This is a genomic window from Levilactobacillus wangkuiensis (assembly GCF_016861605.1).
Taxonomy (GTDB): Bacteria; Bacillota; Bacilli; order Lactobacillales; family Lactobacillaceae; genus Levilactobacillus; species Levilactobacillus wangkuiensis.
The window spans coordinates 173,014-230,684 of the sequence record NZ_BOLM01000001.1 but is presented as its reverse complement, the minus strand read 5'-3'; the positions used below and the strand labels follow the sequence as shown (position 1 = coordinate 230,684).

Below are 57,671 nucleotides of genomic sequence, written 5' to 3'. Positions count from 1 at the left end.
ATCATCACGTCCGAGGAAGCCGGCTTAGCCAAGCCCGACCCCCAGATCTTCACGATGATGAATCACCGCTTGAACCTCCGTGCCACCGAAGTCGCCTACGTAGGTGACTGCTACGGGATGGATGTCAAAGGCGCTAAGCAAGCCGGTTGGCACGCGTTCTGGTTCAACCACCGCAATGCTGAAATGACCGACGGTGGTAGTTGGATTCCTGATCAGACGGTCGGCGATTCTTTGGAATTGCAGGACCTCCTGCTCGCCCTCTCCGCCGTCCCTGAACTGTAGGAACCGATTGAGCTTTGTCTTTCGTTCCCGGCGGCGGTCTCAAGATGCCCTGCCTGTGGGGAACGGCTCCAGCCTGAGGAACGGTCTTCCGCCTCGCCTTGAAACCTCGCAAAAATCGCGAGTTTCCAAGGTCGTCCCGTGGGCTAAGCTGAGAAATTCACTCAGCTAAGTCCACCGACACAGCTGGGCATCTTGGACCGCCTCTGGTCACTGACATGGCACAACGGTTTACGGTTCATCCTTAATTTGACTAAGCTTTGTACAATTCGGTTAGTCTTCCTAAATTAAAAGTAAGCATAAAAAAAGTCGCTCACCCGAGCGGCTTTTTTGCTAGCAATTTTTAGAACTTAACTTCGTTCTCGGCCTTGCCAGTTTCAATTAATTGTTTGTTGTTGTTTAAAGCAAATTGGACCATGTTCTTAACGGCCGTCTTGGTGTAGAAGGCGATGTGTGGCGTAACCAACACATTTTCGCGCTTCATCAAGTTCTTCAGGCGTTCGTCAGGAATGGCATCGAAGCTCCCGAAGTCGGTGTTAAAGATGCCCACTTCGTCTTCGTAAACGTCCAGCGCAGCCCCGGCAACCTTGCCGCTGTCGAGGGCCCGAATCAAAGCGTCCGTGTCGATCAGTGCACCACGGGCAGGGTTCAAGATCCAAACGCCATCCTTCATCTTACCGAAGGCGTCGTCGTTCAACATCTTTTCGTTGTCCTTGGTTGCAGGTGCGTGTAAGGAGATAACGTCGGCTTGGGCGTACAATTCATCCAGCGTATCCACGTAGATGCCCTGCTTTTCCAGTTCTGGGTTGTGGAAGACATCGTAAGCAATCACCTTGGCACCGAAGCCTTGGTAGATCTTCATCGCCGCACGGCCAATCCGACCAGTGGCAACGATACCAACCGTCATGCTGTTCAATTCATCCGCAATGTCTGGCGCCCAAGTCAGGTCACCGTTGGCCTGCTTGCGGTCAAACGTTGGTGTCCGCCGTAACAGACGCATCAATTGCGTAACTGTTAATTCAGCAATCGCTTCTGGTGAGTATGCTGGAACGTTGGTAACCTTGAAACCGTTGCGTTTAACGGCATCGGCATCAACGTTATCCACACCGACATTCCGTAATGACAGATTGGTCACCCCATTAGCGGCTAACTTGTCTAAGACAGAGGCCGTGTAAGGTTTTTGTTGGTAAACCACTGCCCCGTCATAGCCTTTAGCAAGATCAACAGTCTTGTCGTCTAAAAGGTCGCCGACAGCCTTAACTTCAATCCCTTGTTCCTTGGACCATTGTTCCAAATAAGGTTGTTCGTCGTCACGAATGCCATAAGCAATAATTTTCACAGTAATTTCCTCCTCAAATTAATTTGAGACACTTTTTTGAAGCACGGGGATAGTGTAACACAGATAAACCAATTTTCTCCACTAAAGCGTTACCCCGTGATCGGCTAGGTAGGCCAATTTCTTTTGCCGGCTCTGGTGCTTGAAGGCCCACTCCGCATGTAAGGCGTCGTGCTTGCTGTTAAATTCTTCACTATAGAGGACCTTCAACGGCCGGTGAACCTTCGTGTACTTGGCCCCCTTGCCGGCTAAATGGGTAGCAAAACGCTTGGCAACATCGGTCGTGAAGCCGCCATACAAGGAATTGTCTGCACACAAAAGCACGTAGAAGTAGTACAACTTAGTGTTGGCCATAGAGCAACGCCTCCACTTCGGGCGTGTAATGGCCTTGCGCGTCGTAAACCGTGAGTGGCGTTGGGAACCGCAGTCCCCCGGGCTTGCCGTCCTTGATGGCTTCGACCAGGACCATGTTGGCTTCCTTGCCGGGCTTCGGGTGAACCAGCCGCACGCGTTTAGGCGCCAATCGGTTCGCCGTCATCAACTCCAACAACTGAAGCAACCGGTCAGGCCGGTGAACGAAGTAGGCCTTGCCGTTCATCTTGAGTAAGCCACTGGTCGTTTCAACAATCGTTGCCAAATTGGTCAAAATCTCATGGCGGGCAATCGCCAGGTACCGGTTCGGATTTTTCTGACTGTCCGGCAAGTCTTCGAAGTACGGCGGGTTACAGGTCACCACGTCCACCGAATCCTTGGGAATCCAGTCGTTCACCTGGGCCAAATCGCCCTCGTACACCGTCATGCGGTCCGTCAGGTCATTCAGGGCAATGCTGCGCCGAGCCATGTCGGCCAACCGCGGCTGGATTTCGACCTCGGCTAGCTGGCCGCGCGTCTTGCCACTCATGAAGAGGCCCACCGCGCCGTTGCCGGCACACAGGTCGACCGTCTGACTGGTGGCACGCAACGGGAGCTTAGCAAAATCCGCCAGCAATACGGCGTCCAGTGAGAAGGCAAAAACCTCGGGGCTCTGAATAATTTGAATATCTTGACTATATAATTGATCGATTCGTTCATCGGGTTTCAGGTTCACCGATAACGCCTCCATTTCGTTAAATGGTTTTTGGTTAAAATGTTTCAGGAACGTGGGCTGTTCGTTCCCGGCGGTGGGCTCAAGGCTCCCTGCTATGGGGTCGGTTCCAGCCATAGTACGGGCTTCCACCTCAACTTTGAGCCACAGTGCGGTCTCAAAGATCGTCCCGTGGGCTAGGCTGAGAAAGCCCCTCAGCCAAGGCCACCGACACAGCTGGCCATTTTGGCCCGCCTCTGGTCACTGACACTGACCGCTCTGCCTCATTTTACCAACCTGGCAACTCACTCTCTTAAACTGCTAGTCTATATTTCTCTTGCATGGCCTGATGCTTGACCCACTCAAGCTAATTTTACCCATTCGGATCATCAGCCAGCTGCCAGCCACCCAGATTGTTGCCACGCCCACATTTCTCCAGCATTTTCACAAGATAACTTGCAACCCCGCGACTTTTTTTGCATACTAGAAACAATCAGTTTCATTGCGAGAGGAGTGTATCACATGTTTTATAAATTCTTACGGGGCGTAGTTTGTACGATTTTGTACATCGTCAACGGCCGGGCACGGTACGTTCACCAAGCTGACTTGCCGGACGGCCCTTACGTTTTGGTGGGTCCCCACCGGACCTGGTTTGATCCCGTTTATTTTGCCATGGCGGGTTATCCGCGCAAGTTTAGTTTCATGGCCAAGGAAGAATTGTTCCAAAACCCTATTTTCCGATGGTTGTTGAAACATGTCAACGGTTTTCCAGTAAATCGTGACCATCCGGGCCCTTCAGCCATCAAAACCCCGGTCCGTATTCTACGTCAGGGTGATTTGTCGCTGATCATGTTCCCTTCAGGCTCTCGGCACTCCGCCGAACTCAAGGGTGGTGCGGCGGTTATTGCTAAGATGGCTGGCGTCCCACTGGTGCCCGCCGTCTACCAGGGCCCCCTGACCTTCAAACAACTATTTTCCCGTAAGCCGGTCACGATTGCCTTTGGCACCCCCATCGTCATCGACCGCAAGATGAAATTAAACGAAGAAGGTCAAGCCGTCATCGAAAAACAAATGCAGGCGGCCTTCGATAAGCTCGATAACGAAATCGACCCGAATTTCCACTACGTCGATGTCACGGGCGAAAAGAAAAAAGATTAACGCAATCATTGTTCCATGATAAAAGGGCTTCGTTAGTGTCTGACACAGTATCCACTGTGTCGCACTAACGAAGCCCTTTTTCGTTTTGCTTTTAATTCAGCTGCCAACAATCACCACGATAAGGTAGACGAATGCCGATAAAACATCTGAACACGAGATTAATAATCGTAGCCAACATGAGCCGCAGTACCGGTTAAACTGTGCCCAGTACACACCGTTTCAGTGACCAGAGGCAGGCCAAGGTTCCCGGCTGTGTCGATGGGCTTGGCTGGGGTTCTTTCTCAGCCTAGCCCATGGGACGACCCTTGAGACCGCTTTTTGGCTCAAAGTCGAGGTGCAAGCCCGCGTCTCAGGCTGTAATCGGCCCCATAGCAGGGAACCTTGAGCCCACCGCCGGGAACGAACAGCCCCGCGTCCCGGTATAGTTTAACCAGTCCGGAGGCGCTGCAACCGAAAATTATTCGTCCACGTGAGCGGCGTTTTGGAGCTGAATCATGTCGTAGTAGTAACCGTGTTGCGTCATCAACTCGTCGTTGGTCCCGCGTTCCACGATTTTCCCTTGGTTCAAAACCAGAATCAAATCGGCATTTTGAATCGTAGACAACCGGTGCGCAATCGCAATCGTCGTCCGGTTTTCTTGAATCCGGCTCAACCCGTTTTGAATCATGGTTTCCGTTTCCGTGTCGACGTTGGCTGTGGCTTCATCCAAGATCAGGATCTTGGGATCAGTGACCACCGTCCGGGCAAAGGTAATCAGTTGTCGTTGACCAGCGGAGTATTCGGTTCCCCGTTCCAGCACTGGCGTGGCGTAGCCCTCCGGTAACTTGTCGATGAATTCATCGGCTTGAACGAAGTGCGCGGCCCGGGCCACTTGCTCGTCGGAGATGTCCGGATTAAACATCCGAATGTTGGTTTGGATATCGCCATAGAACAACTGCGGTTCCTGCAAAACCAGGCCCATCTTGGCGCGGAGTTCGGCTGCCGGGTAATCCCGGATGTCGCGGTCATCAATCAAGACCTGACCGGATTGGAACTCGTAGAAGCGCATCAACACATTAATCGTTGACGTCTTCCCGGAACCCGTTTGACCAACCAAGGCGACCGTTTGACCGGGTTCGGCGACAAAAGAAACATCTCGCAGGACGGGATGCTCTTGGTCGTAAGCAAAGGTCACGTGGCGGAATTCAACCTTACCGGCCGTAATCTTAGCGTTGGCGACGGGATGCTGTTGGGGGGCGAGCGTTTGGTCATCTAAGATGCGTAACACCCGGGAACCCGCAACCATCCCGTTTTGAAAGTCACTCAGGTTATCCATCATGTTGCTCATGGGGCTGTAGAAGTTGTTCAGGTAGGTAATGAACGCGTAAATCACCCCGGCAGCCACAACCTCGTGCAGGCCACGAACACCGAAGATGCCCAAGACAATGACGGTCCCTAACGCGTAAAACAGATTGATGATGGGGCTCAACAGTAACGAGTTAGTCCGAATCATATCACGACGAGTCCCGTAATAGGCCTTGTTGGTCTTTTCAAAGTTGGCCGCCGTCCGCTTTTCTTGGCGGAATTCCTGAATGACACTGATTCCCGTAATGGCCTCGGCCAATTTGGTGTTCAGTTCACTCAGCCGTTCCCGCATCCGTCGGTAGACCTTGGAGCTGAAACGTTGGTAATACCAAATCGTCAGGCCTAAGAATGGCACCAGAATCAACGTCCAGAGCGCCACCTTCACGTCCGTCACGTACATGGCGATGAATGACGAAATCACGGCGAACAACGCCAGCACCAGGGTGTTAAACAACGCCCAGAAGTTGGAGAAGGTCATGGTATCGTTCATCAACCGCGACAGGATGGACCCACCCGGCGTTTGGTCAAAGTATCGCATCCCCTTACCATGTAAATCATGGAAAAGTTTGCGGCGCACATTTTCTAGCATGTACTCGGCACCCATGGTACTGGTGTAGTTTTGCCAGAATTGGAAGACCGCCTTGACGACCATCCCGAACAGGTAAAGCCCGGCAAACATCCACATAATGGCAATCGTGGCGTTGCTGGTCCGCAAATACTTGTCCATGTAGGTCTGGAGCAGCCATGGCAGGAAGACGTTCACGGCACTGATCAGCGCCGACAAAATGACGGAGCCGACGAAGAACCATTTATAGGGCGCGGCAAAATGAAAGAGTCGCTTGACCACCGTCAATTGTTCCTTGGTCGACATGCTGTGGGCCCAAGCGGATTCGTGTGCTTTATCTGCCATCACTGACGCCTCCCTTCACCTGAGTTTCAAGTTGTTGTTGCGTAAACATGCGTTGGTACCAGCCGTGAGACGCCATCAGCTGTTCATGCGTCCCCCGTTCGGCCACGGCGCCGTCGCTGAGTACCAGAATTTCATCGGCATTCATCACGGAACTTAACCGGTGCGCAGAAATAATCGTGGTCTTGTTGGCGCGTTCGGCCTTCAGGTTGGCGAGAATTTCCGCTTCCGTTTCGGCATCGACCGCGGACAAGGCATCATCCAAGATCAATAATTCTGGATTGATCAACAGGGCGCGGGCAATCGCTAACCGTTGGCGTTGACCCCCGGACAGGGAAATCCCTTCCTCACCCACTTCGGTGTTATAACCGGCAGGCAGCTTGGCAATTTGCCCGGCCAGATCACTCTTAGCCGCAGCCGCCTCGACCTGTTCTTGGGTCGCGTCCGGTTGGGCAAAGCGAATATTTTCAAAAATGTTCGAAGAGAATAGGAAGCTTTCTTGCGGCACGTACCCAATTGCTGGCAAATAGCTGTCCAGCGCGTAGTCTTTAATCGGATGCCCGCCAAAATCAATTTCACCGGAATAGTTGTCAAACTCCCGCAGAATTAATTTCATAATCGTGGACTTCCCAGCCCCGACCCGGCCAACGATACCTAGGGTATGCCCGGCTGGCAGGTCGAAGTCAATCTGCTGCAGGCTAGCCCCGCCGTTGTCTGGATAATCAAACTGGTTCACGTGGTAACTGATAGTTCCCTGGGGCCGTTGTTGAATCCCATCCTTTTGATCAATGATATGGGTCTTCTCGTCCAACAGTTCCATGACCCGGTCGTAACTGGCATTCCCCCGTTCCATGGTGTTGAACAGCATCCCCACGGCAAACATCGGCCAAATCATCATGGCCAGGTAGCTGATAAAGGACACCAGGTTCCCAATGGTAATGACGTTGTGGGTGACAAAGAGCCCCCCTAAGACAATCGTCGCCACGTAGGAGATCGAGATGATCAGCGTGATGGCGGGGTCAAACATGGAATCCAACCGGTTAACCCGGCGATTAATCCCAATGGTCCGGTCGACCTGCGCGTCAAAGTCCGCCACATCCGCATCGTCTTGTCCCAAGGCCTTGATGACCTTGATGCCGCTGATGCTTTCCTGGGCCTTGTTGTTCAGCCGGGAAAAGGCCGCTTGAGATTCGCCAAAGGCCCGGTGAATCTTTTGTCCCAGGTACCAGGAGACGACCGCCAACAGGGGGAATGGAATAATGGCTAAGAGGGTCAGCCGCCAATCAATTAAGGCCATCATGGCAATCAGCGTAGTACCCCCAGTAATAATGGCATCGGCAAACTGGAGAATCCCCCCACCGGCCACCCGTTGAATGGCTTCCAGGTCGTTGGTGGCGTGGGCCATCAAGTCCCCGGTCCGGTATTTCTGGTAGAAGACCCGGTCCATTTTCATAAAGTGCCCGAAGAGTTGGTTCCGAAGCAGTTGTTCGAGCCGCGCAGCCCCGCCCCAAATGGCATTACGCCAGATGTACCGGGTCCCATACTGGGCCAACGCCGCCAGCGTCACGAACAGCAGATCAAGTAGTAGCAGATGACTCGTCATGGTCTGCCCGTGAATGCCATCCACCATGTTCCCGATGATGCGTGGGGGAACAATGGCAATGATAGCCGTCAACAGGAGCCCGATGACCCCTATCAGATACCGTCGCCATTCCAGACGAAAGTACCAGGATAATTTGCGAAAGATACTCACGAACATCCCTCCTTAAAAATTAGAATATGATTAAAATATAGCACAGACTTTATCATTTTACTGGAATTTTCATAAAATACAATCAAAAAGACTCGCCTCCAGGAAATAAGCTGGAAGCGAGTCTCAATAAAGCCAATTTATTTTTTAGCGTTTTGTTGCATCGCGTTCATCATTTGATGAAGCTTTCGTTGTGAAGGCTTTTGCCCCATTTGCAACATCATTGCCCGTAATTGGTCTTCGTTAATTGGTGGATTGTCTTTCAGATAGTTTTCCATGTACTTCCGTGCGCCGAAAAAGCCACCCGCTGCGCAGGCCAGGCCGACGACGATCACGATTAAGATCCAGATCCAAGTTGCCAAGTTCGTTCCCCTCCTTTGATGAAGTCATTCATTTAACAATTCTACACAAACTTAAGGGAAATTAAAAGAGCGAATCCCAAAAAGGACCCGCTTCTTTCCTTAATCGTCACGTAAACCTTTGTTGCGTTGAATCTGCCGAACCTTTTCAGGGGTAACTTCCTTACCATCCTTGTTGTAGACCTGCAGCATTTCAACTTGGCTACGGAAGCTCTGCTTGAATAAGGTCAAGTATTGTTGGCGTAAGTCAGCGCGTTCGCTCTTTTCGGCCTCGGTCAAGCCTTCAGCCTTGTTCTTGTGTGCCAGCTCGTTGATTCGAGCCAGCAAGGTGTCCATTGTCGTGTCTGCCATGAACGACCCTCCTTTAGTTTCGTTATTTTGGTGGGCATTAACCCCGCTTTTTCAAGTCAGGGTCTATCATATCAGGGTTAATTTTAGATTTCAACTTATTTACCCGAACATCTGTTTGAAAATGTTCGGTCTGTATGCTACACTAACACTAAACTATACTACGAATGACGAACGAGGTGGCAGAAAAAATGAGTAAAGCTTCTGAAAGCAAACAAATCGCCGTTCTCCGTTTCATTTGGGAACGGGTTAATGAAAAAGGGTATCCGCCAACCGTCCGGGAGATTGGTGAGGCCGTATCGCTCTCATCGACCTCTACGGTTCATGGCCACATCGCCCGCCTGGAAAAAAAAGGCTTGCTGGTCAAGGACCCCACTAAACCCCGGGCACTAGAAGTCACGCCCGCCGGTTTGGAAGAACTAGGCGTCCACGAGGAACAGACACGGATTCCCGTCTTAGGGACCGTTACCGCCGGTGAACCCATTCTGGCTGTTCAGGAAGCGACCGACTACTTCCCGGTTCCCCCAGAATTTGAAAACGACGACGATCAACTCTTCATGTTAACGATTCGCGGCGAGAGTATGATCAACATCGGTATTTTAAACGGTGACCAGGTCATTGTCCGCCGGCAACAATCCGCGGATAACGGTGACATTGTCATCGCCATGACTGAGGAAAACGAAGCTACTTGCAAGCGATTCTTTAAGGAAGCCGACCATTTCCGGTTACAACCCGAAAATGATACCATGGCCCCTATCATCTTGAATCACGTCAGCATCTTGGGCCGCGTTGTGGGTCTCTTCCGCGACGACGTTCACTAACCAGGGACAATCAAAATCACCCGCCACAGTTCATGTGACGGGTGATTTTTTTACGTTCGTAAGTTATTTGAGACTAGATGACTTTCCCTTGGTAGTGGCTTTCGGGAAGCGTCGCAAAGTCATAGGCCGCCAGCGCTTCGGCTTCACGTAGGTAAGCGTGCAGCCCTTCCGCCAACATCAGGTTTAGAATGGTGTCCTTTTCATGGAGAACGACCACCGGTTTCTTACTGTGGAAGGCGTAGCCAATTTCAAAAGCTGTGCCGGAATCAACCTGATCATCCACGAAATCGACCAGGGCCACCACAACGTCGGCCTTGTCAATCTGGTGGACATCCATCTGGAAGGTTTGGGTGGCCCACTCGGCTGTGCCCATTTCTAACCCAGGAATCTCACTCAGGCGGGGACTAAAGACATTGGCGACCCGGGGATTGGCAGCCAAGGCCTTTTCCGCGCGTTCAATCCGGGAAATTTGTTCGTCATCAAAGAAGGGACCTGCTAAATAAACATTCGTCACTCTAATCTCCTCATTTCTCTCTTTATTACGATCAATTATACCGGAAATGTTAACTCTTGGCGACTATTTTTTGATTAATATTCGGTTATAATTCACATAATCCGGATTTTAATCGTTTGGCAACCCGAATTATTCGACTTTAAACCTTTTTTCACGAATCTTTTGCCCCTTAACCGCCGCGCAAGTTAACTAACGGTATTCATCTCAGTGCGGTTGTTTCATTCTCTAATTCATTCATGCTATACTAAAACTAACTAAACGGCGGTTGACCTAACAAGCCGCCCTAACCTACGGAGGGGTGCATCATGTTTCTAGGTATTACTATTTTGGGGGTCATCTTCATTGTTATCACCGCGTTTTCCGTCGTCAATGCCAGTCGGCGGGGAGAATCCAAGCGCAGTTCCATCATCGTTTTGGTCATTACCATCCTGGTCACCGTGGGCGCAATCACCCAGTTGCCTTTCTGGTCAGCGTCCTCGACTCATAACAAGACGACTCAGACCAGCCAGCAATCGTCCTTGAGCTCGCAATCCGGTCAAGCCTTCGCCACGAGCGATAAAACGGCTACCCGCGCTGAAAACGAAAAACAAGTGAAGACGCAGCTGGCCAAGTCCCTGGTCAAGCTGGGTACCGTCACCTTCGACCCTGCCAGCAAGACCTACACGTTGACCCTCACCAACAAGAGTCTCAAAAAAACCATCAAGGGCTTAAAGGCCGACCCGAGTCAGGCCAAGGCGGCCAAGTGGCCAAAGTTCGTCGACAACTTTACCAAGACCAGTCAATCGCTCAAGAAGGCCCTCGGTCCCGGTTACCGGTTGGTCATGCGCGTTGGTGACCAGTCCCCCGTGTTGGTGTTTAAGGACGGGTACGTGACTAAGAATATTTTTGAATAACGCCACCGGCAACCCATAACAGAACACCCCACAAGAAAAGCGTTGATTTCATCTATTTTGATGAGATCAACGCTTTTTTAATTTCGTTGGTATTGCAGACGCACTTGTTTGGGCAACGCCCCATACATCTCTTGAAACATCTCCCGGGCCGTCCGCCGATTGGTCAGCCCATGCTTATCCATCAGGACATCCACGGGAATGGTCGTATCGATCAAGTCCCGGTAGAAATTATTTAGCCGGATCAAGTAAACATAGTGGCCCAACGTCACCCCGGTCTGCTCCTTAAATAACCGTGACAAGTAACTCGCATTATAGCCAAACCGATGGGCCACCGCCTTAACGCTCAGCTTCTCCCGGTAATGCTCATTCACATAGATAACGATTGACTTCAAGCTGCTCGAACTCGTCGTCAATGGATTAGCCGTATCTGTGAAGTTGCTGACCATAGTCTTCAACATAGTCAGCACCGTAATCCCCGTGTCAATCAGGTAGTTAGGTTGTCGTTCCCGGTTAATTTGAGCGAGTCGTTTAAACTCGGTAACCACTTCTTGGTAGACCGTAGTCTGCTCCTGCCCCGCTGTCGAAAAGTTTAGCTGCTCGGGATGGGCCACGTACCGTTCAATAAATGTCAGCGGAATTTGCAGCACTAACGACCGGTTCGGCGTATTCGTCACATCGTGAATCACCCCCGACGAAACGATGGAAAACTGATTGGCGTGAATGACATGGGCCTGACCGTCAAACTGGAAGGTCAACTGACCGGATAGCACACAGACCAATTCGATGCTACTGTGCCAATGGAACGGCACGTACCCGCTCCGCGTCACGGTTGATTCAAAGAAGCGAATCCCGATGTCTAAATTTGATACCACGTTCTCATGATGTTGTCGATCCACGTGTCTCGCCCCCTAAAAAGTGACAATCATTACCTAGTCGCCGCCAATAAACGACGACCTTGTGAAATACCGTTGACTTGTATCCGCTTTCAAAGTATTCTAAATGCAACACTTAGTTCTCAAAAACAACTAACTCGGAATCCGATAATGACGGCTTATAAATAACTTAATTTTAACAAATGGAGCGTGAAATTACTATGACTAAAATTCAAAATCCGATTATTCCCGGAATGGCACCCGATCCTTCAATTATTCGCGTGGGTGCAGATTATTACATTGCCACCTCAACTTTCCACTGGACCCCAGCCGTTCAAATTTTTCATTCAACCGACTTAGCCAACTGGCAACTCGTTGGCTACGCCTTGAATCACGGTGAGGTCGACCTTCGTGGCACGAACACGCCGGCTGGTATCTGGGCACCGCATTTATCCTACGATTCACGGACAAAAAAATTTTGGTTAGCTTACTCCCACATGCAAAATATGGCTGGCAGAGAATTCAACTCGGATTCCTTCGCCGTTTCAGCCGATAACATCACGGGACCGTGGTCCAAACCGGTTTACTTAACGTCCATCGGTTTTGACCCCGCCCTCTTCCACGACGCGGATGGCAAGCATTACGCCGCTATCCTGGAATGGGAAACGCGGACCGGCTACCAGGCCCCCGGCCACATCGTCATTGCCGAGGTCGACCTCGAAAACGGCGGCATCATCGGCGACTGGCATCGCGTGACCACTGGATTTACCACCCGCGGCTGTGCAGAAGCGCCGCAACTATACAAACACAGCGGCTACTACTACCTGCTCATCGCGGCTGGTGGCACTGGGTACGCCCACGGCATTGAAATCGGTCGGTCCAAGACTGTCTTTGGCCCTTATGAACCAAATCCAACCGGCGAACCCATCATCACCTCATCCCCGCAACATCTCTTCTCTCTGGGCGACCCAGACGCTGGCCATTTTGAAATGTTCAATCCCCATTCACTCATGCAAAAAGCCGGCCATGGCTCCCTAGTGCACACGCAAACGGACGAGTGGTATGTGGCCCATCTCATGTCCCGACCACTGCCTGGTCAAAAAAAGAATCCCCTGGGTCGCGAAACCTCGCTACAAAAAATGCAGTGGACGGCTGACGGCTGGCTTGAAATGGCTGACGGCAGTAACCTTGCTAAGATGACCGTCGACGGGCTGAAAGATGTTTCCGTCCACCAATCCGCCACACAATTTGATATTGACGACGACTTTACCAGTGACACCTATGATCACCGCTTCATGACGCCGTACAGAACGCAGGACGCAACGTGGGTCAATACGACTGAAAACCCCGGGCATCTACGCATTCACGGGCACAATTCCTTCTTTTCACAAATTAACCCCGCCATCATGGCAACTCGGGCAACGTCGCTTGACTACACGGTCCAGACCAAGTTCACCTTCCATCCGGATCACTACTCCGAGACTGCCGGTGTCGGCCTGTACTACGACTCCAACAACTGGCTATACGCCCGGCTATGTCAGGCGGACACCGAAGATCACACCGTCCTGCGGGTCCTTCAGGCCAAACTTGGCGAGCGAATCGATCACCTGACTGATGAGGTCACGGTCCCTGACGACACAGCCGAGATTCGATTAGCGTACAACCAGGGCACCGTCCAAGTTCTTTACCGGTTAACCGATACGGCGACCTGGCAAACACTGGGCACGCCGTTGGATGTCACCTACCTGTCAGACGAGGGCGTTAACGGCGTTCCCGGGGAAATCGGTGGCTTCACCGCCCTATTTAACTTCATCGGGGCCGTGGATGCCCACCAGCTGACGTCATTTGCCGACTTTGATTACTACACCGTCAAAAACAACCTAGAAAGAGGCACGCAGCTATGAACAAAACGACCATTTCACTCAAACGTTTAATTCCAGGACTCATCATCGGTCCGGCCAGTTGGCTGGGGCCATACATCGTTATGAACAGTCTGTTCCTGCCAGCCTTGATTCAACACTTCAATGCCCCTCATAAAATTGAACTGGTCGCACTCTTCTCGACCTGCGGGATGATTGTGGCGGCTCTCTCAAACATGATTGCCGGTGCCTTATCCGATAAAACCAAATCCCGGTTTGGAAAACGGGCCCCGTGGTTACTCGGTGGTGCCTTTGTCTTTATGCTTGCCATGATTGCGGCCTCCTTTTCACCCAACATTCCGGTTCTATTGACGGCCTGGATGGTTGGTCAAGCCGCGCTTAATTTCATTGTCTCTCCCATGGTCGCTTGGATTGACTTTGCACCCAAGGATGGCCGGGCAACGGCTTCCTCCGCTTATGGCGGACTGGGGATGGCCCTGGGAAATAATGGGTTCAACGTCATTGGTGCCATGTTCCTAGGTCAGTACCGCCTTGGCTTCATTATCTTCGGGGTTATCACCTTTATCGGGGTGACCATTGCCGCCATCATCGTCCATGAGCCTTCTAACTTAGACGAAGAGTTAACGGAAAAGGCCCCTAAACCCAAACTAACGTTGAAGGACGCGGCCTCGATCTTTCCACGCTGGTCGATTGGCCGAGATTACTACATGGCTCTGATTGCCAAATTGTTCCAGGGGGTCGGCAACTTCGCGATTACCGGGTACATTCTCTACATCATGACCGATTTTCTCCACCGTGGCAGCCAGACGCAATCCTCCATTCAACTGATTAACCTGATCATGTTGATCTTCGGTATCTTCATGGGCTTCGTTGCCGGGCCAGTCTCTGACAAATTTAAAATTCTGAAGCTCCCAGTCGGTTTCTCGACCCTGTTCTTAGCGTTTGGGGCTCTCATGTTATTCTTCTTCCGCGACACGTTTGGCATCGTCACTTACGCCTTCGCTGCCGGCATTGGGATGGGCATGTGGAACTCCCTCGATAACCTGCTGAACCTAGAAGTCATTCCCGATCAGAACCGGGTGGCCTTCTTCCTAGGCGTCTATAACCTGGGAAACACCATTACCCAGGCCATTGCTCCGGTTCTAGCAGCCGCTGTGATTTCCCTCTTCGGCTACTCCGGAATCTTCATTGTGTCGTTCATCTTCTCCTTGATTGGCGGGGTTCTGATTCTGAGAATCAAGTCGGTTAAACGTTAACGTCGATGCAGTTAAGCTTCACAACAATTTAGATACAGTAAAGGCCCGGCAATCTGCCGGGCCTTTAGGCGTAACCTTTAATTTTCACAAATTATTGCTGACGATACTGTCGTTGCTCGTGTTGCCGACCGGCCAGATAATACGTCGCCGTTTCCTGACCCACGGCCAGCTGGACATCGCGGCTGTCATTTGGCAGCTGTGCCCGGTAGATTTCCTCGTAATCCGCCACACTCACGGCTTGGCGATCCGCCAGTTGGTGTGCGAGAAAAGCCTCATCAAAGCCCTGCCGGAAGTCTGGTTGCACGGTGCCACTGAAGAACTCGCCCTCAGCGCCCGACCCGTAGCTAAACAGGCCCAGCCGTTCGCCGCCCTGCAGATTACCGTGCCTTAGCAAGGATAATAGGCTCAGGTAAAGTGACCCCGTGTAGAGGTTGCCGACTTCCCGGTTATCCGCCTGACTGGCCTCAAAGGCCGCGGTCAACGTGGCCTGTTGGGCACTCGTCGCCGTTGGTAGGATCTGCCGGAGCCCCTTCCGTCCCATTTTGGTAAATGGCAAGTGGAACACAAACGCGGAAAAGTCCGCAATCGTGCGGTGCGTTTGGGCCTGGTAGTCGTCCCAGACCTGCTGGAAGAAGTCGAGGTAGACATTGGTTGAATATTTGCCGTCTACCAACGCCTCGGTCCGGTAGGTCGGCCGCCAGAAGTCCATGACGTCGGCTGTGTGGTAACTACTGATGGCATCTAACGCCAAGATACGCGGATTGGCCGTTACCAGCATGGCCACGGCGCCACCACCCTGGGTGACCTCACCGGCCGTCCGTAACCCGTAGCGCGCGATATCGGCGCCAATGACCAGCACCTTCGCCGTGGGCCGGGCCCGGACAAAGTCGGCAGCTAGCTGTAGCCCAGCCGTCGCCCCGTAACAGGCCTGCTTGATTTCCACGGCCCGGGTGTTGCTGGGCAGACCCAATAGGTGGGCTAAGTAAACCGCCGTGGCCTTGGAATTGTCGATGCCCGATTCCGTGCCGAAGAGGACCATACTGATTTCTGCCTTGGTGGCCGGCGTTAAGATTTGCTCGGCCGCGTTGGCCGCCATCGTGACCACGTCCTGAGTTGGGGGGATCACCGCCTGTTTGGACTGGCCGATCCCAATTAAATACTTGTTCGGCTCAGCCCCTCTGGCGTGAGCGAGGTCCGTCATATCCAAATAAAGTCCGGGCGTATAAAACCCCAATTTGTCGATTCCTACCGCAACGGTCATCGTCTGAATCCTCCTAAGTAAAATCACTGAAATTAAGTTACCGTTACTTTAGCATTTATTAAGGAGATAAGGCAAATCTATCGCCAATTGTATCATACAATTCAGCCATGTTGAACGTGGTATCATGCACTGACATCATGCATATTGTCAGTTACAATTCGCCCTCTTTTAGCTGATGCAGGGTAGTCTTCAGCTTTTCCTTCGTCTCCTGCGAAACTTTCGGGTAAGTTGGGTGAATATTCTGGAGCCGTTTGACCAAAATGTTGGAGACCAGCAGACGGGCAACCCCCTTGTCATCGGCCGGAATCAAGTACCAAGGTTCCTTCTTCGTGGCCGTGTTTTCCAGCATCTTGGTATAGGCAACTTGATAGTCCTCCCAGAAGGCCCGTTCCTGCATATCACTGGGTGAGAATTTCCAGTTTTTACTAGGAATTTCGATTCGCCGTTCGAAGCGGTTCGTCTGCTCCTCGCGGGAAAGGTGCAGGAAAAACTTGATGGTGATAAATCCCTGGTGCCGCAAGTACGTTTCAAAGTGTCGCAAATCGTGGTACCGGCGGTCGAAGAATTTATCGCCCACGTCATCTAACGTTTCGACACCGGGCAGATTTTGTTTCAACAGCATTTCCGGATGTACCCGACTGATCAGGACGTCCTCGTACTGCGATCGGTTGAAAATCCGAATCTCACCGCGTTGCGGCAATGCCTGGTTGATCCGCCAGAGGAAATCATGGTCCAACTGGAGATGTGTGGGTTGCTTGAAGCTGACGACACTCGTACCGGAAGGATTTAACCCACTGAACACGTGCCGAATCAGGCCGTCCTTCCCGGCGGTATCCATCCCCTGTAAGATGATGATGACCCCGGTCTTCTTCTGAGAATACAACCGACTCTGCAGGTCGCTCAACGTTGCCACATTGGCTTCCAAAGCATTGGTGATGACCGCCTGTTCGGGCACGTGATCGACCCGGGTGGCTAACTGACTAAGATCGAGGGGATGGTCCCCCATATAACGATAACTACTTTCAGTACTCAATACGCATCGCCTCCTGTTATTGAAAAGCATAGCATTCTTTGCGCAACTTGGCGCTGGCAAAACCCTTAAAATTTGAAGATTTTTCATTTCAACGGCTAAATGGGTGCGTTCACCGCGTGGCATTGCTATACTAGGCTTGTAACCACTTACTAAGTTGATGAGGGAGTTTTGAAAAAATGAAGAAAATTACCGCGTACTTCGTGCGTCACGGGCAAACCATGTTAAACCACTACAACAAGGTTCAGGGCTGGATCGACTCTCCCCTGACCGAAAAAGGCCGGGCCGATGCCAAACGCGCCGGTGAACAGCTCAAGGGCATTCCCCTGACCGCCGCCTACAGTAGTGATTCCGGTCGGGCCATCGAGACCGCGCGCATTGCGCTGAAACAAAATCCTGAAAACATGAATATCGTGTCTTACCAATACCCCGAATTCCGGGAACAGTGCCACGGTTACTTTGAAGGTAACGACTTGAACCAGATGTGGCAGTTCGTCGGGGCCCAGGTCAAGTTGACCTCCGAATCCGACGTGCTGGGCACTTATGGCTTGGAAAAGGCTCGGGACCTGATTCACCAAGCCGACCTATACGGGGAAGCCGAAAGCAACGACATGTTCTGGGACCGCTTGGACCGGGGCTTTGATAAGTTGCGGGCCAACTCCAAGGATGGCGACCAAGTGTTAGTCGTTTCCCACGGCATGACGATTCGGTCCATTGTTGACCGCTACGCCCCTGAACTCGACGAAGGGATTGCCACCATCAACGGCAGTATCACCAAGCTGGAGATCACCGACGACACGATTCACGTCGACTTCTTCAACAAAACTGATTTCCAATCTTAAAAATTATCCAGTGGGAGGGATTTCTCATGAAAAATATTCACCGTTCACTTAATAACCGCGTCTTTGCCGGCGTCATTGGCGGCTTAGCGGAACATTTCGACTGGAACCCGGGTGTAGCCCGCGTCCTCTTCGTCGTCTTAGCCATTACCCCCGCCTTTCCTGGGCTAATCGCCTACCTGATTCTTTGGATGATCATGGGTGATCCAGAATAGCGTTAATCCCAAGCAGTTGCCGTTTTGACGGGAGCTGCTTTTTTAGTTGACGTGGCCCGCAGAATCCCCTACAATTTAAATTGTAACTTGTTAGGTCATGAACAATGAAGTTCCGTTGTTCAAAATACAAGGAGGTCTCTATCATGGCAAATTCAGAAAAGACTTTGGTACTGGTAAAACCCGATGGTGTCGCAGAAGGCCACATCGGTGAGATTATTTCACGGCTAGAAAGTAAGCGCTACCAAATCACGGCGTTAAAAGTAGTCCGCGCAACTCCTGAACAACTTGAAAGGCACTACCGCGATCAGGTCAACAAGCCCTACTTCCATGAAATTGAGACGTACATGACGGAAGGCCCCCTGGTGGCTATCATCGTTACCGGGACCGATGTCGTGAAGGCCGTCCACAATTTGGCGGGTAAGACACGGCCCAACGACGCCCAACCTGGGACCATTCGGGGCGACTTTGCCCACGAATACCCAGACGGTATCTTAAGAAACATCGTCCACACCTCTGACAGCCGGGAGAACGCGCATCATGAAATTGCGATTTGGTTCCCCGAACTAGCCGTCGAAGCCCATCAACAAGTTGCCAAGAAACAAAAAGTGACCGAATAATTAACGGAACGGGTCTGCCGACTGGCGGCCCGTTTTTTGTGCCCGCTTGACCACGACTTCTGCTATAATCAAGGGCAAGGTGGTGAACAGACATGACATTTCCCGAAGATATTTTTGAAGCTGCCGCCTACGAATGGCTCAAGCAGCAGGACCTGACGAAGCGGACCCCCAAGGAAGTTACCAATGCCTTGAACGAGGCCATCAAGCAGGCCAAGGGGATTTCCAAATCGACCCAGACACCCTGGGGTGAAGACCAGTAAGCACAGGCTTTAAGGAGGCAACTTTGATGACCGGTAAATTAACCTACATTGACGCGTTGGTGCTCAAGCCACATCCAGAGGGCGGCTGGTACCGCCAAACGGCTCATAGCGACGAACAGTTCTTCGACAATACCAGCCAGGACGCGCGGTATCACTACACGTCGATCTACTTTTTGCTCGACAGCGCCAACCCCTCTCACTTCCACCAGCTCAATCACGATGAACTGTGGTTTTTCCACGACGGTGCGGCCATCACGATTCACTGCATCGCACCGGATGGCAATTACTACCACGTGACGGTGGGTCCAGATGTGCTCAATGACGAGCGACTCCAATTTACCGTTCCACGCGGCACCCTCTTTGCCGCCGAAGTCACGACCCCCAATGCCTTTTGCCTGGTGAGTTGCGTCGTCGCCCCGGGCTTTGATTTCCGGGACTTTACGATGCCGGCTAAGGCGGACCTGTTGCGGGAGTATCCTGGGTTGGATGAGGTTATTGGGCGGTTGGCGGATTAAGGATTAGTTCGTTGTCCGTTTAAATAATGATGTCCAAGACTAATTGAAAATTAAGCATTTGCGTGACCCCACTAATTAATTTTGGTGGGATTTTTAATCCACGACAAAAAGCTGTGTGCTTGCTTACCATGACGGGCAAGTAAGCACACAGTTCAAATGTACACTTCACCAGGAGAGTATGAGTGACACAGTTAACCCAAATTTCATTCTAGATCTTTATTGCGTTTTCTCCAAACTATATCAAATCGAAACGTAAAAACACCAGTTGGAGGCCTAAACGGTTTTCGTGAAATTCAACTCTCAGCTTATAAATTATTCACCTGCTATCTCATCTTTAAATGATGAAGATTCTATGAACCCCGAGCTGTTATACTCCTCTTTGCTGATTCTTTGTCCATGATTTTCAATAAGCCGATCATCCCTGTTGTACGTAATTCTAAAATTATCAGCTACTTCAAACTCTAGTTTTACTTTTTCTCTTACTTCAGTAGTGAAATATATTCTAATTTTATCACCCTTACTGATTACGTCACTTGTGACTTTGTCCAAACTCATACATCCTATTAAACTATCGGAAATAGCTTTAGGTAATAATTTTACCTTGCTTCCTGCTAAGATTTTATCTATATAAACACATGTGTTGTCTTCACCAGAGTGTTCAAGCACAACTTTAACAGCCATCATATTTTTTTGCGATACATTATTAATTACAAAACAAGGAATAGTTTGTCCATCTCCGATGACTTGTTTTATTCCTAAAGAAACTCCGTCTACATCATAATTATAAAAATAATAGCTAATTTCTTTTGAACAAGTATCTTCCATTTTCAAAATAAAAAACGGTCTAGATTGACTAAACATTTGCTCTCTATCATTTTTTATAGTTCGATTCACTTGCCAATAAACACCGCCAATAGCCACAATTGCTCCTAAATAGCCACCCCAAAAACCAAGCCAATCACCAGGACTTCCAAAACTTAGATTAGCATGAAACAATAAAAAGCCTAACAAAACTGGAACTATATACATGAGCGAATAGCCTAAAATTACAATCATTTTCAAAGTGCTGTCATTTATTCTTCTCACAGACAATCCTCCAAACTAACTAAAGGTTAAAAGTTAAATACATTCTAAAACTTGCAATTTTGAATTTTCCACCATTCTAAGTTTTCACACAACTGATACTATAAAATCGTAATTGTCAGGGGCACCATTCCGGATATCCAATACCTTTTTTACCTTCTTTGTTTTAAAAATATTTTCTCACGATGCTCTCAACACAACAATTATCTTAAACCTATTTCAGTATTTGCTCCTTTTGTTTCTCTAAGCTATCAATTAGGTTATTATTCTTTTTCGCAATATTATCTAGTGTCCCATCACCAACTTTCAGTTCAAAAACACTTCCCGTATTAGAAAAGTCCGCATAACTTTTTCTAATGTCCATATAAATATTTGTATACATTTCTGACAATCCATCAATTTGACTTTTAATTTCATCTCCAAAAAACCTTTGATATTTCAATTGTGCCGTTGTAAAAAGCTCGCCCTGATTACCAAAGTCAATTAAATTTTTAGCTACAATTTCCATTTGGGGAGAGATGTCACCAGTAATAATATTACCAGTCTGCATATCAATTATGCTGCCTACACAATTCTTCGCTGACTGGTCCAAGTTGAAGGATATTCCAATGAATTCATCTAGTGCGTCAATTTTATATTTATCAGCAATGGCCCGTTTCCTATTTTTATCAGCAAGTCTTGCATTAACTATTGGTGCGACAATTCCGCTTACAATCAAAGCAACTACAAACGAAATTACACCTGAAATAATATAATTCATATCGATTTCTCCAAACTATTTAAAATCATAACAAAACTTCAGTGTCACCACCAAGACAGCCTGATGGACAAAAGTTCAAACGGACGAAGACTGAATATAACATTCAAGCTATTACGGTTACCGTCACGCTATTTGCCAACTTCAATGTACTCTCGGATAATTATTGCCAATATCTCTAATTTTATATTTTGAATAATCATAGCAGGCCCCCCCAGAACCTGCGACACACTACGCAAAACATATCATGAAAAAACGAGTATCAAACGTATCAGCTTTCACAACCTATGTCATGTTCACGCCAATTACTTACTTTGTTGTAGCGTAAAAGTTCACTAAGTTATCGTTTCAATCCGTTCTCACGCGCTTTAAGCCAAACAAAAACGCCATCAATTCCACAATTGACGACGTTACAAACAGGTGAAACAGTTAAATTTAAGGAGAGTACAGGAATTGAACCTGCGCGCCGGTATTAGCCGGTTCGACGGATTTCGAGTCCGTTGCATTACCACTCTGCCAACTCTCCAAGTCACTACTTAATATATTTTACCAATAATGACTATAAATGCAAGCCTTGTTTAAAATTTTCGTTGGATCAGCGCGATAGGATCAAACGGGTCGATCCACACCGGATTGGCCGTCAACAGGCCTAGCGGTGAGATATTGGTCGAATCAACCTTGGCAGCCAACACTTGTTTATCTGCCTCGTAGGCCGTCGCGATTTCCCAGTCCGTCCACTCGGATTGCCACGTCTGCCGGCTAACAATCACCAGGAGTTGGTGTGCCTGCTTGATTTCCTTTCGGAGCTGACGCCGCACCGCCCCGGCCGCCCGTGTTTGAAATTTGATGGGCGGTTCTTGTTCGTGAAAGCTGAAACTCGGGAACTCCCAGTCCTTGTCCGCCCATTTCTGGAGTTGAAGTTGAAATGAATGGGCCAACGGGTCAGCGGACTGGTAACTAATAAACAGGTCACTCATAAGTCAAACTCCCTTTCCAATTAACTTGGCTTAAGTATAACCGGCTTAAAAGTCAAAACGATTACAGAATGGTGTTTTTCTTATGAAAGCTATATCTCAATTCTAATTTTATTTCCCGCGTAAATGATTGAGCCATCAGATTAACGTCCCAAATAGTGAAAATCCGGGTCCCGCCCCTCGGTATAACAGGCAAACGCCTTGGTCAGTTCATTGTGGAACGTCACCAGGATAGCCGGCGTTGCCCAGGTCGAAGCCGCCCAGAAGACCGTGTCGTCGGGCTCCCGATTATCATTTGGGTACCGGTAGTAACCCCACTGCTCATCCCAAATGGTGCCCTGCGTATTCAACCAGTCCTCAGCCAGCCCCGCCTGGACGACCGCCATAACATCCCCATTATCCCGTATCAGCGCGGCTAACTTTTGCCAGTCTAGTTGCCGGTCATGCAGTTTAGGGGCCTGCTGGCGGCTTCCTAGGGGCGTATACCGCAATTGAATTGGCGTTAAGTCAACAAAATCCATCCGATCACCTTCTTATTCTCTATTCTACCCGGATGCCCCCGTTTTTCCAATCCGCCGCTAGCTTGTCCGTTATCAGAAGGGTACACTGAGAGTCAGGGGGGTGAACCCCAATTGCTGTTATTCAGGGAGGAATTTTACGTGTTCAAGAAGTCACTCTTACTCATCGTTGCATTATTAACCATTGGCGGTGGCACCATCGCCGCCGCGCCAGTCGTTCCGGCTGAGGCCGCCACCCACCACCTCATCAAGTGGCACGGCAAGAAGTACCGGTCTAAGTACACCGTCAAACAGATGCGGCGGAAGTTCCATTTGAAATATTACAAAACCAAAGACATTGCGCACGTCACCTGGGTCCACAACCTATACACGGGCATTTCCAAGGGCGCTAACGTTCACACCGGCGCTGGCAGTGAAACCCACGCGCACGGGGCCGTCACCCACAAGGGCCGTTATGCCATGTTTATGACCGATCAACTCGACGGTGGCAATGCCTACAGCCTGGAATACATCAACCTGAAAACGGGTAAGCACTACCACGACCAGGCCTAACCCGCTTGCCGTGAAACCGGTTAACTTGCTATACTTAGGGAGAAGTCTTGGGAGAAAGAAGGGGTTGCCGTGTCACCTGCTGTTAAAATTAGTGTCCTGGTCCTCATCGTGATTGGCCTGGGCATTGCGCTCTACAGCTACTTCTTGTCGCGCAAACACTAAACCCGCGTTACTTAAGGCGTTTGAGGCCAACTCAAGCGCTTTTTTCGACCCCCAATTTTCCCTGAGCATATTCATTGCAAGTCACAACCAATTAGCCGATAATATAACTACAAACTAATCAAATAGATTAGTTGATAAACACATTTTCTCCCCTTTTTCATCGCCCACGGATTCCGCACGAATCTTGATTCACCCCCAATAGTCCTCCTCAACGGGGCTGTTTTCTTCGCTAGTCAGGGTCGCCTCCCACGACCCTGACTTTTTATTTGACCTTTTTTCGGTGGCGTTTTCAGGTCTATACTAGTTGGTAATGGGGTAAATTTGCATTGATTATTCTGTCTTACCCAAGCAATCCATCCCAAACTTTCCTAAGGAGGAACCCCCGTGTCTCAACCCAAACGTTCCTGGTTTCTATTCAGCATGATGCTGATTGCCGCTAACTTGCGGCTACCCATTACCCTGATGCCGCCGCTATTGCCTAGCCTGGAGAAGACGTTGCACCTGCCCAGTTCGCTGGCCGGCCTGTTGACGTCGATTCCGCTGGTCACCTTTGCCATTTTTTCACCGATTATCGTGAAATTAGCCCACCGCTGGGGCAACGAGCGGACCGTTTTCACCCTTTTTCTTCTGTTGATTGCCGGGAGTTATCTGCGGATCATCCCCACGATTGCGGCGCTCTTCATCGGCACCTTCCTGGTCGGTATCGGCGCCGACAGTGGCAATGTCCTAGTTCCCGCGTTGATCAAGGAACACGTGCCCGACCAGATTCAGCTCGGCACCAGCCTGTACACGCTCTCCATGCTACTGGTTGGCGCGTTGGGTACCGCCGCGGCCGGCTACTTAATTTCGCACGTCAGCTTTGGCCTGACCCAAGGCCTATTGGGTCTGCTCAGCATCGTGGCCGCATTGGCCTGGTTACCCAATTTACGCGGTCGCCGTTCAACGACCTTGACCGCCGAGCAACGCGCCGCCAAGCCCCACTACCAAAGTGTCTGGCACCAACGATCCGGCTGGCTGATTACCCTGTTTTTCGGCCTACAGTCACTGGTTTACTACGTCCTGTTGACTTGGCTCCCCAGCATTCTCACCGCACACGGCGTCTCAACCATCGTAGCCAGCAACCTCCTGACGCTCTTTCAACTGAGCGGTCTGCCATTGGCCTTCCTGGTGCCCTACCTCTACAATCGTCGCCATGGTCTGACCACGTTACTGGCCATCATGACGCTGGGTTACGTGGTGGCGCCCTTAGCCTTCCTGGTGCCCACGCAATCGCTGGTTTTTCTGGCCACCATGGCCCTGATCAGCGGCCTCGGCTCCGGTGTCGCCTTCAATCTATCGATCATGTTTTTCACCGAGAAGACCACCAATCCGTATCAAACGGCGGCCATTTCCGGCATGGCCCAATCGGCGGGCTACCTACTAGCCGCAGTCGGCCCGATTCTCTTCGGTTTCTTAGAAGAAACGACGCATTCCTGGGCTCCGGTCATTGGTCTTCTGGTGGTGTTTGCCCTGGCTCTGACACTCACGGGCATCGTGGTCCAACACCACGGTACCATTGCGGATTAACCACTCATCCTAAATCCAAACAAAAAAGCTGGCAACAACGTCCCTCCGCGGGGGTCGTTGCTGCCAGTCTTTTAGGTTAAACTATTTTAACGCTTAGTATTCCATCAAGCTAAAGATATCGTAGCCCTTAAGCTTGTCGCGACCATGCAGATCCTTCAATTCGATCAAGAAGGCCGTGCCGACAACGATGCCGCCCAAGTCTTCGACCAATTGAATCGTGGCCTCGATGGTCCCACCAGTCGCCAATAAGTCATCGGTCACTAAGACCTTTTGACCTGGCTTGATGGCGTCTTCGTGCATGTACAAGGCGGATTGGCCGTACTCTAAATCGTAGCTGGCCTTGACCGTCTTGCGGGGCAACTTACCCTCTTTACGGGCAGGGGCAAACCCAATGCCCATTTCGTAAGCCACCGGACAGCCGACGATAAAGCCCCGGGCTTCTGGACCCACGACCATTTCGACGCCCTTGCCCTTCGCGTAGTCGACGATTTCGTCAGTTGCCGCGTGGAAAGCCTTGCCGTCCGCCATTAATGGGGAGATATCCCGGAACATGATGCCCTTTTCGGGGTAGTCCGGAACGCTTGCAATATATTTCGTAAAATCAGTTGCCATAAGATTAAGTAGCTCCTTTATATTAGGTCAATGAGGCCTGGAGACGTTGCACGAGTGCCGCGGTCGGACAGCTTAAAAGCGCGTCTTCCGTCTGCATCTGCTGTTCTCTGAGTTGGTAACTCGGGGCCATATTCAAATCCTTGTGCTCCGGGTGCGCCACACCGTTCATGATGCCGTGATCGATTGTGATGAACCCACTCTCGAAGAAGACTTGAATCATGAAGACTAACTGGGTCCGTGGTAACCGCAAAAATGTGGCCAGCTGGTCCAGTTGGTGTCCCACATCGACTTGTTGATGTGTTGCAACGAACTTAAACAGTTTAGCATATTGCGCGCGAGTTGGCATCCCTAATTGCGAAAGACTTTCTTTCTTATAGAGATAAGCCGTGACCTGTTGCGGTTTCAGCTCGGCCAAAACGCGGGTCAAATCGGTCGTATCATCCGGACAGTCGACGACAAATGCCGGCGTGTCGGCTGGCAGTGGCTGTTGAACCGAGCCATCGACTAAGAGCGCCGTGGCCCCGGTTGGCAATTGCCCCGCCAGTTGTTGATAGACGTTGCGGTGGAAGAAGACGTAGACACCAAACGCGGTAAACATCGCCTGATTGAGGTGCATCGTCCGCGCATCCACGACCCGCCCAGTTGCTGGGGCACTGGTGGCAGCCTGTGGTGCAGTCGGCTGTGCTTCAGCGACGGTTGGTGTCGCAGCGGGTTCAGCCGTTGCGGTGGTCGTTAATTTCAAATCCTTGACCATCACCTGCAGGGAATGCCGCCCCTGCCACACGTTGTCTTCAATCGCACCCAGCACGGCGGCATCACTCGAAGCAGCCGTCAGTGCGGGCACATTTTTCCCGGCACCGAACTGGATTGCATTGAGCTGGTGTTGGCCCTCTTGTAATTGGAATTTCAAATGGGAATGGTCCTGACCGATGGCCTTGATCTGTGTCAAGGTCGCCGATTCAAAGGCAAATAACGGTTGCAGGTTGTCCGTCCCAAACGGCGCCATCTTGGCCAATTCCTGGTAAAGCGGCATCGTGACGTCGCCGACCTTTAAGGAGGCGGCCACGGCCAATTCGCTCGGCCCGCTCTCGGTCAGTTTCTGCGTCACCGCTTCGGCATCCAAGGCATCCGCTAAGGCCCCTAATTGGTCCTCAGGGAAGGTTAACCCCACGGCCATGTGATGACCCCCAAAAGCCGTCATCAGGTCTCTGTGACCGTCTAAGGCCGTAAATAGATTAAACGCATCGACACTTCGACCAGACCCCTTGGCACGGCCATCCTGAATGTTGACGACCAAGGTTGGCTTACCCGTGGTCTCCACGACCTTGCTAGCCACGATTCCCAGCACGCCTTCGTGCCAGTCGTGCCCACTAATAATCAGGGTCGGCCGGTCACGGTGATCCGCATCGGCCGCTTCCGCCAACGCCGCCGCGCTGATCTGTTTGACCAGGTCTTGGCGGTGGCGGTTCTTTTGTTCCGTATCCTTAGCCAAGGACTTGGCGCGCTCGTCATCCAGCGTGGTGAGAAGCTCCACGGCGGGACTAGCATCGTCCAAGCGACCTAACGCGTTCAACCGGGGGGCAATCCCGAATCCGATCGATTGCTCGTCCAATTCGGCGGGCTTCAACCCGGCCCCACTCATCAACGCCTGTAAGCCTGGCCGTTCGTCCTGCTTTAATAGCTGGAGGCCGTAGTAGACCAGTACCCGGTTTTCATCGACCAGGGGCACCAAATCGGCCACGGTCCCAATGGCCGCCAGGTCCAACAGGTCTTGTGGAATCTCTTCGCGTAAGGCCTGCGCGACCTTGAAGGCCACCCCGGCACCAGACAGGCCACCAAACGGGTATTCTGCGTCTGGGTAACGGGGATGAATGATTGCGTAGGCAGCTGGCAACTCCTGAGGCAGTTCATGGTGATCGGTCACCACCACGTCGACCCCCGCTTCGTTGGCCGCGGCAATGGCTTCGTTTCCGGCCACCCCGTTATCCACCGTCACGAAGAGTTGGGTACCCGCCGCAATCAGCTTTTTAAAAGCCGCGACGTTAGGACCATACCCATCGGTAAACCGATTCGGGATATAGTAATTAACCTTAGCTCCCATTTCGTTCAACGTTTCATACAGAATGGACGTGCTCGTGACCCCGTCAGCGTCATAATCCCCGTAAATGGTGATCTGTTGGTCGGCGCCAATCGCGTCTTCGATTCGCGCGACCCCCTTGGCCATGTCGTGTAACAGGTTCGGGTCATGGAGTTGTTCGGGTCCCGGATTCAAAAATGTGTGAACCGTTTCCGCCGTCTGATACCCCCGGTTCCACAGAATCTGGGCGACGATCGGCGAAATACTTTCTGCCTGCGCCACCGCTTGGGCCTCGGCTGACGGCTGATCAACATGTTTAATATTCCATTGGTACTGTGCGGCAATCACCAGCAAACCATCCTTTCCAAACTAAATCTGTGTGGCCAGCGTTCAAATAGAAACGGACGCCGCAGAAATTAGTGTTGCGTTCAGCGCTAATCCCTGCAACGCCCATCGATTGAGAACGTTGGCCTTCTACTATTTTCCTGAGTACTTGGGTTGCGCTTTGTTTGCGCCTCCGGGATGGTGAAAATTGGCCGTGACGCTGTGGGCGCCCGTCTGGAGCCAAAAAGCGGTCTCCAGACTTACTTTGAGTCTCATAACCCGAGTCTCAAAGATAGCAATTCGCTAAGTGGTTCCCACTAAGCGAATTCCCACGGCTGAGCCTATTTTCACCATCCCTGCGGCTAACACGGCGTTAACCCGGTACCTGTCTATCGTTCTCATCAGAACTACCGTTATTAAGTTCATCTTACCAACTGATTGGCCAGACAAACGGTAGTCTCACTGATTGATTAACTACAATGACAGTTATTGTACGCGCCATTCAGTTAGTCTACTGCTTATCCAACTGAGCTTGTAAATCAGCCACCTGTGCCTTCAGGGTCTTGATTTGCTTTTCCTGCAAGCCCGCTGCCTGCTTGCTGTTGGAGTTTTGCAGGCGCTTGTTCAACCGGTCGTTGTCGACCTTTAATGCCGTGATCCGGTCGTTGCTGGTCTTTTCCAGCTCCTTGTAAGCGCGGTTGTGCTGGAAACTATTGATGGTTGAGAAGAGAATCATCAGGATGGCCCCAATTAAGATGGACACCAACAGAATCAGAATCAACGGCCAATGAACCGTGGTAAAGCCAAACGAAACGGGCACACTCTCCACGTTTAGAATTGCAAAAACCGCGACAACGATTACCAATAAAATAGTTACAACGATTCGCCATTGATTCTTCATCACTTCACACCAGCTTTAATTATTTTTTGAAACGGCACATCTACTTCATCAAAGTCCTTGACCACCTTGGTATTCTTGAAGACGTCGCGGGCCTGTTGTTGCAGGTCTAACGCCATCTTACCGGTGTACCGGGCGGAAATATGGTTCAATAATAACATCTTCACGTGCATCCGCTTGGCCAGTTCCGCCGCCTGAATGTTGGTGGAATGGTAATACGAACGGGCTAACTTGCTTTCGCCCTTGGCAAATGTACTCTCGTGCACCAAGACGTCCGCGTTGCGCGCCAATCGTTCTTCACCGGGCGTCTGCCGGGTATCGCCTAAAATAGCGACGATGCGGCCCGGTTGGGCGGGGCCTAAGAAGTCCTGGCCGTTAAGGGTCCGCCCATCTGGCAAGGTGACCGTTTCGCCGGCCTTGAGTTTCCCGTAAACGGGACCCGACGGAATCTGGGCCTCCCGCAGCTTGTCCACTTGGAGTTCGCCCGGATGATCCTTTTCCTCGACTCGGTAGCCAAAGCACTCGATGCGGTGATCCAAGTGCTGGGCGTAGACGCGGAACTTACTGTCCTCGAAGACTAACCCATCACTGGCCAATTCTTGATAATGAATCTTATAGGATAGCTTGGTCTCGGACACCCGCAGACTGATTTCTACGAAGCTCCGAATCCCTTTAGGTCCATAAATCGTCAGTGGTTCATTGCCCCCCTGAAAGGAGCGACTACTCAACAAGCCGGGCAACCCAAAGATGTGGTCCCCGTGCAGGTGAGTAATAAAAATTTTATCAATTTTACGTGGCTTTAAGGTCGTTCGTAAAATTTGGTGCTGTGTCGCCTCGCCGACGTCAAACAGCCAAACGGAGTTGCGTTCGTCTAGCAGACGCAAGGCCGTACTCGTTACGTTGCGGAACTTTCCTGGCGAACCAGCGCCGGTCCCTAAGAATTCAATTTCCATAATTTTTTCGTTCCTATCCTATTTAGAAGTCCGAACACCATTTTAGGGGATTTTCGGGCAAACCGCAACTTTTCCACCCCACTTTTCCAATTGTCTGGGGTCACTCGCACCTTGCCTAACGCTGCTGCAACGGCTCCTGCCGTTGCCACCCTCATCCCTCGTTGACTCCCGTGGACGCCCCGAACCCCGTAACCACTCGCTTTCACCCCTTAACTGGCAAATTTCCGTTAAATTTTCTGCGAGGGCTGGGGTTCCCCGAAAAAATTCGGTATACTGAAGGTAATCGAAGTCGTTGCCACCTTTTCTATGCAACGACGACACGAACTGGGGAGGGAGTGCCTTGCGTCTTATTGATTTTAACCGGTCCACGATTGATCTACATCCCGCGTTACGGCTCTACTGGGAACGCGACCATCAGCTACAGCCCATCACCGACCTCCAGCCGGGCGACCAGCAACTTTTGTTGGTCAGCGGGCCGGGACATCCCCTGACACTGGACCAATTTCGGGCCCGGTGCCAGCAGATTGACCCCCACGCGAGTCTCTTTATCGCGGCGGAGCCCCCCGTTCGGCTGTACGGTTACCGTCTTGTGCCTCACCAAATTTTGCTCGGTTGAAAGGAGTTTTACCATGCGTTTATCAAAAGTTGCCATCCTAGCCAGTCTGCTCGCCGTCGTTGGTCTGGCCGGTTGTCAAAACAACGCGTCAAAGAGTACCGCTAGTTTTAAAAACAGTAGTAGTCAGTCTAGCAGCTATCACGCCGCCAACCCAGATGCGGCTGTGACCCAATCGTCTTCCACTAAGAAAGAGGCCCAAACCTACGAACCCAAGGCTGACCAAACCAAGAGTGCGCGCTACGTAAAGTCGGGCAACCTAAAGTCGTCCGGCCAATACACCTACGACAAGGTCGGCACCAAGCTCCAGTTAGCTAAGGTCAAGCATCCCCGGACCACCATCAAGAGTGGCAATCTGACTTATAAAGTCACGACGGTGCGCCTGATCAAGAACACGGCCAAGACGGCGGCTGCCAAACGCATGGCCGCTCAGGCGTTGAACCTGACCACCCTGAAGAGCCCCTACTACACGATTCAGGTGAAGTTCACCATCACCAACAACGGTGACCACGACGTCACCACCGATGGCATTCAGGCGATTCGGTTGAAAAAGGGCTTAGAGCTGAACGCCGCCAACCAATTGAGCGACGCCAGTGCCGGCAAGACGATTGCCGCTCACGACAAGCTCGATACCTTCGCCACCGGCCTCGCCAGCGAAAAGACCAAACCTACTTTCAAGTCGGTCAAGATTGCATTCGCCGGCGCCTACGCGGATCATAAGCAAGTCGCCGACCCAACTGGCTGGTTGAAGTTAACGCTGTAGGGCCCAATCAAACTGAATAAAAACTGTCAGGACGTGCCGCAACTGGCCGTCCTTTTTTGCTGTCTTCACGCCACTATTAACCGGCACAAAAAAAATCGCCACCACCTAGATTTTTAGGCAGTGGCGACATAATAACAAATAGTTTTTTTAAATTGTAACGCCGACCAGCAATCAGCGACTCGTGTTCGTGACCAGAGGCTGAGGCAAGCTGATCAGCTGTGTCAGTGTTCTTAGCCGAGGTTTCTCACTCGGCCTAGAACACGGGACGACCTTTGAGACTGGTGACTTTCCAGGCTCGAAGGCGAGCTGGAAGACCGCCCCTCAGGCTGGAAGCGTTCCTCACAGCAGAGCTGCTTGCCTCAGCCGCCGGGAACAAATACCAAATTGCTGATTAAGCCATGTATTCGAAGGTGAAGTCGCCAATCTTAACCGAGTCCCCGTTTTGGGCACCGTGGCTCCGCAGGCTATCGTCAACCCCCATCCCCCGCATTTGCCGAGCAAAGCGTAAGAGACTTTCTTCATGGTTGATATCGGTCATTTGGAACAGCTTCTCGAGCTTGTCGCCGCCCAAGATCCAAGTGCCATCTTCATCCTGCGTCAGCGTGAATTCAGCTTCAGGCTTGAACGTGTATTCCGCAGAGGTAGCCACTTCTGGCTGCTTAACTGGGAATTGTGGCGTTTCGGCCAACATGTCCGCCGTGCGACCCAACAATGGGGTCAAACCATCGTGCGTCAAGGCGGAGACCGCAAAGATTTCTGGGGTCTGTGCCAACAGCTTGTCCTGCTTCAAGTTTTCCTTGAACTTGGCCAGGTTGTCCGCTGAATCCGGCATATCCATCTTGTTGGCAACCACGATCTGAGGCCGCTTCAAGATATCTGGATCGTACGTCTTCAACTCTTCGTTGATCTTTTCAAAGTCATCGTAGGGGTCGCGGCCTTCCAGCCCACTCATATCGATCAAGTGGAGGATGACCCGCGTCCGTTCAACGTGGCGCAAGAATTGGAAACCGAGTCCGACCCCGGTGGCGGCGCCTTCGATCAGACCGGGTAAATCGGCCATCACAAAGTCACGGCCATCGGGTAACCGCACCATCCCCAGGTTAGGGACCAGCGTGGTAAAGTGGTATTCCGCAATCTTGGGCTTGGCACTCGTCACCGTGGACAGTAACGTGGATTTCCCAACGGACGGGAACCCAACCAGCCCAACATCGGCCAAGACCTTCAATTCGAGTTGGACTTCAAACTCTTGACCAGGCTCGCCATTTTCGGCGATTTCTGGTGCCGGGTTCTTGGGTGAGGCAAAATGAATGTTGCCTCGACCACCACGACCACCCTTGGCGATCACGGCCTCGTCATCACTGGCCACCAGGTCGGCCATCACGGCGCCCGTTTCCAAATTGATGACCGTCGTGCCTTGAGGCACCTTGATGATGGTATCGTCGGCACCGCGGCCCGTCATGGATTTGATGGCCCCGTTGCCCCCGTTTTTCGCTTTGAATTTACGGGAGTACCGGAAGTCCATCAACGTCCGTAAGCCTTCGTCGACTTGGAAGATGATGTTGCCACCACGACCACCGTCACCACCGGCTGGACCACCGTTTGGCACAAATTTTTCGCGCCGGAAGGCCACCATACCATTTCCACCGTTGCCGGCCTTCACGTTAATTTTAACTTGATCTACAAACATAATTTTTATTCCTCGTTTTCTAAACCAGCGCGTGCTGCTTTCTCTCTAAGACTCCTGCTAGCCAGTATACCGGCAAACGGTCGCCACGTCAAAGTTTCGTTGGCGTCCGGGGGCTTTTTATTTCGGCTGTTTCGCTTGCCAGCGTGATGTGGATCGTTTGGGCCACGGGCTCACTGATTCCCAGACCCCGCAAGTCATCCACGGAAGCCTCACCGATTTTCTTGGTCGAGCCAAATTTCCGCAGCAGTTTATTCCGCGTCTTCGGCCCCACACCCGGGATGCGGTCCAGCCGGGAACTCAGCGAGTGCTTGGTGTGGACCTGCCGATGAAAGGTAATCGCAAACCGGTGGACCTCATCTTGAATCCGCTGGACCAGGTAGAAGCCCTGGCTCTTGGGGTCCAAATGGATATGCGCATCGTTGGGACCAAACAACAGGTCGGCCGTCTTATGGTGGTCGTTCTTGACCATCCCGGCGACCGGAATGTGGAGGTCAAATTCGTCGGCTAAGACCTCCTTGACGGCATTCATTTGAATGTCGCCCCCATCCATCAAAATCAGGTCCGGCATGGCACCATGCTCCTTTAAGAGCCGACCATACCGCCGGCGAATGACTTCCAGGGTACTGGCGGTTTCATCCGCGTGATCCACCGTCCGTAATTTATATTTCCGATATAACTTTTTGTTGGGTTGACCATCAACGAACACGACCATTGCGGAGACCAAGTCGGCCCCCTGAATGTGTGAATGGTCAAAGGCCTCAATCTTGTGTCCGGGCGCAATGCCCAAAGCATCGGTGATTTCCTTCATGGCACCTGTAGTCTTACTTTCATCCAGCTCCAGCAGCCGAAACTTCTCGTCTAAGACCAGTTTGGCGTTCTTTCCGGCCATCTCCAGCAAATCTCGTTTGGTGCCCCGCTGCGGCGTTCTGACGGGCACCTTGAGCAGTTCCTCGATGACGTCGTGGTCAATGCTGGCCGGCACCAAGATTTCCCGCGGGAGCACCGTATTCTTCCGTTGATAGAACTGTACAATAAAGCTCGCCAATTCTTCTTCGGCGGAGTTCACGACGGGAAAGAGCCGCTTCTCCCGCTTCATCAAGCGGGCCTGCCGAATGAAGAAGACCTGAATCGACAACCACCCCTTATCCAGGTAGAAGTTGAAGATATCCCGGGGCGTATTGTCATTGGAAATGATCTTTTGTTTTTCAACCGTGGCTTCAATGTACCGAATCTGGTCACGCAGATCGGCAGCCCGTTCGTATTCCATCTCACCAGCGGCCTTGTCCATCCGCGTCGCGAGTTCCTTCTTGGCGTGGGCCACGTTGCCGTTTAAGAAGGACTTGATCTTGCGAATCTGCTTGGCATAGGCCTCTTCCGGCACCTCTTGGAAGCAGGCACCCAGGCATTGACCCATGTGATAGTACAGACACGGCCGCCCCTGAAAGCCGGTGCACCGCCGTAAGGGGTAGACCTTCTGCAGAAAGTGCATGGTCTCCTCCGCAGCGTACACGTTGGGGTACGGGCCAAAGTAGTAGGCCCCATCCTTGCGAATGTCACTGACCAGCAAGAGTTGGGGGTCGCGTTCATTGGTGATTTTAATGTAGGGATAACCGGTCCCCCGCTTTAATTTAATGTTGAAGTAGGGTTGGTGCTTTTGAATCAGGGTGATTTCTAACAGGAAGGCTTCCTTGTCGGTCGAGGTGATGATCGTTTCAAAGTCCACGATTTCACTGACCAGCTGGGCCGTCTTTCCGGTATGGCTGCTCTTGAAATACGAGCGCACCCGGTTCTTCAGGTTCTTTGCCTTCCCCACGTAGATGATCTGACTGTTGATGTTCTTCATCAAGTAGCAGCCGGGAAGGCCCGGCAGTAAGGCTAGCTTGTGTTCTAAATATTCCGACGCCAAGGAAAATCCCTCCCGTTTTTTATCGTTTAGATTAGCCTTTAAATTATAAAACGAATGTTTGTTTGGTGCAAGCGAAAGCCCCCGTACCACCGTCGCGGCCGAAAAAATGACAAATCCGCCGAATTCTGCTATGATTACTGAAAAAGCAAGGAGGTGGTTCGATTTGGCATTGAAAGTCAAGCGTCAAGACGACCTGGATTCCATGTTCGGTAAGTTTGCCCAAATGGACCCGACCGACGTTAAGCGTGACAAGTTCCTGAAGCGCAACGACGAACACAAGAACGACAAAAAGGGTAAGGGCCTGATCAAGGACGATCAGATCAAACATGAAAAGAAGCACGAACACGACTAGGTCGTTGTGCCAAAAAAGGTCTCGCGGAAAATTTTCCGTGAGACCTTTTTGTTTACGCGAATTTAGTGGTTCGGTTGATACCCGTGCGGATAACGCGCGTTAAGCCGCTTGATGTTATCCTGAGCGACCTCATCGAAGTCGATGTCGGCCCACTGGGAAATCTGGCTCAGGTACCACAGCACGTCGCCCATTTCTTTGACGATGGCGTCGTGATCCAGGTCCTTGCCGTGGAAGGTGTAATTTTTAACCAAATCAACGACCTGGCCCGTTTCGCCGGCTAGGCCCAGCGCACAATTCGTCAGGACCTGTTCGTTGCCGTACAGCGTCCGGTTCGCAGCTTTTTGATATTCGTTAAATTCCAAATTTATTCCTCCCCAAAGGCTTGTTGCTCGATCCAGTTCCAGACGGCATCCTTCCCAATCTTCTTGGGTGCCGAGAACATGATGATGTTGTCCGCATCGCTAGGCAGGTCCATCGTCTTCTTGATCAAGCTAACCGCTTGGTTCCACTTGCCACGCGCAATCTTGTCACTCTTGGTGGCAACGATCAGCGTTGGTAAGCCGTAGTAAGCCAGCCATTGATACATGGTCACATCGTCCTCAGTTGGCGCGTGACGGGCATCCACGAGGGAAACGACCCCTTTTAACTGGTCACGTTGGGTCAGGTAGGTTTCGATCATGTTGCCCCACTTTTCCCGTTCTGACTTTGAAACCTTGGCATAGCCATAACCGGGGACGTCAACGAAGTAGAGTTGGTCCTCCACGTTATAAAAGTTCAGGGTTTGTGTCTTCCCTGGTTGACTCGACGTCCGGGCATAAGAGTTCCGGTTGATCAGAACGTTCGTTAGTGAGGATTTACCCACGTTAGAACGACCGACCAGCGCAATCTCTGGGTACCCCGTCGTTGGGTACTGCACGGGGTCTACCGCGCTCATGACTAATTCCACATGATTGACTTCCATTAGTTAGTCCATCCTCTCCAAAATATCTTTCACCATTTTAACACAGAACGACTAGCCACATCGCAAAATTTCTGAAGCGACGTCGTGGAAGCCAGCCATGACGGGCACCGAAATTTTTTTAATTGTAAAATCCGTGCCACGAAAAAAGGAGCCAAGGCCTTCGCCCCGACTCCCGGTAACTCAAAAATTATGACGCCTTTTGATCCTTCAAGATCAGTTCCGGTTCGGCATGGTTGGTAACCGTGTCGGCCGTAATGACGACCCCGGCCACGTCGTTACGACTTGGCAGGTCAAACATGATATCGCGCATCACGTCTTCAATGATTGACCGCAAGCCCCGAGCACCCGTGTTCCGTGCGATGGCCAACTTGGCCATTTCACGTAAGGCGGCTGGTTGGAACTTGAGCTCAACGTTGTCCAAGGACAATAACTTTTCATATTGCTTGACCAACGCGTTCTTAGGTTCTGTCAAAATCCGGACCAAGTCGTTCTCGTCCAGCTTTTCCAGTGCCGTAAGAATTGGTAACCGACCAATAAATTCAGGAATCAACCCGAATTGTAAGAGGTCTTCTGGAATGACGTGTTGCATCAAGCTATCGCCTGAGGCCAACACGTTTTGTTCCTTGGTGTCGGCACCGAAACCAATCGTCTGGTCACCCAAACGTCGCTTAACGATACCGTCAATTCCATCAAAGGCCCCACCAACGATGAATAAGATGTTGGTCGTGTCAATTTGAATGAATTCTTGTTGGGGATGCTTCCGACCACCCTGAGGCGGAACGTTGGCAATCGTGCCTTCCAAAATCTTCAGCAGGGCCTGTTGGACCCCTTCACCGGAAACGTCACGCGTAATCGAAACGTTTTCGGCCTTCTTGGCAATCTTATCAATTTCATCGATGTAGATGATGCCCTTTTCAGCCCGTTCAACGTCGTAATCGGCGCTTTGCAAGAGCTTCAACAGGATGTTTTCAACGTCTTCACCCACATAACCGGCTTCGGTCAGGGTCGTGGCATCGGCAATGGCAAATGGCACGTTCAAAATCTTAGCCAGGCTTTGGGCCAGGTAAGTCTTCCCAGAACCAGTAGGTCCAATCACAGCGATGTTACTCTTCTGCAATTCAGGGCCGTCACTGTCGGCTTGCGCCATTTCATTGACCCGCTTGTAGTGGTTGTAAACGGCCACTGAAAGCGTCCGCTTAGCTTCGCTTTGCCCAATGACGTAGTCGTCAAGTGTCTTGACGATTTCAGCTGGCTTGGGCACTTCTAAGGTTTCTTGTGCGGCGTCTTGACTGTATTCTTCATCAACAATCTCTTTACAGAGGTCGATGCATTCGTTACAGATGTAAACACCTGGACCAGCAACAATTTTCTCTACTTGATCTTGTGATTTCCCACAGAATGAGCACGTTACTGGGCCATTCGTTTCGTCGGTGTTTTCAAACAATAAACTCACCCTTTCTCTCCAGGCTTAAGCCTTAATTAAATGATTCGTTTTGCTCAGTAAACCCGTCGAACTAATCAGGTTCCCCATCAATCGTGTACTATACCACAGTTGACGGCACCTGAAAATTATTTTGCCTCGCATGACAAGTTTGAGATATAAAAAAACCGGAACAACAGCGCCTGTCGTCCCGGTCATGTCTAGCGGCAACGATTATTCGTCGTCTTCGGCATCCTTCTTCTTGTCTTGCTTAGCGGAGTCGGCAATTAAGTCAACGGCACTCTTGATGGCGATATCATGCTTCAACATGTCATCTGAAAGGGCACTGCGAACAGCACTTTCTTCCATACCGTATTGGGCAGCTAAGTCCTTGACTTCAGCAGCAACTTCGTCTTCGGAAGGTTCGATCTTTTCGGCTGCAACAACGGCTTCCAGAACCAAGTTGGTCTTAACCCGCTTGTCTGCACCGTCAGTGAATTGCTTACGCAAGTCGTCTTCGGTCGTACCAGTCAATTGGAAGTACATCTTAGGTTCGATACCTTGTTGTTGCATGTTAGCCAGGTATTGATCCATTTGACGATCGATGTCATCCTTCAACATAGCTGCTGGGATTTCAGCGATTTCAGCGTTGTCAACAGCTTCACTGATGGCTTCGTCTTCGATGGCTTCGTGAGCAGCAGTCGTCTTTTGTTCCTTTAAGTTGTCTTTAGTCTTAGCCTTTAATTCTTCTAAGCTGTCAACGTCTTCGTCAACATCCTTAGCGAATTCATCGTCTAAGTCAGGCAATTGCTTTTCCTTAACTTCGTGGATGGTAACCTTGAAAGTGGCTTCCTTGTCACGTAAGTCTTCGGCTTGGTAGTCCTTAGGGAAGGTAACCTTAACGTCCACGTTTTCGCCAGCCTTGTGACCAACTAATTGGTCTTCGAAGCCAGGAATGAAGGAGTTAGAGCCCAATTCCAGGGAGTAGTTATCAGCCTTACCACCGTCGAATTGCTTGCCGTCAACGTAACCGTCAAAGTCGATAACAACCGTATCGCCCTTAGCAGCGGCTTCGTCTTCTTTCAAGACTAATTCAGCTTGTTGTTGACGTTGCTTTTCTAATTCAGCGTCAATGTCCTTTTGGTAAACACGGGTGTTTTGCTTAGTAACGCTAAGGCCCTTGTATTCACCAAGCTTAACGTCAGGCTTAACCGTAACGTCAGCCTTTAAGACCCAAGCCTTACCCTTGTCCATGGATTCAACATCCACTTGGGGTTGGTCGACTGGTTCGATGCCAGCTTCTTTGATAGCAGCTTCATAAGCTTCTGGCAAGACAATGTTTAAAGCGTCTTGGTAGAGTGCTTCTTCACCGTACATTTGGTTGAAGATTTGACGTGGAACCCGGCCCTTACGGAAACCTGGAACCGCTAAATTCTTCTTAGTTTGTTGGAATGCTTTGTCCAAGCCTTCCTTAATCTTATCAGGAGCAATTTCAAAGGTCAGTTCGCCTTTAGTAGCTTCCTTTTTTTCCCACTTTGCAGCCATTATTTTCCCTCCGAAATGAAAGATATTACTATTTACAATTCTAGCAATTGCATACTGTATTAGTGTACCTTATGGCGCCCAAATTGTAAAATGATTTTTGCCGAAACACCGTGAATGGCGCGGATTCTTTGCATATTTTCGCAGAAAATTCACAAATTGAAACCGTTGACCACTGAACACGGGTTTGAATTTCTGGTCAAAACAAAAGGGACCGAAAAGATAAACTTTTCGACCCCTCTTGCAGATACCCTAATTAATTAAAATTAGTCGTCAATTTCCGTAACGGTACCGGCACCAACGGTGTGGCCACCTTCACGAACAGTGAACTTCGTACCCTTTTCAATGGCAGCTGGTTGGATCAGTTCAACAGTGAACGTCACGTTGTCACCAGGCATAACCATTTCAACGCCATCAGGCAATTCAATAACACCAGTGATATCAGTGGTGTGGAAGTAGAATTGTGGACGGTAGTTGGAGAAGAATGGCGTATGACGGCCACCTTCTTCTTTGCTCAAGATGTAGACTTCACCCTTGAACTCCTTGTGCGTTTGGATCGAGCCTGGCTTAGCCAAAACTTGTCCACGAACAACTTGTTCACGGTTAATCCCACGGAGCAATGCACCAACGTTATCCCCGGCTTCACCAAGGTCCAACGTCTTACGGAACATTTCAAGACCAGTAACAGTCGTCTTCAATACGTCGTCATGTAAACCAACGATTTCGACTTCGTCACCAACCTTAACCATCCCACGGTCGATACGACCAGAAGCAACAGTCCCACGACCAGTGATCGTGAAGACGTCTTCAACTGGCATCAAGAATGGCTTGTCGTTTTCACGTTCTGGAGTTGGGATGTAATCATCAACAACATCCATCAAGTGAAGGATAACCTTTTCTTGTTCTTCGTCGCCTTCGAGAGCCTTCAAAGCAGAACCGCGGATAACAGGAATGTCATCACCAGGGTAATCGTATTCTGAAAGCAACTCACGAACTTCCATTTCAACTAAGTCGACAAGTTCGTCGTCGTCAACAAGATCAGTCTTGTTTAAGAAGACGATGATGTATTCAACACCCACTTGGCGAGCAAGCAAAATGTGTTCACGGGTTTGTGGCATAGGGCCATCAGTAGCGGCAACAACCAAGATAGCACCGTCCATTTGGGCAGCACCGGTGATCATGTTCTTGATGTAGTCAGCATGTCCTGGGGCATCGATATGCGCATAGTGACGCTTTTCCGTTTCGTATTCAACGTGAGCGGTGTTGATCGTGATACCACGTTCACGTTCTTCTGGAGCAGCATCGATATCAGCGTAATCTTCGGCTTTTGCTAAACCTTTGCTAGCAAGTACCTTAGTGATTGCAGCAGTTAACGTCGTTTTCCCATGGTCAATATGGCCAATAGTACCAATATTTACATGGGGTTTAGTTCTTTCATAATGTTCTTTTTCAGCCATTAATGAAACCCTCCTGTATTTTATCGCAAGCGCAATTTATCTTCCGAAGAAAACAAACTACCCTTTGCGTAAAATTATACTACTTCTTTTCAGAAAGGGAAAGCTGGAACCCTCCCAAAAAAGAATCCTTGACCAGTATATATGCTGAAGAATTATTTGTAAACTAAAATTTCACTCATTTTCGGGATTTTCGGGATTTTGTCCCCCGATTACATCGAAGAGTTCCGCCATGAAGCGGTTTAGCATGGTTTGCCAGTCTTGCATTTCCTTAATCATTTCTTCAGAAACGGTGGACGTCAGGGGCAATCCCGCAATGGTTTGCGCCCAACTGACCGGATCCGTGATGGTCCGATCAATGAATGGGTACAGCATCATCAGCTGTAACGTAATCGTTTGCTGCAGGTTGGCTGCCAGCATCGGATCTTGCTGGCCTAGATCTTCCTGCAAGTATTTCTGAAACGCCACAGCGGCCTTGCTCGTCCCCACTGGCTGGAGTTCCTTCACGGCCACAGTGTAGATCTGATCATCTAACCAGTGTAGTTTGACCGTCTGATCGACGTGTAGCCGCATGAGGCCCTCCAGCAGGTCTGCCCGCAGTAAGGGGTGCAAAAAGGGATCGACCAGCAGATACTGCACACCCTGCAAGTACATGGCTAGCGGCAGCTGACGAGCATGTTCCAAGCGCTCCCGTTGCTCGTTAAAGGGGACATCCCCCAGGTGATAGAATTGTTTGGCAATTACCCGTTGCGTTGCCGCGAGGGACTCGGTTGAGGCCGCCTCGGCTGCTTCGATTTGGGCCAGGCCCCCTGCTCGCCAAGTTTCGGCTGCAGCTAGGGCACAGAATTCACGAGCAAAAATAAATTGTTGATTCTTCAGGGCCACGTCCAGCCGGAGCTGAAAATCTTTGGCTGACGTCAAATAAACGCTGTTCTGCTCGGCCGCATATTGTTCGGCCATCAGATATTTCTGGTCGTGGTAAAGACTGGCGACCACATAGCGGTTTAATTTGGCCGTTTGTTGGTCCTGATAGAGCGTTTCGAAGAGGTCACTAGCGATTGACCACTGACGACTTTCAAACGCCGCTACGGCCTTCTGATAGGCCTCATCACGAGCCGCCGGACTATGAAAATTTGACATGGGTCTTCCTCCTTTGGGGGTATCTCATCGCCAACTCAAAACGGACCCCTGCCGAATCGGTAGGAGGCCCGCTCATTTAGTTAAGCTTGTTGGTCGGTCGTTGCGGCCGGTTTGTTGCTGTGATGCCGTTTCCGATTACGGTGTGGCTTATTCGCCGTTTTTTCTGCCTTGGCTGGTTGTTTTGTCTCTTTGGCCTTGGCTGGCTTCTTTTTAGCCTTAGGCTTGGGTTGGGTAGCAGGCGTTTCTTCCTTACTGCCATCCTTTGCCTTGCTGGTACTCCGCCGGTGATGTTGGTTAACTTCCATGATCACGGGCAGAATCACGGGACGCCGGTGCGTTTGTTCAAAGAGGTAATGACTCAAATGTTCCCGCACATCCTGCTTGAGGTGACCCCAATCAAACTCTTTGTTGTCCAAATTATTTTGAACAGCCTTCCGGATGATTTGACCACTCTCTTGCATCAGGTCCTTGTTAGCCTTCACGTAAACAAAGCCACGTGAGGTAATCTTAGGATCCGCCACGATTTGCTTCTTCTTGCGGTCAATGGTGACCACGGCGATAAAGATCCCGTCGTCGGCCAAGACTTTCCGGTCACGTAAGACAATGTTCCCGATGTCACCAACACCGATACCGTCAATCATGGTATCGCTGACGTCGATGCCTTCGCCTAAGCCCATGTTGCCCTTGTCATAGGTCAACACGTCACCCTTGGCCAGAATAAAGATATGGTCAGCGGGCATGCCCAACTCCTGGGCCGCTTCAGCGTGAGCATTCAGTAACCGGTATTCCCCTTGAATTGGGACCAGGTACTGTGGCTTCAACAGGTTCAGCATTAATTGCAGGTCGCGTTTGTAAGCGTGGCCTGATGAATTCAGGTCATCTGAAATAGCCTTGACTTCGCCACCGGCCCGGTAAATCATGTCGCGGGTCTGTGCAACCGTCGTATCCATGGCATGGGATGGCGTGGTCGTGATGTAGACCAAGTCACCCTCCAGGATATTTAAGTCTTTTTCTTGTTTGTTGGCCATCCGTTGAATTGCCTTGATGGGTTCACCCATCTTACCAGTTTGCAGGATAACTGTTTCGGCTGGTGACAGACTGTCCAGTTGGGCGGTCGTGACTAATAAATCATCGTCAAAGACCAATTTGCCCAGCTTCATCGCCGTGTTCACGATTTTTTCCAGGTCTTGTCCGGTCAGGCAGACCTTCCGTCCGGTTTTAGCAGCCGCATCAAAGACCTGTTGAATCCGCAGAATGTTCGAAGCCACACAAGCAACGACCACGCGGCCATCTCTGTAGTGGAAAGTTTCTTCAATGTCTTCCGCAATCGTTTGCTCCGAGGCATTCATCGCTGGATTTTCGGCGTTGGCGGAGTCGCTCAAGACTGCGAGCACCCCGGCCTGACCAATGCTCCCTAACCGCGCATAGTCGGTTTGGTAGCCTGGCTTAGCGGTTTGGTCAAATTTAAAGTCACCAGTGTAGATGATTTGGCCTTCGTCAGTCTTCAGATCAATTCCCAATGATTCTGGAATGGAATGGGTCGTTGAGAAGAAGGAAACCACCACGTCACCGAAGTCGATTTCCGTTTTTTCATCAATAATGTGAAAATCATCGTAATCTTTGATTTTGGGTTCAGCTTCGACGCCAATTTTAGCTAAGGCAATCGTCATTTCGGACCCAAAGACGGGTACGTTAAATTCGCTTAAGAAGTAAGGTAACGCCCCAATCGCATCGGCATGGCCGTGGGTCAAGAAGACCGCCACGATCCGATCCTTATTTTCACGTAAGTAAGCCCAGTCAGGAATGACCACGTCAATCCCCAACAATTCATTTTCCGGGTATTTTAAACCACAATCTAAAATATAAATTCCGCCGTTAACATCGACGGCGTACATGTTCTTCCCATTTTCGCGGACACCGCCAAACGGGATAATCTTAATCTTCGCACTCATAAGTTCACCTCAAGATATCTTCAATAGTTTTTAATTCAATCCTGGTATTGATCACCAGTACTTTATGCTGGGTAGAATAACCCAGATTCGTCCATGATTAAACTTTCTTCAGTTTACCACACTTTAACCGTTTGCAGTACTAAGATGATAGTTGAGGCAAAAGAAAAAGCCCCTCGCCATTTCTGGCAAGGGACTCCGGTGCGACGAATTAACGACGCAGGCCTAAGCTCTTGATTAATTCACGGTAACGTTGAGAATCAGTCTTCCGTAAGTAAGCCAAAAGGTTACGACGGTGACCAATCTTCTTCATCAAACCACGTTGTGAGTGGAAGTCTTTCCGGTGTTGTTGCATATGAACGTTGATTTCGTTGATATCAGCGGTCAAAACAGCGACTTGGACTTCGGTAGAACCAGTGTCACCTTCGTGACGAGCGTATTGCTTGATGATTTCGTTTTTCTTTGCTTGACTAATAGCCATGGTAAATATACCACCCTTCAAATAATTGCCCCAAACTGAGTAAGTCGGCGGTGGCCGCCTGGCGAACTAAGTTAGAGGTTTGTGCTTAAGCACAGTTATCTACTATACGGGACTTGCCGATAAAGTGCAAGTTTTTTCCCCGATTGCCTATCAAGTAAAATTACTTTACATTTATCGCAACAGGGTCTTGCATTCGGCCCCGGCCTTCTGTATAATTACATACGTTGAAATTAAGATTTCCGGTACAAAGGATTTCTCATTCGGAGGTGAAATTTTCATGCCAATTATCAAATCAGCAATCGAACGTGCCAAGACCAACGTTAAGGCTAACGAACGTAACTCTGCTCAATTGAGCACTATGCGGACTGCCGTTAAGCGTTTTGAACAAGCTAAGACCGCCGGTGCCGACAACGCGGAAGACTTATTCCGTCAAGCTAGTGCTGCAGTTGACAAGGCCGCTTCAAAGGGCTTGATCAAGCGTAACAAGGCTGCCCGTGACAAGTCACGGATGGCTGCACGTTTAGCTAAGTAATCAATTAATCAAAACGATTAGATGATGCAATCAGGCGATTGACCACTTCGGTGGTCAATCGCCTTTTTTGTCGTCTAAAAAAGGTGCCGACATCCCCTGCCGACACCACGTATATCAATCTTAGGCAACTTGACTCGCAAATTGCGTCATGAATAATGAAAACAGCATTTCTGGTTCCATTGCCGTCGACTTCATCTGCTGTTCGACTCGGAAGAGCCCCAAGTATGCCCGGTTCAAATCGGTCAACTTAAACCGCCGTTGACTCTGCAACGCCAATTTGATTCGGTACGGGTGCACCTTTAAGATGCTGGCTAGCTTACCCTGACTGTATCCCTGCTTGGCTAAAACCTTCGTCTGAATCAACAGCCGAAATTGTCCCTGCAGGATAGCATTGATTCGCAGGGGTTCTTCCTTAGCCTGTAGCAGTTCTCGGTATAGGGTCACTGCCCCGGCCGTGTCCTTGGCTAAGACCCGGTTGACCAGGTCAAACACATTTTGCGTTAAGGTCTGCCGCACCAGTCCGGTGACCGCCGCCAGCTCAATCGTTTTGCTGGGTAAGGAGAAGAGTTCCAGCTTGGGCAACTCACTCATCATGAGGGTCAGATCCGCGTCGGTCCGCTGAATCAATTCGTTCAACGCAGCCGGTGCCATGCTATAGCCATCCTGCTTGAGCTGTCCTTCAATAAACTGCCGCACCTCACGCTCCGCAAAGTTGCCGATTTCAATCGTCGTGGCAACTTTTTTTAATTGCTTCGAGACTTTCTTCCGGCCGTCTAGCTTCTCGTACGGGGCAAAGAAGACCAGTACCGTGCTGGGCATGGGGGCGCCCAAGTAGGTTTGAAGACTATCGATATCGTGGTCGACCTTTTGTTTCTTCGTTTCTCCGGTTAAAAATTGAGGGTTGTCGATGCAGACGACCCGACGTTCGCCAAAGAACGGCGCCGCCATGGCATCGTCCAGGGCGACCGCCAGTGGGACCGTATCCATGTCATAACTGGCAAAGTTCATGGTCTGTTCTTCGGCCGGCACGCTATTCTTGAAGCCCGTCTTCAACCGCCGTTGCAGATAATCCGCTTGGCCTAAAATTAAATAAACGTTGGCCAACTGTCCCCCGTGTTCGAGTGTTTTTAAAAGTTCATTGATTGTCACGACACTTGTGCCCCTTTAAGTTTAGTTTGCCAATACCCGTGCTTCCCCCGATAAACGTAGCGGATCATCCCGCTCGTTTGGGTACTCACCGCTGGCACCTGATTCTGTCTCAGCGTGGTGAGGGTCTCCACATTCGGATGGCCATATCGGTTCTGTCGACCCGCAGAAATAATTGCCCACTTCGGTTTTAGCTGGGCAATAAAGGCTGGGGCCGACGCCGTTTTGCTTCCGTGATGTCCTAATTTTAACACGTCCGTGTGCAGCTGCGGGTCCGCCACCAACATTTTCTGCTCACCGGCCTGGTCCAAATCCCCCATGAACAGGAAATTTAGGCCGCCAAAGGTTCCCTGTAGCGCTAGGGAATTTTCATTTTCGGCTGGTGCCGCGTGATAAGGATGCCGTACCAATAGGGGCTCCGGACTGCCCACTTGAATGGGTTCAATTTTGACCGGTGTGGCACTATTCTTCAATAAACGTTGCCAACCTGGTTCCGACTCCATCCCCGCGGGAACCAAAAGTCGCTTGACCCGTAGCTCCTGTAAAAAGGCTGGCAGGTCCCCAATATGATCGGCATCATGATGCGTCAGATAAAGATCATCCACATGATCGATGCCCCGACTCTTTAAGTAATTGATATTTGTCCGCTCTGCACCGTACGTGGTCGGCGTTGGCGGGACCCAATCGGGTTGCGGAAAGCCCAAGCGACCGCCGGTATCAATCAGGGATATTCGCCGGTTAAAGGGTGTCCGCAACAAAATGCTATCCCCCTGGCCCACATCAAAGTAAGCCACTTCACCCGACAGCGGCAAGTGAATCGCCCCGTAGACCAGCGCATAGCTCACCAACAACATCCCAACCCACCGCCGTCGTTGCCGGGGTGCTCGGGTAAACAGCCACCAGGTCCCAGCAAGCCAAAGCCAAGCCACCCACCACGCCGGTTTGCCAAAGGGCACATTCCCGGGTAACGTTGCCAACCAGGCTAAACCATCGTCTAAACCTTTCAATAAACCAGCACACCACCGACTGACACCGGGCAACCAGGGAAATGCCACGGTGCCCAACAACGTCACGGGTAAAATGACGATGGGAAACAGCGGCGCTACCAGCCAGTTGGCTAGTAACGTCAGACTGTGCCACTGAAACAACCCGCTGAGGAGGCTGGGCAGACCCAGTAATGTGAGGCCGACCTGTCGCCAGGCCTTGGACTCATCCTTTAGCAAAATCAGTCCCAGGGACAAGCCATAGCTCAATTGACTCCCCAGCTCAAATAGTAACCCGGGGTTCACCGTCAGCCCTACCAGAAAAGCCAGGGCCCACGCATCTAAGTTACTCAGTCGCCAGCCTAGGCGTTTACCCGTCAATTGAAGGCCGCGCATCCAACAAGCCCGGAGAACACCGCTCCCACTGCCGGCCAAGATGAAGTAAGCCGGTAAGCCAAGAAGCATCCCCATCTCCCAGTGCTCGCGCTGTAGTCGCAGGTGTACACACAGCCACTCGACCGCCGTCAAAAGTAGCGCCACGTGGAGCCCCGAAATCGCAAATAAATGGAGTAGGCCTAAGCGCTGCATCCCCTGTAACTCAGCCACCGACTCAGCTGCTTTGGCTCCTGGTAACAATCCCAACGCATAGACGCGTAATGCCCCTGGCAGGCGCTCACAGGCTTGAATCAGACGTGCTCGCCAATGATGTCCCCAGTCGGCAAACCCCGACGTCAGCGTGGATTTAGCCCGCTTCCGACTGGTGATGGCCGTAACCTTTAGCGTCTTCACGATTCCCCGGTGCCGCCAGTAAGCCGCACCGTCGAACTGATTAAAATTTGTGGCCGGCAAAATGCCTTGCTGTTGCCCACTCACCCGCCAGACAGTTGCGTGGCTCTCACGTTGCAATTGATGAAGCTCATCAGCCGTTTTCACCGCACCCCGCACCGTTAAGCCTTCGCCGGTCACAACATCTCGGGCCACGAAATAGTAGGCTGCTCCGCGCAGGACCACGGCGTCCGGCTGTACACGTAAGGTTCGATTGGTCAGTGTCGGGGTCGCAAATGGCAGTTGTCGGCGTGTTAGTGTGGCCTGTCGCATCCCCCAGAGTCCACCAAATAACCCGAGCAAGACCAGCGTCAGTACCCAGATGGTCCGTACTCGTAACGTCCAGACTCGGGCCAACATTAGTCCGAGAAGGAGCGCACCAGCCCATGGATGACCACCCATAACCACGCTCAGCGCCGCCACAGGGAGACTCATAAAGAACCAACGGTCAGCCGTCACTAACCTTGTTTGGGTTGATCAAACGGCAACGTCGACAATAAGGCCGGATCAACGGTCACCTGGTTTAACATCACATGCTTCAACTCGATTAACTTTTGGGCGTATGGGTCATTGTGGTAGCTTCGCATGTAGGTAATCTTGCGAATGCCGGCCTGCAGCAACATCTTGGTGCATTGGAGACACGGAAAGTCCGTGACATAGATTTCTGCGCCATCCGTTGCCTCGCCAAATTTGGCACACTGTAAGATAGCATTCATTTCCGCATGAATCGTCCGAACGCAATGACCGTCAACCATGTAACAGCCCTCATCTAAACAATGATCATCGCCCGAAACGGACCCGTTATAGCCCGCCGCAATGATGCGCTTGTCCCGAACCACGGTCGCCCCGACCGCCAGCCGGTTACAGGTGCTCCGCGTGGAAATCACTAGCGCTTGGAGCATAAAATATTGGTCCCAAGGAATCCGTTCTCGTTTCATCACAATTACCCCTTTAGCAATTTTAGTTTTCAGTATACCACCAGTTAAGACGTCGTGAGTTGATCTTGTAAATTCGCCACGGTCTTCGCCCCAAAGCCAGGAACCTGGGCCAAATCAGCCACCGTCTGAAAGCTCCCGTGAGCCTCGCGGTAATCGACAATCTTTTGGGCCTTCTTCTCTCCGATACCGGTTAGCTGTTGCAGGTCTGCCACCGTGGCTGTGTTCAAATTCACCACGGCCGTGGGCTTGTCGCTTCCCCCACTGGTGGCCGTCGCCTGGCTCCCCGGCTTTTGACTGCCGCTACCGGACGCTGTTGCCGCCGCACTACTAGTGGGTGGCTTTTCGCCCTTGATGGGAACGTACAGCTGTTGCTGGTCGGTCAGCCGCGTGGCGAGATTGATCTGTTGCCGATCCGCCCGGCTAGTCAGTCCACCGGCAGCCTTCAACGCATCGGCTACTCGCATGTCGGCGCCAAACTGATAAAGTCCCGGATGGGCGACCGCTCCCTGAACGTCCACAAACACCCGGGTATCGTGACTACTTGCCTGACCGGACTGTCCCATCGACGACTGTGTGACCGGCCGGTGACCACTACTAATAGCCGACGACTGTTGCATTTGCCCACTCCCGGTTGCGGACGGAATCATGGTCGATTCGGCCGCCTGTGCGGGCTGTCGTAGGGCTAACCAGCCACCCAGTACCACGACGCTAATACCAATTGTTAATCCTAACCACCGTTGCTGGCGACTCAATGTCAACCACCATTCTTGTATGCGACTCATTTTGCGCCCCCTTTACAGATTAACTGCGTAAACGGGACGCAAATGTTTTTTATTTTGCAAAAAAATTTTCAAAAATAAAAGGCTGGAAAAATTCTCCAACCTAATCACAAATCTTATTTATGCGTCTCCAGGTAGTGCACGGCGTCATTAAACGTCTTGACCGGCACGACCTTCATGTCTGGCGCATACTTTTTCGCCGTTGCTTTGGCCAATTGGTAATTGGTCTTGTGCTGCTCCTCGTACTTTAGCAGGAGTTTAGACGGTTTCACGTATGGCGCAAAGAAGACCGTCGCCCCGGCACGCTTAGCGGCGATAATTTTCTTATCGATGCCGCCAATTTCGCCCACGTTACCGTTGCCATCAACGGTCCCGGTCCCCGCAATCTTTCGACCGTGACGCAAGTTCTTGCCGGTGACCTGCGAGTAGACCTGCAGACTGAACATCAGCCCACCGGACGGCCCGCCGATTTGGCCCGCGTCAATAGAAACCTTGGGCTTTGCGGTGACCTTAACGTTATCCGTCAGCGTGATGCCGATACCCGCCTTTTTGGTTGGCAGGCGCATCAGCTTCTTGGTCACCCGTTTCGTTTGACCATTGTGCTTATAGGTAATGGTTGCCGGCTCCCCCACGGTTTGCTTCTGAATGTAGTGTTGGTACCCAACCATCGAGTTAAAATGCCGCCCGTTGACCTTGGTCACGGTGTCACCCACCTTAAGCTTACCAGCGAACGGTGACTTCGCATCCACGCTCAGCACGTAGATGCCCAGATAACGCCGCGTAACGGGCTTATGGGCCGCCTGATAGGCCGTGTAAATGGATTCATTGATCGCACTCTGCATATAAAAGTCCTGAACCTTGTCATAGGTGGCATTACTTTCGCCCCCGGTGACATCGTCCACGCTTTCAATGCTGTAGTAAGAATTTAACTTCGCGTATAAGTATGTGGCCGGACGTGCCTGTGACAGGGCCACGGACGTGATCATGTACTTGCCCCCATACTTATCGGGATGTCCTGGCATACTCACAAATGATTTTAAATTATCCGCCTCGCCCGGTCCCTCAATATACTTGGGTAATGGCAGGAAGAAAAACGCTAGAATCAGCAGTGAGAGGCCAATCGTTACGATAATTTGCCGCCACTCACGGCGGGTCAATTTCCACATCTACTGTTCACCTTCTAAGCGGGCAATCATGGCATGGGCCACCACGGGCGGTACCAAATTGGTGAGGTCCCCGCCAAACCGTGCGACTTCCTTTAACAAACTCGAAGAGACGAATTGATACTGAGGATCCGCCATCAAGCAAACCGTATCAACGTTATGATCCAGCGTTCGGTTCATCCCCGCAATACCTTGTTCATACTCAAAGTCCACGCTATTGCGAATGCCCCGGACCAGCACGGTCGCCTGAATCGACCGCATGAAGCTCACCGTCAGGCCACTTTCGACCCGCACACTCACGTTAGGCAAGTCTTTCGTGGTCTCTTCAATAAAGGCCACCCGCTCTGCCGTCGTGAACAGGCCACGCTTAGAGGTATTCTGTCCCACAGCGACGACCAGTTGATCAAAAATCTTGCTGGCGCGAGTAATCAAATCCAGATGGCCATTGGTCAATGGATCAAAGCTGCCTGGAAAGACCGCAATCGTCATTCGGCGTCACTTCCCATTCCATAAATGGTCAACTCGGTAATCCCATAGTCCCGGCGTTCAATGAAGTGAAAACCGTCAACGTCATCCGGTAATTTAGCCTGTTGGTCCGTTTCACACACGACACGGGCCGTTGGCGTTAACAGATTTAATTCCCGTAGCCGCGCCATCTGGAGCACAATTTTTTGTTGGGCGTATGGCGGATCAAAGAAGACCAGGTCGAATTGGTCGCCACGGTCAGACAATTCCTGTAGGGCTCGGTTCGCGTCTCGTTTTAAAATTTCAAACCGGTCTTCAGCCTTGGTAACCGCCACATTGTCCTTAATCGTTTGAATCGCCGCGTATTGACGATCAATCAAAACGGCCTGTTCGATGCCCCGGGATACGGCTTCAATACTGAGGCCACCGGAGCCGGCAAATAGGTCCAGACTCCGACCGCCCTCAAAGTAAGGCCCAATAATGTTGAACAGGGCTTCCTTAACTTTATCCGTGGTTGGTCGTGTTGCCATACCAGGAACGGCCTTCAACCGCCGGCCACCAAAATCACCAGCTACAATTCTCATTCTTCATCATCCTCTGCTTCAGGGTCTTGGTGGGCCGCCATCTCTTCGGCGACCCCGTTAAACGTTTCACTGATTTCTGGCCGTGCTGAAGCCACCACGCGCTTGACAAAGCGCAATTGGCTCAACTGGTCAGTTAATTTCTTGATGTCCTCTTGATTGACGTAGAGGACCACATAACGCATCTTCTTTGACACGTACATCACGGTCCCGTAGCGTTTTAGTTGGCGCGTCTGCTTTAAACTATAGGTGTAGACGATCAGACTCTGCCGCGCTTGCATTTCAAATGCCATTCGTTCGTCCTCCTTCTTTTCTGGGCTAAACCAGTCCGCCTCCGGGCTGTTGAAAATGGACCGGAACGCGGTGGGCGGCCGTCTGGAGCCAAAGAACGGTCTCCAGACTTACTTTGAACCGCTGAAAAACGCGTTTCAAAGATACCAATTCCCTATCACCGTTAAGGGAATTCCCACGGCTAAGCCCATTTTCAACAGCCCTGCGGCTAACACTAGTTCACCACATACAGAGCTTTGATATCACTCTAAGTAATCATTTACGACTCAGAAAAAATTTGCGTTATCTCTAATGACATCAGGAATAAATTAGTTGCCCAATGCTGATACCTCACAACCTAGTTTGTCATCCGGTAACGCTTTTGCCGGGCACTAATGTTCATGACGACCCCCATCACCAGCGCCAGAGTCCAGGTACTTGACCCCCCGTAACTGATGAATGGGAACGTGACCCCAGTGATTGGAAGAAATCCTAGAACCCCACCCAAGTTAAAGGACGTCTGCACGGCCAAATAAGTCGCCGCCCCGTAACACACTAACGACTGATAGGTCGAGTTGCTCCGAACACCAACCAGCACGGTCCGTAAGATAATCACAAAGAGTAACGTTACAACGGCCAGCGCCGTGATCAAGCCTAACTCTTCGGTCAAGATGGCCATGATGAAGTCAGTGTTGGGTTCGGGCAGGTACCCCGTCTTTTGGATACTATTTCCCCAACCGACACCAAAAATCCCGCCATTACTAATCGCGTAGTAGGAATTGACCAGCTGTTGCCCCACGCCCTGAGCATGCTCAAAGGGATTCATGAAGGCCACGATTCGTTGCAACTGATACGACCCTTTTCCTGCGGACGATGTTGCTAACCAGGAAAGCGCCGGCATAAGCACGAAAATACCTAAAGCAATGATCCCGGTAAAAATAACCTTAGCCAAGCGTGAGGCAAAACCGCTACTTAAGAACAGGACAAACATGATAGCCCCGTTGATTGCCGCCCCACCTAAATCGGGTTGCTTCATAATCAAGGCCAAAATAATTGCGCAAACTAACAGTGGCTTTTGCATCGTCGACCACCAACTGTATTCCTCTAAATCATCCTGGCGGTTCGTTATCACGTTTGATAACCAAATAATGATATAGAACTTAATGAATTCGGCCGGTTGAATGTTGATAGGTCCCAGACTGATCCAGCCAGCGGCCCCATTGACGGTTTCGCCCCTAACCAGCAGGAAGAACAGCGCCCCGTAGGCCAAGTACCCGGCGATCTTCAACAGTCGTTTATTCCGTAACTTATTGATGTTCATCATAATCATGAACACCAGAATAGCTAACCCCAGGAAGACATACAGAGCCTGCTTAATTAAATAACTACCCGGACTCCCCCCATTTTGCGTGCCGATGTCGGCACTGGCGGAATACACCATCACAATCCCGAAGACACTCAAAATCAAATAAGGTACCAGTAACCAATAATCTAAATATTTTAACTTTCGCATACGATTGATTCGCTCCAAGTCTACCGCCGTCTAGCGGTAATCGAATGCTCTTATTATAGCATAGCTCACTCACGATTTTGGCACAAAAAAAACGGTAAGGCCCGTGAGTTCCCTCACTGGGTCTTACCGTTAAAATTTATTTAAGGTTTAAATTACTTCCGTGAAGCAGTCTTCCGCTTCTTGGCAGCCTTTTCCCGTTCACTGGTGTTCAGAATTTGCTTCCGAAGACGGACGTGTTCTGGGGTGATTTCACAGTATTCATCTTCGTTGATGAATTCCAGTGATTCTTCCAAGGACATCTTCAAAGGTGATTTAACCTTAGCGATATCTTCGGAACCAGCGGCACGGACGTTGGTTTGGTTACGACCACGCGTGATGTTGACAGAAATGTCGTTGTCACGGCTGTTTTGGCCAATAATCATGCCTTCGTAAACTTCAGTCCCGGCATCCGTAAAGATGATCCCACGGTCTTGCACAGCCATGATAGCGTAAGTCGTTACCTTACCAGAGTTGATGGAAACCAAAGTCCCGTTATGACGACCAGGGTTCCAGTTCTTGATAACTGGCATGTACTTGGAGAACGTGTGGTTCATGATCCCGTATCCACGAGTTAAGGATAAGAATTCAGTTGAGTAACCGATTAACCCACGTGATGGGGCAATGAAGGTCAAACGCGTTTGACCGTTCCCAACGGCTTCCATGTTCTTCATTTCACCCTTACGCTTAGATAAGGTATCGATGATTGAACCGGTGTATTCGTCAGGGGTATCGATTTGAACTGATTCGAATGGTTCGCAACGAACGTTATCGATTGTTCTGTAGATAACTTCTGGACGAGAAGCTTGCAATTCGTAACCTTCGCGACGCATCGTTTCGATCAAGATGGACAGGTGAAGTTCACCACGACCAGAAACGACCCAGGCACCAGGATTGTCGGTGTCATCAACACGTAAGGAAACGTCGGTATGCAATTCACGCTTCAAACGTTCTTCGATTTGACGAGACGTAACAAACTTACCTTCGCGACCAGCAAATGGTGAGTCGTTGGTCCGGAAAGTCATTTGCAACGTTGGTTCGTCAATCCGTAAGATTGGAAGTGGTTCCAACGTGTCAGGAGCCACAACGGTTTCCCCAACGTTGATTTCATCCATCCCAGATACGGCAATCAAGTCACCAGCTTGGGCTTCGTTGATTTCCAAACGCTTCAAACCGAAGAAACCAAATAACTTGGTAACCCGGAAGTTTTGCTTAGAACCGTCAAGCTTCATAACAGTAACACTGTCACCAACCTTAACCTTCCCACGGAAGATCCGGCCAATCCCAATCCGACCAACGAAATCGTTGTAATCGAGCATGGCAACTTGGAACTGTAAAGGTTCGTCAGTGTTGTCAATTGGGGCTGGGATGTGCTTGATGATCGTGTCAAAGACAGGCTTCATCGTGTGTTCTTGTGAGGAGATTTCTGGCTCGTAGCTAGAAGTCCCGTTCATAGCTGAGGCGTAAACCACTGGGAAGTCCAATTGGTCTTCGTCCGCACCTAATTCGATGAAGAGGTCTAAGACTTCGTCAACGACTTCGGAAGGACGGGCGCCTTCACGGTCAACCTTGTTGATAACCACGATTGGGGTTAAGTGTTGATCGAGGGCCTTCTTCAAAACGAAACGGGTTTGTGGCATCGTACCTTCGTAGGCATCGACAACCAACAGAACGCCGTCAACCATGCGCATGATCCGTTCCACTTCACCACCAAAGTCGGCGTGTCCTGGGGTATCCAAGATGTTGATTTGCTTGTCGCCGTAACGAACGGCAGTGTTCTTGGACAGGATCGTAATGCCCCGTTCCTTTTCGATTGCGTTAGTATCCATGGCACGGTCGTCAATGGCCGTGTGTTCGTCTAACGTATCGGATTGTTTCAGCATTTCGTTAACCAGGGTCGTCTTCCCGTGGTCAACGTGGGCAATGATGGCAATGTTACGGATATCATCTCTGATTTTCAAGTGTATTTCTTCCTTTCGTGCTTGGTGAATTAGATGGATCACGGCATGCTTACGTCTGTAAGTACGCTTATTGTAGCGTCAATAGCTGGTAAAGTCCATCCGTATCGGCCAGCCGCATAAAAAAACTGTGACAGGGTCACAGTGAGACGTCATCTTCTTCGATTCGGAGAATATCACGTTGCGCTTTTTTCGTCGCTACTAGTACAAGATTAGATGATAACATATCGAGTGGTTTTCCGTCAATAGTCGACACTTGAACCCCCAACTCATTTAGCAGGACTTGACCTGCCGCGATGTCCCAAGGCTTCAGGTGCGAAATGTACCCTAACGTCTTGCCATTCATGATATTAATCATTTCGATTCCGGCACTTCCCAGGACGCGCATCCCCGAACTGACGTGAATAATTTCTTGCATGTGCGCCACATCATGAATCACTAAGGGACCACTGGCACCAATCAGCCCATCGGCCAACGCAATATCAGCCGGCGCTACGAGTTGCCGATCATCGGCCCAAACGCCGCCCAGTTGCGGTCCACCGTGGTACAGCACATCATTCATCACATCATAGATGTAGCCCAATTGGCCAACGCCGTCCTGGTAAATCCCAATCATGATGGCAAAGTTATCTTGCTGTTTCACAAAGTTCATCGTGCCATCAATGGGGTCCACAATCCAGACCCGACCATCCAGACTCGCGAGTTCATCACCAAAGCCCTCTTCGCCCAAAACCTTAGCCGTGGGATCAATTTCACGAATACCGGCAATCAAAAATTTTTCATTGGCGCGGTCCACGTTGGTGACTAAGTCTTTGCGATTACTTTTTTCAGCCACGGTCAATGGATCCTGCATCTTGGTTAAAACCCGTTGTCGGGCCTCTTTCAATAACTTAATAATTGCGGTGTTGAGTTGCTGCCAATCTTGGCTCATGCTACCCCTGTCCTTTCATCTTAATCTGACCATCTTCCTGCCGGGCCCGTTTCATCGTCCGGTAAATGCTATACCCGGCCGCTTCTTCAAAAGACTTGTCGAGCTGTTTTTCCATAAATTTCTGTGGAACGACCTTCTGAAATGCCCGGTAGGCATCCAGTAAGTCGCTACTAGCCACGCCGCGTGGTAATTCATACGCGTCTTCCACTCGCTGGTAGAGTTTGGTCACTGCAACGATATCCTCAGTCGACCAGTCTGGTTCTAAGGGGTAGGCATAATTATTTGGTTCCATTTAAGCGCGTCCTTCCGTTTGCTGACCGGCAATGGTCGCAATATTTTCTCGTAGCGTCGCAATCTGCTCGGCAAATTCGTGTTGCTCATCTTCAGATAAGACTAAGTTGGTCAGATGCTTGACCCCACTGCCATTCACCAGCACGGGGGTCGCTGCGGCGTAGACAGGCGTCTCATCGTGAATATTCGTGACCGAGGCAATCAGGGGTTGATTCGTCAAATCGGCCTCTAACAGGCGAATAAGCGCCATAGAACGCAACATCCGTTGGTCCGCCCCGGCCTCTCGTTGGAGCCAATGACCCATTTTACCTAAATCATCCGCGTTAAATTTGGCATCCTCGTTAGCCAGATACATCAAAATGGGGGCAGGCCCCACGTAGGTCCGACTCCACGCCACGATGGGCTTATCCGCCGTCCCAACGACGGCCGCCTGAATCGCCGCCACGCCGACTCCAAGTCGTTCAGCTAAGCGGTACGTGAGGAGGCGCGCCAATGGAAAGGTTCCCAGGCCCCAGATTTGGCTCTGGTTCAACCCGGAGAATTTCCAGGCAAAGTAGGTCAACAATTCATCGTGCTCACCACAGAAAACCAATTGGCCCTTAAACCCATTCTCCACGATTCGGTTCATGAACAGTCGCAATTCAGCAACCTCGGCCGCCGGAACGGTTTCAGCCTCGGCCCGGTCAAGCAAGACCAGCCAGGTAGCTTTACCGTAGTCCACGGCCGTCCCCACCCGTAACGTCATCTGGGGACACAGGGCACTGGCCACCACCAACGCTTGATACCGCGGGGCGTCGTCAGTTACATTCGGGATCACAACACATTCCAGCGGCAGATCCGCCACCAGTAATTGCCGGATAAACCGACTTGCCTGATCAAAGTTTCCTTGAATAATCAACGTTGGTTTCATGGTGACCCTCCTTTTTGCCCAATTCACGTTCTCTCCTGCCCAGGCACACACGGTGTGGTCCGGACAAAACGCAAGTCATAGCTCCATTA

59 protein-coding genes and 1 tRNA gene (1 of these 60 running past the window's edge) are annotated in these 57,671 nt (G+C 50.8%); 17 read left to right on the top strand and 43 right to left on the bottom strand.

Going from position 1 to position 57,671, the window contains the following annotated elements:
* On the top strand, positions 1-282 hold the 3' portion of the coding sequence (locus JUF13_RS00960) for an HAD family hydrolase (protein ID WP_203637337.1). 441 nt of this gene lie to the left of the window's left edge; the window shows 282 of its 723 coding nt (coding positions 442-723); the start codon falls outside the window, past its left edge; its stop codon occupies positions 280-282.
* 340 nt (positions 283-622) lie between these two features.
* Here the strand turns inward: JUF13_RS00960 and JUF13_RS00955 are convergent, their stop codons facing one another.
* The 3 genes from JUF13_RS00955 to JUF13_RS00945 form a co-directional block, all read right to left on the bottom strand.
* Positions 623-1,618: a D-2-hydroxyacid dehydrogenase gene (locus tag JUF13_RS00955; protein WP_125762897.1), complete on the bottom strand. Its 996-nt coding sequence runs from the start codon at positions 1,616-1,618 to the stop codon at positions 623-625.
* Between the two features lie 81 nt (positions 1,619-1,699).
* Entirely contained in the window at positions 1,700-1,969 is a 270-nt protein-coding gene (locus JUF13_RS00950; RefSeq protein ID WP_203637336.1) for a GIY-YIG nuclease family protein, read from the bottom strand.
* Complete coding sequence (locus JUF13_RS00945; RefSeq protein WP_203637385.1) at positions 1,956-2,717, bottom strand: tRNA1(Val) (adenine(37)-N6)-methyltransferase; 762 nt, start codon at positions 2,715-2,717, stop codon at positions 1,956-1,958. Before JUF13_RS00945 ends, JUF13_RS00950 begins: the two co-directional genes overlap by 14 nt.
* Positions 2,718-3,200: 483 nt before the next feature.
* On the opposite strand from JUF13_RS00945, the gene JUF13_RS00940 reads away from it, so the two are divergent.
* Positions 3,201-3,836, top strand: a complete 636-nt coding sequence (locus JUF13_RS00940; RefSeq protein ID WP_125762903.1) for a lysophospholipid acyltransferase family protein — start codon at positions 3,201-3,203, stop codon at positions 3,834-3,836.
* A gap of 457 nt (positions 3,837-4,293) precedes the next feature.
* Here JUF13_RS00940 and JUF13_RS00935 read toward each other — a convergent pair whose 3' ends face one another.
* The 4 genes from JUF13_RS00935 to JUF13_RS00920 form a co-directional block, all read right to left on the bottom strand.
* Entirely contained in the window at positions 4,294-6,090 is a 1,797-nt protein-coding gene (locus JUF13_RS00935) for an ABC transporter ATP-binding protein (protein ID WP_203637335.1), read from the bottom strand.
* Positions 6,080-7,840, bottom strand: a complete 1,761-nt coding sequence (locus tag JUF13_RS00930) for an ABC transporter ATP-binding protein (RefSeq protein WP_203637334.1) — start codon at positions 7,838-7,840, stop codon at positions 6,080-6,082. The genes JUF13_RS00935 and JUF13_RS00930 overlap by 11 nt, the downstream gene beginning before the upstream one ends.
* Positions 7,841-7,977: 137 nt before the next feature.
* Entirely contained in the window at positions 7,978-8,199 is a 222-nt protein-coding gene (locus tag JUF13_RS00925; protein ID WP_125762909.1) for a YneF family protein, read from the bottom strand.
* Positions 8,200-8,298: 99 nt separating this feature from the next.
* Positions 8,299-8,547 carry a DUF896 domain-containing protein gene (locus JUF13_RS00920; protein WP_203637333.1) on the bottom strand — a complete coding sequence of 83 codons (249 nt, stop codon included), beginning with the start codon at positions 8,545-8,547 and terminating at the stop codon, positions 8,299-8,301.
* Positions 8,548-8,735: 188 nt separating this feature from the next.
* Between JUF13_RS00920 and lexA the strand changes: the two genes are divergently transcribed.
* Positions 8,736-9,365: a transcriptional repressor LexA gene (lexA, locus tag JUF13_RS00915; RefSeq protein WP_203637332.1), complete on the top strand. Its 630-nt coding sequence runs from the start codon at positions 8,736-8,738 to the stop codon at positions 9,363-9,365.
* 73 nt (positions 9,366-9,438) lie between these two features.
* On the opposite strand, the gene JUF13_RS00910 is transcribed toward lexA, so the two are convergent.
* Positions 9,439-9,879 carry a nucleoside 2-deoxyribosyltransferase gene (locus JUF13_RS00910; RefSeq protein WP_203637331.1) on the bottom strand — a complete coding sequence of 147 codons (441 nt, stop codon included), beginning with the start codon at positions 9,877-9,879 and terminating at the stop codon, positions 9,439-9,441.
* A 305-nt stretch (positions 9,880-10,184) separates the two neighbouring features.
* On the opposite strand from JUF13_RS00910, the gene JUF13_RS00905 reads away from it, so the two are divergent.
* Complete coding sequence (locus tag JUF13_RS00905; protein WP_203637330.1) at positions 10,185-10,772, top strand: hypothetical protein; 588 nt, start codon at positions 10,185-10,187, stop codon at positions 10,770-10,772.
* Positions 10,773-10,849: 77 nt separating this feature from the next.
* On the opposite strand, the gene JUF13_RS00900 is transcribed toward JUF13_RS00905, so the two are convergent.
* Positions 10,850-11,668, bottom strand: coding sequence for an AraC family transcriptional regulator (locus JUF13_RS00900; protein WP_203637329.1), 819 nt, complete (start codon positions 11,666-11,668; stop codon positions 10,850-10,852).
* A 197-nt stretch (positions 11,669-11,865) separates the two neighbouring features.
* Here JUF13_RS00900 and JUF13_RS00895 point away from each other — a divergent pair, with 197 nt between their 5' ends.
* Together JUF13_RS00895 and JUF13_RS00890 are read left to right on the top strand one after the other, a co-directional pair.
* Positions 11,866-13,548: a glycoside hydrolase family 43 protein gene (locus JUF13_RS00895; RefSeq protein WP_203637328.1), complete on the top strand. Its 1,683-nt coding sequence runs from the start codon at positions 11,866-11,868 to the stop codon at positions 13,546-13,548.
* Entirely contained in the window at positions 13,545-14,780 is a 1,236-nt protein-coding gene (locus tag JUF13_RS00890; RefSeq protein ID WP_203637327.1) for an MFS transporter, read from the top strand. Before JUF13_RS00895 ends, JUF13_RS00890 begins: the two co-directional genes overlap by 4 nt.
* Before the next feature lie 91 nt (positions 14,781-14,871).
* Here the strand turns inward: JUF13_RS00890 and JUF13_RS00885 are convergent, their stop codons facing one another.
* The gene (locus JUF13_RS00885) at positions 14,872-16,041 is read right to left on the bottom strand and encodes a hydroxymethylglutaryl-CoA synthase (RefSeq protein ID WP_203637326.1); all 1,170 of its coding nucleotides are present in this window, start codon (positions 16,039-16,041) and stop codon (positions 14,872-14,874) included.
* Positions 16,042-16,192: 151 nt separating this feature from the next.
* Positions 16,193-17,074, bottom strand: a complete 882-nt coding sequence (locus JUF13_RS00880; RefSeq protein WP_125762921.1) for a PPK2 family polyphosphate kinase — start codon at positions 17,072-17,074, stop codon at positions 16,193-16,195.
* A gap of 176 nt (positions 17,075-17,250) precedes the next feature.
* On the opposite strand from JUF13_RS00880, the gene JUF13_RS00875 reads away from it, so the two are divergent.
* The 5 genes from JUF13_RS00875 to JUF13_RS00855 all read left to right on the top strand — a co-directional run bounded on the left by JUF13_RS00875 (position 17,251) and on the right by JUF13_RS00855 (position 19,517).
* Complete coding sequence (locus JUF13_RS00875; RefSeq protein ID WP_203637325.1) at positions 17,251-17,913, top strand: histidine phosphatase family protein; 663 nt, start codon at positions 17,251-17,253, stop codon at positions 17,911-17,913.
* Between the two features lie 26 nt (positions 17,914-17,939).
* On the top strand, positions 17,940-18,125 hold the full coding sequence (locus tag JUF13_RS00870; protein WP_203637324.1) for a PspC domain-containing protein: 186 nt from the start codon (positions 17,940-17,942) through the stop codon (positions 18,123-18,125).
* Between the two features lie 143 nt (positions 18,126-18,268).
* Positions 18,269-18,742 carry a nucleoside-diphosphate kinase gene (gene ndk, locus JUF13_RS00865; RefSeq protein WP_203637323.1) on the top strand — a complete coding sequence of 158 codons (474 nt, stop codon included), beginning with the start codon at positions 18,269-18,271 and terminating at the stop codon, positions 18,740-18,742.
* 92 nt (positions 18,743-18,834) lie between these two features.
* Positions 18,835-19,002: a hypothetical protein gene (locus JUF13_RS00860; protein ID WP_164511268.1), complete on the top strand. Its 168-nt coding sequence runs from the start codon at positions 18,835-18,837 to the stop codon at positions 19,000-19,002.
* A gap of 26 nt (positions 19,003-19,028) precedes the next feature.
* Positions 19,029-19,517 carry a cupin domain-containing protein gene (locus JUF13_RS00855; protein ID WP_203637322.1) on the top strand — a complete coding sequence of 163 codons (489 nt, stop codon included), beginning with the start codon at positions 19,029-19,031 and terminating at the stop codon, positions 19,515-19,517.
* A gap of 312 nt (positions 19,518-19,829) precedes the next feature.
* Here JUF13_RS00855 and JUF13_RS00850 read toward each other — a convergent pair whose 3' ends face one another.
* The 5 genes from JUF13_RS00850 to JUF13_RS00830 all read right to left on the bottom strand — a co-directional run bounded on the left by JUF13_RS00850 (position 19,830) and on the right by JUF13_RS00830 (position 22,852).
* Positions 19,830-20,603, bottom strand: a complete 774-nt coding sequence (locus JUF13_RS00850; protein ID WP_203637321.1) for a hypothetical protein — start codon at positions 20,601-20,603, stop codon at positions 19,830-19,832.
* A 211-nt stretch (positions 20,604-20,814) separates the two neighbouring features.
* Positions 20,815-21,360, bottom strand: a complete 546-nt coding sequence (locus JUF13_RS00845) for a hypothetical protein (protein ID WP_203637320.1) — start codon at positions 21,358-21,360, stop codon at positions 20,815-20,817.
* Positions 21,361-21,795: 435 nt separating this feature from the next.
* Positions 21,796-21,883: transfer RNA gene (locus JUF13_RS00840), tRNA-Ser, on the bottom strand.
* A gap of 52 nt (positions 21,884-21,935) precedes the next feature.
* The gene (locus tag JUF13_RS00835; RefSeq protein WP_203637319.1) at positions 21,936-22,334 is read right to left on the bottom strand and encodes a TIR domain-containing protein; all 399 of its coding nucleotides are present in this window, start codon (positions 22,332-22,334) and stop codon (positions 21,936-21,938) included.
* Positions 22,335-22,474: 140 nt separating this feature from the next.
* Entirely contained in the window at positions 22,475-22,852 is a 378-nt protein-coding gene (locus JUF13_RS00830; RefSeq protein ID WP_203637318.1) for a hypothetical protein, read from the bottom strand.
* 138 nt (positions 22,853-22,990) lie between these two features.
* Between JUF13_RS00830 and JUF13_RS00825 the strand changes: the two genes are divergently transcribed.
* The gene (locus JUF13_RS00825) at positions 22,991-23,401 is read left to right on the top strand and encodes a hypothetical protein (protein WP_203637317.1); all 411 of its coding nucleotides are present in this window, start codon (positions 22,991-22,993) and stop codon (positions 23,399-23,401) included.
* Positions 23,402-23,947: 546 nt separating this feature from the next.
* Entirely contained in the window at positions 23,948-25,129 is a 1,182-nt protein-coding gene (locus JUF13_RS00820; RefSeq protein ID WP_373300776.1) for an MFS transporter, read from the top strand.
* A 93-nt stretch (positions 25,130-25,222) separates the two neighbouring features.
* Here JUF13_RS00820 and JUF13_RS00815 read toward each other — a convergent pair whose 3' ends face one another.
* The 4 genes from JUF13_RS00815 to rnz all read right to left on the bottom strand — a co-directional run bounded on the left by JUF13_RS00815 (position 25,223) and on the right by rnz (position 29,993).
* On the bottom strand, positions 25,223-25,741 hold the full coding sequence (locus tag JUF13_RS00815) for an adenine phosphoribosyltransferase (RefSeq protein ID WP_125762937.1): 519 nt from the start codon (positions 25,739-25,741) through the stop codon (positions 25,223-25,225).
* Between the two features lie 22 nt (positions 25,742-25,763).
* Positions 25,764-28,166, bottom strand: coding sequence for a single-stranded-DNA-specific exonuclease RecJ (gene recJ, locus JUF13_RS00810; RefSeq protein WP_203637316.1), 2,403 nt, complete (start codon positions 28,164-28,166; stop codon positions 25,764-25,766).
* A 487-nt stretch (positions 28,167-28,653) separates the two neighbouring features.
* The gene (locus JUF13_RS00805; RefSeq protein ID WP_203637315.1) at positions 28,654-29,043 is read right to left on the bottom strand and encodes a lipopolysaccharide assembly protein LapA domain-containing protein; all 390 of its coding nucleotides are present in this window, start codon (positions 29,041-29,043) and stop codon (positions 28,654-28,656) included.
* Positions 29,043-29,993 carry a ribonuclease Z gene (rnz, locus tag JUF13_RS00800; RefSeq protein ID WP_203637314.1) on the bottom strand — a complete coding sequence of 317 codons (951 nt, stop codon included), beginning with the start codon at positions 29,991-29,993 and terminating at the stop codon, positions 29,043-29,045. Before rnz ends, JUF13_RS00805 begins: the two co-directional genes overlap by 1 nt.
* Before the next feature lie 340 nt (positions 29,994-30,333).
* On the opposite strand from rnz, the gene JUF13_RS00795 reads away from it, so the two are divergent.
* Both JUF13_RS00795 and JUF13_RS00790 read left to right on the top strand, forming a co-directional pair.
* Entirely contained in the window at positions 30,334-30,609 is a 276-nt protein-coding gene (locus JUF13_RS00795) for a hypothetical protein (RefSeq protein WP_203637313.1), read from the top strand.
* Between the two features lie 13 nt (positions 30,610-30,622).
* Positions 30,623-31,369 (top strand): hypothetical protein, encoded by a 747-nt coding sequence (locus JUF13_RS00790; protein ID WP_203637312.1) that lies wholly within the window; start codon positions 30,623-30,625, stop codon positions 31,367-31,369.
* A gap of 391 nt (positions 31,370-31,760) precedes the next feature.
* On the opposite strand, the gene obgE is transcribed toward JUF13_RS00790, so the two are convergent.
* Both obgE and uvrC read right to left on the bottom strand, forming a co-directional pair.
* Positions 31,761-33,056: a GTPase ObgE gene (obgE, locus tag JUF13_RS00785; RefSeq protein WP_203637311.1), complete on the bottom strand. Its 1,296-nt coding sequence runs from the start codon at positions 33,054-33,056 to the stop codon at positions 31,761-31,763.
* Positions 33,057-33,144: 88 nt separating this feature from the next.
* Positions 33,145-34,962 carry an excinuclease ABC subunit UvrC gene (gene uvrC / locus JUF13_RS00780; protein ID WP_203637310.1) on the bottom strand — a complete coding sequence of 606 codons (1,818 nt, stop codon included), beginning with the start codon at positions 34,960-34,962 and terminating at the stop codon, positions 33,145-33,147.
* 163 nt (positions 34,963-35,125) lie between these two features.
* On the opposite strand from uvrC, the gene JUF13_RS00775 reads away from it, so the two are divergent.
* Positions 35,126-35,314 (top strand): SPJ_0845 family protein, encoded by a 189-nt coding sequence (locus tag JUF13_RS00775; RefSeq protein WP_125762950.1) that lies wholly within the window; start codon positions 35,126-35,128, stop codon positions 35,312-35,314.
* Between the two features lie 62 nt (positions 35,315-35,376).
* Here the strand turns inward: JUF13_RS00775 and JUF13_RS00770 are convergent, their stop codons facing one another.
* From JUF13_RS00770 to rpsO, 8 genes are all read right to left on the bottom strand, one after another.
* Positions 35,377-35,676, bottom strand: coding sequence for a nucleoside triphosphate pyrophosphohydrolase family protein (locus JUF13_RS00770; protein WP_125762951.1), 300 nt, complete (start codon positions 35,674-35,676; stop codon positions 35,377-35,379).
* Positions 35,677-35,678: 2 nt separating this feature from the next.
* Positions 35,679-36,275: a ribosome biogenesis GTP-binding protein YihA/YsxC gene (gene yihA, locus JUF13_RS00765; protein WP_125762952.1), complete on the bottom strand. Its 597-nt coding sequence runs from the start codon at positions 36,273-36,275 to the stop codon at positions 35,679-35,681.
* Positions 36,276-36,462: 187 nt separating this feature from the next.
* Entirely contained in the window at positions 36,463-37,719 is a 1,257-nt protein-coding gene (gene clpX, locus JUF13_RS00760) for an ATP-dependent Clp protease ATP-binding subunit ClpX (protein WP_203637383.1), read from the bottom strand.
* A 210-nt stretch (positions 37,720-37,929) separates the two neighbouring features.
* Entirely contained in the window at positions 37,930-39,240 is a 1,311-nt protein-coding gene (gene tig, locus JUF13_RS00755) for a trigger factor (protein ID WP_203637309.1), read from the bottom strand.
* A gap of 263 nt (positions 39,241-39,503) precedes the next feature.
* A complete protein-coding gene (gene tuf / locus JUF13_RS00750) occupies positions 39,504-40,694 on the bottom strand; it encodes an elongation factor Tu (RefSeq protein WP_125762958.1) in 1,191 nt (396 codons plus the stop codon).
* 171 nt (positions 40,695-40,865) lie between these two features.
* Positions 40,866-41,831 (bottom strand): hypothetical protein, encoded by a 966-nt coding sequence (locus JUF13_RS00745; RefSeq protein WP_203637308.1) that lies wholly within the window; start codon positions 41,829-41,831, stop codon positions 40,866-40,868.
* A gap of 80 nt (positions 41,832-41,911) precedes the next feature.
* A complete protein-coding gene (locus JUF13_RS00740; protein ID WP_203637307.1) occupies positions 41,912-43,783 on the bottom strand; it encodes a ribonuclease J in 1,872 nt (623 codons plus the stop codon).
* A 208-nt stretch (positions 43,784-43,991) separates the two neighbouring features.
* Positions 43,992-44,261, bottom strand: a complete 270-nt coding sequence (gene rpsO, locus JUF13_RS00735; RefSeq protein ID WP_125762964.1) for a 30S ribosomal protein S15 — start codon at positions 44,259-44,261, stop codon at positions 43,992-43,994.
* A 277-nt stretch (positions 44,262-44,538) separates the two neighbouring features.
* Here rpsO and rpsT point away from each other — a divergent pair, with 277 nt between their 5' ends.
* Complete coding sequence (rpsT, locus tag JUF13_RS00730) at positions 44,539-44,793, top strand: 30S ribosomal protein S20 (RefSeq protein WP_125762965.1); 255 nt, start codon at positions 44,539-44,541, stop codon at positions 44,791-44,793.
* Between the two features lie 120 nt (positions 44,794-44,913).
* Here rpsT and holA read toward each other — a convergent pair whose 3' ends face one another.
* The 13 genes from holA to JUF13_RS00665 form a co-directional block, all read right to left on the bottom strand.
* Positions 44,914-45,942, bottom strand: coding sequence for a DNA polymerase III subunit delta (gene holA / locus JUF13_RS00725; protein WP_203637306.1), 1,029 nt, complete (start codon positions 45,940-45,942; stop codon positions 44,914-44,916).
* Positions 45,939-48,182 carry a DNA internalization-related competence protein ComEC/Rec2 gene (locus tag JUF13_RS00720; RefSeq protein WP_225893583.1) on the bottom strand — a complete coding sequence of 748 codons (2,244 nt, stop codon included), beginning with the start codon at positions 48,180-48,182 and terminating at the stop codon, positions 45,939-45,941. Before JUF13_RS00720 ends, holA begins: the two co-directional genes overlap by 4 nt.
* Before the next feature lie 23 nt (positions 48,183-48,205).
* A complete protein-coding gene (locus JUF13_RS00715; protein WP_203637305.1) occupies positions 48,206-48,685 on the bottom strand; it encodes a ComE operon protein 2 in 480 nt (159 codons plus the stop codon).
* A gap of 44 nt (positions 48,686-48,729) precedes the next feature.
* Positions 48,730-49,467, bottom strand: a complete 738-nt coding sequence (locus JUF13_RS00710; RefSeq protein ID WP_203637304.1) for a ComEA family DNA-binding protein — start codon at positions 49,465-49,467, stop codon at positions 48,730-48,732.
* Between the two features lie 113 nt (positions 49,468-49,580).
* A complete protein-coding gene (locus JUF13_RS00705; RefSeq protein ID WP_203637303.1) occupies positions 49,581-50,630 on the bottom strand; it encodes a SepM family pheromone-processing serine protease in 1,050 nt (349 codons plus the stop codon).
* Positions 50,631-51,116, bottom strand: a complete 486-nt coding sequence (coaD, locus tag JUF13_RS00700; protein ID WP_203637302.1) for a pantetheine-phosphate adenylyltransferase — start codon at positions 51,114-51,116, stop codon at positions 50,631-50,633.
* Positions 51,113-51,676 carry a 16S rRNA (guanine(966)-N(2))-methyltransferase RsmD gene (rsmD, locus tag JUF13_RS00695; protein ID WP_203637301.1) on the bottom strand — a complete coding sequence of 188 codons (564 nt, stop codon included), beginning with the start codon at positions 51,674-51,676 and terminating at the stop codon, positions 51,113-51,115. Before rsmD ends, coaD begins: the two co-directional genes overlap by 4 nt.
* Entirely contained in the window at positions 51,673-51,966 is a 294-nt protein-coding gene (locus tag JUF13_RS00690) for a YlbG family protein (protein ID WP_203637300.1), read from the bottom strand. Before JUF13_RS00690 ends, rsmD begins: the two co-directional genes overlap by 4 nt.
* Positions 51,967-52,301: 335 nt before the next feature.
* On the bottom strand, positions 52,302-53,456 hold the full coding sequence (locus JUF13_RS00685) for an FtsW/RodA/SpoVE family cell cycle protein (RefSeq protein WP_203637299.1): 1,155 nt from the start codon (positions 53,454-53,456) through the stop codon (positions 52,302-52,304).
* Between the two features lie 152 nt (positions 53,457-53,608).
* Positions 53,609-55,453 (bottom strand): translational GTPase TypA, encoded by a 1,845-nt coding sequence (gene typA, locus JUF13_RS00680; protein WP_203637298.1) that lies wholly within the window; start codon positions 55,451-55,453, stop codon positions 53,609-53,611.
* Between the two features lie 136 nt (positions 55,454-55,589).
* Complete coding sequence (locus tag JUF13_RS00675; protein WP_203637297.1) at positions 55,590-56,381, bottom strand: inositol monophosphatase family protein; 792 nt, start codon at positions 56,379-56,381, stop codon at positions 55,590-55,592.
* A 1-nt stretch (position 56,382) separates the two neighbouring features.
* Complete coding sequence (locus JUF13_RS00670; protein ID WP_203637296.1) at positions 56,383-56,673, bottom strand: UPF0223 family protein; 291 nt, start codon at positions 56,671-56,673, stop codon at positions 56,383-56,385.
* Positions 56,674-57,582 carry a lactate dehydrogenase gene (locus JUF13_RS00665; RefSeq protein WP_203637295.1) on the bottom strand — a complete coding sequence of 303 codons (909 nt, stop codon included), beginning with the start codon at positions 57,580-57,582 and terminating at the stop codon, positions 56,674-56,676.
* Positions 57,583-57,671: the final 89 nt, after the last annotated feature.

Excerpts from the sequence above, each read along its gene's own strand:
- ndk (WP_203637323.1), top strand. The coding sequence starts at position 18,269 with ATGGCAAATTCAGAAAAGACTTTGGTACTGGTAAAACCCGATGGTGTC.
- JUF13_RS00685 (WP_203637299.1), bottom strand. The coding sequence starts at position 53,456 with ATGCGAAAGTTAAAATATTTAGATTATTGGTTACTGGTACCTTATTTG.
- JUF13_RS00720 (WP_225893583.1), bottom strand. The coding sequence starts at position 48,182 with ATGAGTCTCCCTGTGGCGGCGCTGAGCGTGGTTATGGGTGGTCATCCA.
- JUF13_RS00895 (WP_203637328.1), top strand. The coding sequence starts at position 11,866 with ATGACTAAAATTCAAAATCCGATTATTCCCGGAATGGCACCCGATCCT.
- rsmD (WP_203637301.1), bottom strand. The coding sequence starts at position 51,676 with ATGAGAATTGTAGCTGGTGATTTTGGTGGCCGGCGGTTGAAGGCCGTT.
- JUF13_RS00885 (WP_203637326.1), bottom strand. The coding sequence starts at position 16,041 with ATGACCGTTGCGGTAGGAATCGACAAATTGGGGTTTTATACGCCCGGA.
- JUF13_RS00675 (WP_203637297.1), bottom strand. The coding sequence starts at position 56,381 with ATGAGCCAAGATTGGCAGCAACTCAACACCGCAATTATTAAGTTATTG.
- JUF13_RS00740 (WP_203637307.1), bottom strand. The coding sequence starts at position 43,783 with ATGAGTGCGAAGATTAAGATTATCCCGTTTGGCGGTGTCCGCGAAAAT.
- JUF13_RS00855 (WP_203637322.1), top strand. The coding sequence starts at position 19,029 with ATGACCGGTAAATTAACCTACATTGACGCGTTGGTGCTCAAGCCACAT.
- JUF13_RS00835 (WP_203637319.1), bottom strand. The coding sequence starts at position 22,334 with ATGAGTGACCTGTTTATTAGTTACCAGTCCGCTGACCCGTTGGCCCAT.
- JUF13_RS00670 (WP_203637296.1), bottom strand. The coding sequence starts at position 56,673 with ATGGAACCAAATAATTATGCCTACCCCTTAGAACCAGACTGGTCGACT.
- JUF13_RS00715 (WP_203637305.1), bottom strand. The coding sequence starts at position 48,685 with ATGAAACGAGAACGGATTCCTTGGGACCAATATTTTATGCTCCAAGCG.
- JUF13_RS00945 (WP_203637385.1), bottom strand. The coding sequence starts at position 2,717 with ATGGAGGCGTTATCGGTGAACCTGAAACCCGATGAACGAATCGATCAA.
- JUF13_RS00805 (WP_203637315.1), bottom strand. The coding sequence starts at position 29,043 with ATGAAGAATCAATGGCGAATCGTTGTAACTATTTTATTGGTAATCGTT.
- JUF13_RS00890 (WP_203637327.1), top strand. The coding sequence starts at position 13,545 with ATGAACAAAACGACCATTTCACTCAAACGTTTAATTCCAGGACTCATC.
- JUF13_RS00665 (WP_203637295.1), bottom strand. The coding sequence starts at position 57,582 with ATGAAACCAACGTTGATTATTCAAGGAAACTTTGATCAGGCAAGTCGG.
- coaD (WP_203637302.1), bottom strand. The coding sequence starts at position 51,116 with ATGACGATTGCGGTCTTTCCAGGCAGCTTTGATCCATTGACCAATGGC.
- JUF13_RS00870 (WP_203637324.1), top strand. The coding sequence starts at position 17,940 with ATGAAAAATATTCACCGTTCACTTAATAACCGCGTCTTTGCCGGCGTC.
- tuf (WP_125762958.1), bottom strand. The coding sequence starts at position 40,694 with ATGGCTGAAAAAGAACATTATGAAAGAACTAAACCCCATGTAAATATT.
- JUF13_RS00705 (WP_203637303.1), bottom strand. The coding sequence starts at position 50,630 with ATGTGGAAATTGACCCGCCGTGAGTGGCGGCAAATTATCGTAACGATT.
- JUF13_RS00830 (WP_203637318.1), bottom strand. The coding sequence starts at position 22,852 with ATGGATTTTGTTGACTTAACGCCAATTCAATTGCGGTATACGCCCCTA.
- tig (WP_203637309.1), bottom strand. The coding sequence starts at position 39,240 with ATGGCTGCAAAGTGGGAAAAAAAGGAAGCTACTAAAGGCGAACTGACC.
- JUF13_RS00815 (WP_125762937.1), bottom strand. The coding sequence starts at position 25,741 with ATGGCAACTGATTTTACGAAATATATTGCAAGCGTTCCGGACTACCCC.
- JUF13_RS00690 (WP_203637300.1), bottom strand. The coding sequence starts at position 51,966 with ATGGCATTTGAAATGCAAGCGCGGCAGAGTCTGATCGTCTACACCTAT.
- JUF13_RS00745 (WP_203637308.1), bottom strand. The coding sequence starts at position 41,831 with ATGTCAAATTTTCATAGTCCGGCGGCTCGTGATGAGGCCTATCAGAAG.
- JUF13_RS00875 (WP_203637325.1), top strand. The coding sequence starts at position 17,251 with ATGAAGAAAATTACCGCGTACTTCGTGCGTCACGGGCAAACCATGTTA.
- JUF13_RS00935 (WP_203637335.1), bottom strand. The coding sequence starts at position 6,090 with ATGGCAGATAAAGCACACGAATCCGCTTGGGCCCACAGCATGTCGACC.
- JUF13_RS00950 (WP_203637336.1), bottom strand. The coding sequence starts at position 1,969 with ATGGCCAACACTAAGTTGTACTACTTCTACGTGCTTTTGTGTGCAGAC.
- lexA (WP_203637332.1), top strand. The coding sequence starts at position 8,736 with ATGAGTAAAGCTTCTGAAAGCAAACAAATCGCCGTTCTCCGTTTCATT.
- JUF13_RS00790 (WP_203637312.1), top strand. The coding sequence starts at position 30,623 with ATGCGTTTATCAAAAGTTGCCATCCTAGCCAGTCTGCTCGCCGTCGTT.
- JUF13_RS00920 (WP_203637333.1), bottom strand. The coding sequence starts at position 8,547 with ATGGCAGACACGACAATGGACACCTTGCTGGCTCGAATCAACGAGCTG.
- JUF13_RS00860 (WP_164511268.1), top strand. The coding sequence starts at position 18,835 with ATGACATTTCCCGAAGATATTTTTGAAGCTGCCGCCTACGAATGGCTC.
- rpsT (WP_125762965.1), top strand. The coding sequence starts at position 44,539 with ATGCCAATTATCAAATCAGCAATCGAACGTGCCAAGACCAACGTTAAG.
- rpsO (WP_125762964.1), bottom strand. The coding sequence starts at position 44,261 with ATGGCTATTAGTCAAGCAAAGAAAAACGAAATCATCAAGCAATACGCT.
- JUF13_RS00905 (WP_203637330.1), top strand. The coding sequence starts at position 10,185 with ATGTTTCTAGGTATTACTATTTTGGGGGTCATCTTCATTGTTATCACC.
- JUF13_RS00940 (WP_125762903.1), top strand. The coding sequence starts at position 3,201 with ATGTTTTATAAATTCTTACGGGGCGTAGTTTGTACGATTTTGTACATC.
- rnz (WP_203637314.1), bottom strand. The coding sequence starts at position 29,993 with ATGGAAATTGAATTCTTAGGGACCGGCGCTGGTTCGCCAGGAAAGTTC.
- obgE (WP_203637311.1), bottom strand. The coding sequence starts at position 33,056 with ATGTTTGTAGATCAAGTTAAAATTAACGTGAAGGCCGGCAACGGTGGA.
- yihA (WP_125762952.1), bottom strand. The coding sequence starts at position 36,275 with ATGGAAGTCAATCATGTGGAATTAGTCATGAGCGCGGTAGACCCCGTG.
- JUF13_RS00845 (WP_203637320.1), bottom strand. The coding sequence starts at position 21,360 with ATGAATTATATTATTTCAGGTGTAATTTCGTTTGTAGTTGCTTTGATT.
- JUF13_RS00710 (WP_203637304.1), bottom strand. The coding sequence starts at position 49,467 with ATGAGTCGCATACAAGAATGGTGGTTGACATTGAGTCGCCAGCAACGG.